This is a genomic window from Rhizobium sp. LEGMi-198b (assembly GCF_054114205.1).
In genome coordinates this window covers 1-55913 of record NZ_JBSYVH010000002.1, presented here as the reverse complement: position 1 = coordinate 55913, position 55913 = coordinate 1, and the positions used below count along the sequence as shown (strand labels likewise).

Sequence of the window (55913 nt, the reverse complement as noted above, 5' to 3'; positions counted from 1 at the left end):
CGAAGAGTACGGCGTGCGGCAAGCCCTTGCATTCAGCAAGATCGATGCGCAGACCCTTGTTCGACGCCATCGCCATTTCGGCCAGTGCCAGCGCAAGGCCGCCCGAGGAAATGTCGTGGCAGGCGGTGACCTGACCATTGCGGATGGCTGAACGGACGAAATCGCCGTTACGGCGCTCGGCAAAGAGGTCGACCTCCGGGGCCGGGCCGTCCGTTGAGCCAAGGATATCGCGCAGATAGACGGAAGAGCCGAGATGGCTGCCGTCGACGCCGAACATGATGATCCGATCGCCTTCCGAGGCCGAGCCGATACGCGCCATCGCCTTCCAGTCCGGCAGAAGCCCGACACCGGCAATCGTCGGCGTCGGCAGAATTGCGACGCCGTTGGTCTCGTTGTAAAGCGAGACATTGCCCGAGACGATCGGGAAGTCGAGTGCGCGGCAGGCTTCGCCGATGCCTTTGATGGCGCCGACGAACTGGCCCATGATCTCGGGCTTTTCCGGATTGCCGAAATTCAGGTTATCTGTCGCGGCCAGCGGCTCGGCGCCCGTTGCGGTGATGTTGCGCCAGCATTCGGCGACGGCCTGCTTGCCGCCTTCGAACGGGTCGGCTTCGACATAGCGCGGAGTGACATCCGAGGAGAAGGCGAGCGCCTTGGTGGGATGGCCTTCGACGCGGACGACACCGGCGTCACCGCCCGGAATCTGCAGGGAATTGCCCTGGATCAGCGTGTCGTATTGTTCGTACACCCAGCGGCGGCTGGATTGGTTGGCGGAGCCGACGAGCGTCAAAAGCGCCTGACCATAATCCTCTGGGGCAGCGACGAGATTGGCGGGCAGATCGGCGCGCTTGTCGGACTCACGCCACGGCCGGTCATATTCCGGCGCCTGGTCACCGAGATCCTTGATCGGCAGGTTGGCGACTTCCTGACCCTGGTGGATGATACGGAAACGCAGGTCGTCCGTGGTCTTGCCGACGATGGCGAAATCCAGTCCCCATTTGACGAAGATCGCCTTGGCGACGGCTTCCTTTTCCGGCTGCAGTACCATGAGCATGCGCTCCTGGCTTTCCGACAGCATCATCTCATAGGCCGACATCTGCTCTTCGCGCACCGGCACCTTATCGAGATCGAGCTCAATCCCGAGGTCGCCCTTGGCGCCCATTTCGACAGCGGAGCAGGTGAGGCCGGCCGCACCCATGTCCTGGATGGCGATGACAGCGCCGGTCTGCATCAATTCCAGGCAGGCTTCCAGCAGGCACTTTTCGGTAAAGGGGTCGCCGACCTGAACGGTCGGGCGCTTTTCCTCGATCGATTCATCGAATTCGGCCGACGCCATTGTCGCGCCGCCGACGCCGTCGCGGCCCGTCTTGGCACCGAGATAGACGACCGGCAGGCCGACGCCCTTGGCTTCCGACAGGAAGATAGCATTGGACTTGGCGAGACCGGCGGCAAAGGCATTGACCAGGATATTGCCGTTGTAACGCGCGTCGAACTCGACTTCGCCGCCAACGGTCGGTACGCCGAAGGAGTTGCCATAGCCGCCGACACCGGCAACGACGCCGGAAACCAGATGGCGGGTTTTCGGATGATCCGGCTCGCCGAAGCGCAGCGCATTCATGGCAGCGATCGGGCGCGCGCCCATGGTGAAGACGTCGCGCAGGATGCCGCCGACGCCAGTCGCCGCACCCTGGTAAGGTTCGATATAAGACGGGTGGTTATGGCTTTCCATCTTGAAGACGACGCAATCGCCGTCATCGATATCGACCACGCCAGCATTTTCGCCCGGGCCCTGGATGACGCGCGGCCCCTTGGTCGGCAAGGTGCGAAGCCATTTCTTCGAAGATTTGTACGAGCAGTGCTCGTTCCACATCGCCGAGAAAATGCCGAGTTCGGTAAAGGTGGGCTCGCGGCCGATCAGATCCAGAATGCGCTGATATTCGTCCGGCTTCAGGCCGTGGGCGGCAATAAGTTCCGGGGTGATCTGGATCGAATTCGAAAGGGTCATGGGCGCTCGATGGTCCTTGCCTGTAAAGGGTTTGAAGGCCGGTCAGGGGATCGAGGTCTCTTTAGCGCATGTGAACCCGTCGTGCGACAGGAAAATGCCCGCCATTCACAATGGGTGAAGAGCGGGCATCGCTATTTTCAATTGCTGCCTGGCGATCAGAACTTGTAGCCGACCAGCAGCCCGGCGCGCGTCATGCCGGCATTCGGTCCATCGCAGAGATTGGCATGCGAGGAATGCGCTACTTGCGCCATCAGGCTCCAATGACTGTCGAAATTATAGCCGACCCCGGCATATTCGTGGAAAAGCAGGCGACAGCCGAGCATTGGGCCATCTTTGGTCCAATCGTCGAGATTCCCGGTATGGACGGTGCCGCCGAAACCGGCTTCGGTGAAGATGCCATTGCTGTGAGTGAGCGTCCAGGACAGGCCGGTAAAGACCTGCGTCGCCGCTGTGTCCGTGGTGCCGATCGAGGTGCCCAAATGGATGCGGGGGCGTAAAAGCTGATCTTTCCAATTGTCCGTCGGATTATAGCCGAAGGGATTGAACAGTACTTCGACTTCCGGAAAGACGCCGGCCTCATGGTCATGGCCAGTCTGGATGGAGCCGCTGGCGCCGAAGCGAAGTTCATCGAATATTTTGATCTCCGGGGCTGCTTTTGTGTCCGCAATGTCGGCGGCGGCAGCGGATTCAGCGATGATAACCGAACCAGTCATTACCAAAGCGGCGATCGCACTCGTCCAAAACCGGCCACCAGAAATAGCGTCAAAAGCCATGCACCCAACCCCCAGATGGCAAGCGATTCGCAGTCGTTAACCAAGTGGTAGCATCCTTAAGGTCGAGGTAAAGTAGGGGTAATTACATGACAGTGCATTTGGCAAAAACTGAAGCGAAAGTGCAACAGTGTCGTCATAAATGGCCGTCAGCCTCATATGTGGCTGTCGTAACCTGCCGATCCGTTTTCCAGAAGGTGACGTAACGTCATGAAGCCGCTTGCGACGTCGTCACGCCGCTGCGGTGAAGAAAAAGCGACGCGAACGCGGTGATAGGCCCTGTCCGTGCGGGCGGCCTTGAACTCGTCCTCGTCATCGACAAGAACGCCCTCGGCGAGGGCGGCATTCTTGAATGTACCCGAAAGCCAGGGTTCCGGCAGTTTCAGCCACAGGAACGGCACGTGCGGATGCGAGGTGAATTCGAAGCCAGATAGGGCTTCCCGCGCCAATTGCTCACGGATGCGGATTTCCTCCACGGCCCGTCGGCGCAGCGCCAGCGCATGGCCGCCAAGCACCAGCCGGGCACAGGTTTCCGCCAGGATGAAGGGCAAGCCGCCGGTCGTCATCTTGTGAGTGACCTTGATGCGTTGGGCGAAATGCTGCGGGCAGGCGACCCAGCCGCCGCGCACGCCCGCGGTCACCGATTTCGACAGGCCGCTGACGAGGAAGGTGCGCTCGGGCGCAATAGCTGCCATCAGCGGATTCTGATCTTCGGTCATCCCCCCATAGAGATCGTCTTCGATCAGCCAGACGCTATGCCGGCGCGCTATGGCGGCGATTGCCCGGCGACGCGCCTCCGGCATGGTCACCAGCGTCGGATTGTGCGCCGTCGTCATCAAGAAGGCGAGACGCGGATGCTGCTGCTGGCAGAGCCGTTCGAAATCGTCGGGGATAATGCCATGCTCATCGGAGTCCACCAGTATGGAGCGGCGGCCGAGAAGACGGGTGGCGCGGCTGACCTGCGTATAGGTCAGGTTCTCGAAGACGATCTTGTCGCCCGGTGAGGTGACGGCGGAGATGACGGCGATAGCGGCGGCGTGAGCGCCGAGGGTGGGCACGATCGTTTCGATCGCCGGCTGCCAGCCGTTGCGGGCAAGCCAGACCTGGCCGGCGCGAAACCAGTTGGCCGGGAAGTTTCGTGAATAGGAGGATATCTCCGCCCGATGCTCACGGCTGATATCGGCAAAGAGCTGGCCGATGATCTCGCCCTGGCCGATGTCGGGTGCTGCCGTCGTGTCGAAGCGGATCTTGTCGCCGGGGACCTCGAGACCGCGGGTGCCGGCAAGCGCCTGCGTTATCGGGTCCACGGGTTCGATCTGCTTGCCGTTGGCACGCTCGAGCACATAGGTGCCGCGCCCGACCTCACCGGCCACGAGGCCGCGCTCATGCACCAGCGCATAGGCACGACTGACTGTGCCGATCGTCACGCCGATATCGTAGGCGAGATTGCGTTGCGGCGGCAGCTTCGTGCCCGGCGGCAGCACGCCATGCGTAATCGCGTTCTCGATGCTGTCGGCAACGCGAATGTAAACGGGGCCGGTTCCGCTGGATATATCAGGCAGCCAATTTGTCATAATGACAATTTCTTAGATTGCTTCACGGATGGAGTCAATATTATGAGTCAATTCGTGTCGTTTGGCTCGATACATTCCGATTGTCACGATCAAGCGAGCAAGAAATGGATACAATAGATACAATTCACTTCAGCAAGAGTCCCCTAGCTGACGAAAGGTCGCCGAGCATCTCCGCGCGAGTATCGCGCTTGGCGCATCGTCTTGTCGACGCTTTTGCGGTTTGGCTGCAGAAGCGGGAAAGCCGCTGGACTTTGCGGTATCTGACGGATGATGAGCTGCGCGACATCGGCCTGACCCGTGGGGAGGCGATGGAAGAGGTGAGCAAATCGTTTTTCTGGGACTGAACAGGCGGTGACAGGCTGTTGCGACGAGATCTAGCGGAGCAATGGTTAGGCGCTTTTCAACACGGAAAGCACGAGGTCCGCACGCTTCTCGACACACGTCTTTGGTAGGATGTGAACTTGGTAACCGAGCGAAGGATAGACTGCGCTCAGCCTGTCGTATTCCGCGATGGCTGCGGCAAGATCATGCCTTCGCTCGCGGTCGGCGACATATATTTCCGGCCATGGCGGCGTCAGGAATACATTTCTATTGTAGCGATGTGACTGCTTCAGTGCGGCCAAAGTAGCCTCGCCGGTCAGATGCTGGAGAGCGGCTGCGGCATCGATCAAGCCTCTGTCGAAAAATACCAGGCCGGGAGCTGCGGCGGCCGCGGAACGATCGGCGATCGACATCTCCATAGCCCGGCGGGCAAATGCGGGCGCATCCACCCAAGGCAAAGCCGAACCGCCACGATCCAGCTCTTCGATGACGATACGACGTCCCGGCTCCTCCACGACCTGATGGCCACGTCGCCTAAGCTCTTCAAGCAGCGTCGACTTGCCACCGCCCGAACACCCGGAAATGACCACAAATCGATCCAAGACGGGGATCCCCGAAATTGCAGACTGGCAGCGTTATCCGACAGTACCAGTTCGGAGACCGCTGCCTCAGCAGCCCTTCGTGCCCGCGGCCCAGCGGTTGACATCCCCGGTGATGCGGCCGCCGGAGGCGCCTGACATCATCGGGCCGAAGGCCTGCAACTGCGCCGGATTGCCTTCCGCCTGAACGACGAGAGACGGCCGGCCGGTCGGGTGCTTCTTGTCAACCACGAGAATGCGCGGGCGGCCGGTGTAGGAATTGAGTTCGGGAGCGAGCTGGTAGCCAGCAAAGGCCGGATCGGCCGATTTGAACCAGCAGGCATTGGCATTGAGCATGACGCGCTCCATCGTCGACAGAGCGCTATGCTGCTCAGTGGTGACAGTCGGAGCGCGCGTCGTGCAGGACGTGAAGAGCAGGCCAAGTGCTGCGAGAGTGGCGGCAGAATACAATCCGGTAACGAGGCGAGGGCGCATCAATCTCTCTTCCAATAAATCGGTTGGGCAGCTCTTAGCCGATGATGATGTGAATCGGAACCTTTCCGACGTTCTGTTCGAGGCAAAACGCCGGCTGGTTTGGCAATCCTAATGTTGGTGCGGACGCATCGCCTCAGGCGGCGATCACGTCGAGGGCGGAGGCGAAGAGACCGCGACCGTCGGCGCCGCCGTGGGCCGCTTCGATCAGGTTCTCCGGATGCGGCATCATGCCAAGCACGTTGCCCTTGCTGTTGATAACACCGGCGATATCGTTGATGGAGCCGTTTGGATTGGTGCCTTCAGCATAGCGGAACACCACCTGACCATTGCCTTCGATCGCCGCCAGCGTTTCCGCGTCGGCAAAATAATTGCCGTCATGGTGGGCGACCGGGCAGCGGATCACCTGACCTTTGGCGTAGGCGCGGCTGAAATCCGTTTCGGCATTGGCGACCTCGAGCTTGATCTCGCGGCAGACGAATTTCAGCGAGGCATTGCGCATCAGCGCGCCGGGCAACATGCCGGCTTCCAGCAGGATCTGGAAGCCATTGCAGACGCCGAGAACCTTGACGCCCTTGTCGGCCTTTTCCTTGATCGCCTGCATGACCGGCATGCGGGCTGCGATCGCGCCGCAGCGCAGATAATCGCCATAGGAAAAGCCACCGGGAATAACGATCAGATCGACATCCGGGATCTCGGTTTCCGTCTGCCAGACCGTGATAGGCGCATTGCCGGAAATCTTGGTCAGCGCCGCGATCATGTCACGGTCGCGATTGAGGCCGGGAAGTTGAACGACTGCTGATTTCATGATTCTGCTCCCGACATAAGCGAAAGATACTGGCTAGGAATGGGATCGAAGAGCCATACTTCATTGTCTTTGACAAAGGAAGAATGGCTCTTGGAAAACGGCAATCAGTCGATCGAAATGCTGAAATTCTCGATCACCGTGTTGGCGAGGAGTTTTTCGCACATGGTTTTCAGCTCGGCTTCGGCTTTGGCCTTGTCGGAGCCATCAAGCTCCAGATCGAAAACCTTGCCCTGGCGGACCTGATGGACGCCGTCGAAGCCGAGTGCGCCGAGCGCGCCCTCGATTGCCTTGCCCTGCGGATCGAGAACGCCGTTTTTCAGCGTGACGGTTACACGAGCCTTGATCACGATTGTCCTTCCTGCGCTTACTTGACGAGAACCGGGCCCGTGCCGCGCACGGGTTCGTTTTCATTGATGATGCCGAGCCGGCGGGCGACTTCGGAATAGGCTTCCAACAGACCGCCCATGTCGCGGCGGAAGCGGTCCTTATCCATCTTCTCGTGGGTTTCGATATCCCAGAGACGGCAGCTATCCGGCGAAATTTCATCCGCGAGGATGATCCGCATCATGTCGCCTTCGAACAGGCGACCGCATTCGATCTTGAAATCGACGAGCTGGATGCCGACGCCAAGGAAGAGGCCGGTCATGAAGTCATTGACGCGGATGGCGAGCGCCATGATGTCATCAAGCTCAGCCGGATTGGCCCAGCCGAACGCCGTGATGTGCTCTTCGGAGACCATAGGATCTTCGAGCGCGTCGGACTTGTAGTAGAATTCGATGATCGAGCGCGGCAGCACGACGCCTTCTTCGATACCGAGGCGTTTGGCGAGCGAGCCGGCGGCGACGTTGCGCACGACGATCTCGAGCGGAATCATCTCCACTTCCTTGATCAACTGCTCGCGCATGTTGAGACGGCGGATAAAGTGCGTGGGAATGCCGATCTTATTCAGGTGGCTGAAAATATATTCGCAAATACGATTGTTCAGAACGCCCTTGCCATCGATAACTTCGTGTTTCTTTTTGTTGAAGGCGGTGGCGTCATCCTTGAAAAACTGGATCAGCGTGCCCGGCTCAGGCCCTTCGTAAAGGATCTTGGCCTTGCCTTCGTAAATACGGCGGCGACGGTTCATCGGTATTGTTCTCTGTCGTTAGCGCTTTGAGATAGCGCAAGTGGATCGATCTGTGGGCGTCCCCATAACGGATAAGAAGCGAATTCACAATCCGCCAGCGCCTCCTTCCTCGGAATTCCGGCTTTGGTTCTATACCAATGCGAGAATCGCGATCCTGTCCTTTCATGTTCTACAGGCTTTTATTTGACGATGGAATGAAAGCCGCCCTTTACTTCACAGGCTAGTGAGCCAGTTTGCGCCATTCTATCACGGCTCGGCCGCAATCACGGCTTGAGGTTGCCGAGAAACTTGGCAAAGACCATCGTGCCTTCAGGCCAGGGACCATGGCCGGAATCGGCGTTGATATGGCCGGCCTCGCCGGCGTCGATCAATAGTGATCCCCAGCTCCCCGCCATTTCGTCGGCATGCTCGTAGCTGCCGAAGGGATCGTTGCGGCTGGCGATGGTGATCGACGGAAAAGGCAGGGGATCGCGCGGATAAGGCCCGAACGTCATCAGATGCTTCGGCCGGATCTTCGGATTGGCGACGTCGGGCGGCGCGACGAAGAAGGCGCCGGCCACCTTGTTGCGGAAATGCGGGATCGCGTGGATCACCGAGGGCACGCCAAGCGAATGCGCCACCAGCACCACGGGCCGGGTCGAGGCGTTCACTTCTTCGGCGATGCGGGCAACCCAATCCTCGCGCACGGGCTTCGACCATTCGGCCTGCTCCACCCGCCGCGCCGTAGAGAGCTTTTGCTCCCAGCGCGTCTGCCAGTGGTCCGGGCCGGAATTCGTATATCCGGGGATGATGAGAATATCTGCGTCGGAGGCTTTCATGATGGCGCCGATGTGGAAAAGGAAGGCCGAGGTGTCAAGGGAAAAGGCGACAATTACGGCAAAATTTGCTAGGATCCCGCCTGCCGGTAGCGAATGATGATGTCGGCGCCTCTTATTGCCCGACATTTTCGTGCCGCCAGCTAAACGCATTTTGGCTGATGAGGAGGAGGAATACTATGACGGCATTTCATGTCATGGCTGGCGCAAATCACACCTTTACGCGTCCGGCCATCCGCAAGATCGGCATTGCCGATCTCATCGACGCCCTGAAACTGGGGCTGGACGACTTCAGCGAAAAACCATCCCACTACGTATTCCTGTGTCTCATGTATCCGATCGCGGGCATAGCACTAGCGATCTGGAGTTCCGGTGCGAATCTACTGCCATTGCTGTTTCCGCTGATGTCCGGCTTCGCGCTGCTCGGACCACTGGCAGCGATCGGGCTCTATGAGATCAGCCGGCGGCGGGAGCAAGGGCTGGACACGTCCTGGCGGCATGCTTTTGACGTCCGATTCTCTCCGGCGTTGCCCTCCATCATTGTGGTCGGCCTTATGCTGTTTGGCTTATTCATCGTCTGGCTTGTCGTGGCGCAGACCATCTATACCGCCTATTTCGGCGATAGCGTCCCGGCAACTCTGTCATCCTTCATCTCGAACGTGCTGACGACGCCGCAGGGCATGAGCATGATGTTCTGGGGCAACCTCACCGGCTTCGTCTTTGCGCTCGTCGTACTGGCAACCACCGTCGTTACCTTCCCGCTGCTGCTCGACCGAGATGTCGGTGCCGTGGCTGCGATCGACGCAAGCATTCGCGCGACACTCATCAATCCGGTGCCGGTGGCAATCTGGGGATTGATCGTGGCGGGGCTTCTTGTTGTCGGTACGATCCCGATCTTTGCGGGGCTTGCAGTGGTCATGCCCATTCTCGGACATGCCACCTGGCATCTCTATCGCAAACTCGTGGCACCGGCCGCATTGAGCTGAATTCAGCCGTGTCATGGTTCCCGTCGCATCGAATGGAACCGGTCGTGACATTGCAACGTTGATCCGCATCAACTCGCCCACCTCTTCCGAATCCTAGCTCATTCGGGAGAGGCGTTGCGAACTAGGCTCAAATCTTTGCATGTCCGTTCCGGACATGCGGCCCTCGGCGGAAGATGTGGATCATATGGCAAGGCTCAGGCATATTTTCTCCCGTTTTGCCACCATCGTTTCGGAATGGGCTGGAAAACCGGTCGTCTTCATACTGGCTCTGCTGTCAGTGATTGTCTGGGGCATCACCGGACCGGTCTTCGATTTCTCCGAAAACTGGCAACTGGTCATCAACACCAGCACGACCATCATCACCTTTCTGATGGTCTTCCTCTTGCAGAACGCCCAGACGCGCGACACGCGCGCCATTCAAGCCAAGCTCAACGAACTTATCCTGACCAGCGCCGCCGAAAACCGTTTCATCGGCATAGAGAACCTTGACGAAGAAGATTTGAAACATCTCGATCGCCTAGTGGCGAAGGCAGCCAAGCGCGATGGAGACAGGCCTAGCGGCAGCGGAGAAGGGGACGAGACTGCTGGGAAGCCTCCCATAAAACAGAAAGGGCGGCGCATTGTCGGCGCCGCCTCGTCAAATCTCGACCAATAGATTGATCAGCCAAATACACGCTTGAAAATCGTGTCGACATGCTTGGTGTGATAGCCCAAGTCAAACTTTTCGCGGATATCTTCCTCCGACAGAGCGGCGCGGACTTCCTGGTCGGCAAGCAATTCTTCAAGGAAGTCCTTGCCCTGTTCCCAAACCTTCATGGCGTTGCGCTGGACGAGGCGATAGGAATCTTCGCGGGAAACGCCTGCTTGGGTCAGTGCCAGCAACACGCGCTGCGAATGAACAAGTCCGCGGAACTTATTCATATTCTTCATCATATTGTCCGGATAGACCAAAAGCTTGTCGATGACGCTGGTCAGTCGCGACAACGCAAAATCGAGCGTCACCGTCGCGTCCGGGCCGATCATGCGCTCGACGGAAGAGTGGGAAATATCGCGCTCATGCCAGAGCGCCACATTCTCCATCGCCGGCATGGCATAGGAGCGGACCATGCGGGCAAGGCCGGTCAGGTTTTCCGTCAGTACCGGGTTACGCTTGTGCGGCATGGCCGACGAGCCCTTTTGGCCGGGGGAGAAATATTCCTCGGCCTCCAGCACTTCGGTACGCTGCAGATGACGGATTTCGGTGGCGAGACGTTCGATCGAGGAGGCGACGACGCCGAGCGTGGCGAAGAACATGGCGTGACGGTCGCGCGGGATAACCTGCGTGGAGACCGGCTCTGGCTTCAGGCCGAGAGCGGCGGCGACGTGTTCCTCGACGCGCGGGTCGATATTGGCGAAGGTGCCGACGGCGCCGGAGATCGCACAGGTGGCAACTTCCTCACGAGCCGCGATCAGGCGCTGCTTGCAGCGCTCGAATTCGGCATAGGCCAGCGCCAGCTTGACGCCGAAGGTGGTCGGTTCGGCATGGATGCCATGCGAGCGGCCGATAGTGACGGTATCCTTGTGCTCGAAGGCGCGGCGCTTCAGGGCTTCCAGCAGCTTGTCGATATCGGCCAGCAGAAGGTCGCTGGCGCGAACGAGCTGGATATTGAAGCAGGTGTCGAGCACGTCGGAGGAGGTCATGCCCTGATGCACGAAGCGGGCATCGGGACCGACGATTTCGGCAAGATGGGTGAGGAAGGCGATGACGTCGTGCTTGGTGACGGCTTCGATCTCGTCGATGCGGGCAACGTCGAAAGTCGCCTTGCCGCCTTTTTCCCAGATGGTTTCGGCCGCCGATTTCGGAATGACACCGAGCGCGGCCAGCGCGTCGCAAGCATGGGCTTCGATCTCGAACCAGATGCGGAATTTGGTTTCGGGCGACCAGATGGCGACCATTTCCGGTCGAGAGTAGCGCGGGATCATGGGCTCAAGCTTTCTTAGGTAAGGGGAAACAAATCCTCGGCGCCCCCATAACAAAGACGGGAGGCAATCTCAACATTTCTTGGCTTATTCTTTCCTTCAACTCAACGCATATGTCTGGCGAGATAAAGGCTCGCCATCACCAGGAAGATGAAGCCGAACGGCAGGAACAGGCCAAGGCCGAGGATGGCGAACTGATAGAGGGCGCTGGCGCTGGTGAAGGCAAATTGAAATGCCCAGACGAGCGTGCCGAAAGGCGCATGCCATCGGGCATAAAACCAGCGATAATCCAGTGCGAAAAGAAAGGCGGTCATGGCGACGGTGCCCAGCGACAGCGCCAGAAAGAAAGCGGCAAAACGCGTTTCAAGCGGCCGGCGATGCGCGAGCAGCCGCGCCAGCGGCAGCGTGAACGGCCAGGCAAGCGCACCGCCGAAGAAATAGACTGCCATCAGCGCGGGCAAATGGCTCGTCAGAAGACCGTTGCGCAGGTAGAGCACCGATAGCGCCGAACTCGCCATCGCTACGCCCCAGCAGGGCGCCCCGAACAGGAGCTGTTGATAGGACGGAAAGGCGGCCCTCAGCCGCCCGGTGGTCGCGACAGCGCTGGCCGGATTAATTTGATCCAACGCGGCCTCGTTCTGCCGCAGAGCGCAGGTCGGAAACCGTCTGCCGATAGGCCTCGACGGATTTACCCTTGAAGATCGCCGAGCCGGCTACAAGGACATTGGCGCCGGCGGCGGTGACGATCGGAGCCGTGTCAACGGTGACACCACCGTCGACCTCGAGTTCGATCGGACGGTCCCCGATCAGCAACCGGGCATTCCGGATCTTGTTCGCCATGGCGGGAATGAACTTTTGGCCGCCGAAACCGGGATTAACCGACATAATCAGGATCAGGTCGATATCATCCAGCACGTTTTCCAGAACGGACAGGGGCGTTGCCGGATTGAGGGTGACGCCGACTTTCTTGCCGAGATGACGGATGGTCTGCAGCGAGCGATGCAGATGCGCGCCGGCTTCGGCGTGAACCGTAATGCGGTCGCAGCCGGCCTTGGCGAAGGCTTCGAGATAAGGATCGGCGGGCGAGATCATCAGATGGCAGTCGAAGGTGGCGTTGGTATAGGAACGCAGCGACTTGATGACATCGGGGCCGAACGAGATATTCGGCACGAAATGTCCATCCATGACGTCGAGATGGATCCAGTCCGCCCCGGCTTCGGTTACATCTTTGACTTCCTGTCCGAGCTTGGCGAAATCGGCCGCGAGGATGGAGGGCGCAATGCGGATCGGCAAGGTCATGAGATGGCTGAACTCCGTCTGATTTTATCGCGCTTGGCTTATCACCGGTTCGGCAGGCAAACAACCTAATCCGCCAGCCTTGCACGGACCATATCAGTTCGACGGCGGTGTCGGTGGCACAAAGGCGTTGCCGCGCCATTCCAACAGCCGGTAGGGATTTTCCATCAATTCGTGGTTCTGACCGAAGGTGATTTGGCCGATCGGCGTCTGAAAGGCCGTGCCGATCAGCTTGTCGGCAATCGATTTGTTTTCCGCTTTGGCACTTTCCGCGGCCTGGTTGGCAATCAGCACGGCGGCCGCCGCCGGCAGAATATAACCATCCGGTTCGATACCCTTGGCACGCATCGCCTGCGCGGTCGTTTGGGCAACGGGCAGGCTGGCGTAATCGGGGAGGGCGATGGCCTCCACGCCGTCTGCCAGAGGCACCGGCTGGTTGGCGGCGCGCATTGCATCACCACCCATCAACGTCAACGGGATATTCTCGCTGTGAGCATCGCGGGCAATGACCGCCCCATCGCTGCGGTCGCCGCCGACGAAGACACGGGTGGCGCCGGCCTTCTTCAGCCGGCGGACAAGGGCGATCTGCTGTTCCTGGCCGGGGCGATAGGTGTCGGTGAAGACCGGCTTCAGGCCCTTCTCTTCAAGCGCATTGCGCACCGCTTCCACCAGTTCACGGCCGTGGATCGTGCCGTCTTCGATAAGCGCCATCGGCTCGGCTACCCAGCTCTTCAGGATGGTGTCGACCGCCATGGCAGCTTCGGTGCTGTCGACTGGAGCGAGACGGAAAAACGGCCAGCCGTTCTTGAACGCATCCTCCATCACGATATGGGAACGCACGGAAACGGTGATGACGGGGATACCGGCCTCCTTCAGCCGCGGCAGTGCCCCTTCCAGCGTCTCGCTGCAGAGAAAGCCGATCGCGACTTGCGCCTTGGCCGTGATCAACGACTCGGCCACTGCCCTGCCGCCATCCTCCGTGCAGGGCTCGTCGACGACGGTGGCCGAATCCTGTAGCGCCTGCACCTCAAAATTGGCGCCCGTGGTGATCTGGGCGCCGAGGGGTGCAAAGTTTCCGTTCTGCGGCGCGACGATGCCGATATTGACGCCGGCGGCATAGCTGCTGCCCGCTGCCAGAAGCAGCGCAATCAGGAGCGGGGTGCGAGGCAGAGCGTTCATCGACATGGTATCCCAGACAATTCTCCTGCCCTTTTATCCGCCTGAAGGTCGTCGTCAAAGAAAAAGCAGCGAAATCTCTCTGATTTCAATAATCCTATTGTAGAAAAGCTAACGTGTGCCCGCCATATTGAATGAAAACGAGAAATGACGAAAACGAGGGAAGCAATCGTGCTAGACAAGCAGCGTATGGATCCGGCTGACTATCGCGACGCCATGAGCCGTTATGCGGGGCATGTGCAGCTAGTGACCACCGCACTTGGCAATGAACGGCGCGGGGTAACGATCACGGCTGCCTGCTCGGTCTCGGACAATCCCGCCACAATCCTGATCTGCCTTAACAACAACAATGCGAAGAACGAAATCTTCTTCAAAAGCGGCATCTTTGCCCTGAACGCTCTCGGCGCCCATCATCAGGCGCTCGCCGATGCCTTCTCCGGCAAGACGAATTTGACCAATGAAGAGCGTTTCGCAACGGGCAAGTTCGATACGCTCGTGACCGGTGCGCCGGTTCTTACCGACGCGCTGGCAGCCTTCGATTGCCGCGTCACCGAAATCAAACGGGCTTCGACGCATAACATCATCTTCGGCGAAGTGGTGGCGGTGCATTTCGATGAAACAAAGCCGGCGCTGCTCTATATGAACAGGGACTATCACACGTTATAACCTCCCTAGCGCATAATCGCTTGGATCGAGAGACTATGCCTGATCATCATCATCACGCACCTTCGCTGCCGAGTTCGATCGACGAAACGATCGATATGCTCGGTACTCACGACTATCTCGCGGGGCGTGCGCTCGGCACGGTGCTGTTTCTGGCGCTTAAAATGAAACGGCCGCTCTTTCTCGAGGGCGAGGCCGGCGTCGGCAAGACCGAGATCGCCAAAGTGCTGTCGAAGGCGCTCGATCGGCCGCTGATCCGCCTGCAATGTTATGAAGGGCTCGACGTTTCCTCCGCCGTCTATGAGTGGAACTATCCGGCGCAGATGCTGGAAATCCGCCTTGCGGAAGCGTCGGGTCTTACCGATCGCGACCGTATCGAGGCCGATATCTTTTCCGAGCGTTATCTCATTCGGCGGCCCGTGCTGCAGGCGCTATCGGGCACGGGAGGGCGTGCGCCGGTATTCCTGATCGATGAACTGGACCGCACCGATGAGGCGTTCGAAGCTTTTCTGCTCGAAGTGCTTTCCGATTTCCAGGTGACCGTCCCCGAGCTCGGCACCATTCGCGCCGCCGAACCGCCCATCGTCATCATCACCACCAACCGCACCCGGGAGGTGCATGATGCTCTGAAGCGGCGCTGCCTCTATCATTGGGTCGATTACCCGGAAGCGGCGCAGGAGCTTGACATCATCCGCCGCAAGGTGCCGGGCTGCAATGAGGCGCTGTCGCGCCAGATCGTCGCCTATGTGCAGAAGCTGCGCACGCTCGACCTCTTCAAGAATCCTGGCGTCGCCGAAACCATCGACTGGGCGACGGCGCTGACCGAGCTCGACCGGCTGGCGCTCGATCCCGAAACGATTTCCGATACGCTCGGCACCCTTCTGAAATACCAGGACGATATTGCCCGCATCCAGGGCGGCGAAGGCAACCGGGTGCTGGACGAGGTCAAATCCGAACTGCTGGCAACGGGATGAGACGATGGAACCGGCAATGCGAGATGGCGCCATCGTCCCGTCGTCACCGCCCGGTGACGGACGTCTTGCCGACAATATCGTCTTCTTCGCTCGCGCCTTACGCAAGGCTGGCCTGAAGATTGGGCCAGCGGCCATCGCCGATGCCATCGAAGCGGTGGAGACGATCGGCATCGGTTCGCGCGAAGAGTTTCACGCGGCATTGTCTTCCATCTTCGTCAAACGGCATGAGGATCTTGCGGTTTTCGACGAAGCATTCCGGCTGTTCTGGCGTTCGCGCGATCTCGTGCAGAAGATGATCGCGATGATGTCGCCGGTCGCGCCCGATAATCGTGAGAAGGAAAAGCCGAAACCGGGCGAAACCCGTGTGAGCGACGCTTTGCTTGGCGACCGCGACGACCGCCGGCCACAGCGCGAGGCGCCGGATATCGAGATCGATGCCCGCTTCACGACATCGGGCAACGAGCTCCTGCGCCGTATGGATTTCGCCCAGATGTCGGTTGCGGAAATTGCCGCCGCGAGGAAAGAGCTGGCGAGGCTGGAATTGCCGCTCGACAGCGTCCGCACCCGCCGCTTCGTGCCGTCTCATGTGTCCGCCAAGGTCGATCCACGGGCGACGATGCGGGTGGCGCTTCGCACCGGAGGCACGCTGATCTTACCGCGTTACCGCAAGGCCAAGGAGATGCAGCCGCCCTTGGTGGTGCTTGCCGATATTTCCGGCTCGATGAGCCAGTATACTCGGATCTTCCTGCATTTCCTGCATGTGCTGACCGAGAAGCGCAGGCGCGTGCATACGTTCCTGTTCGGCACGCGGCTGACCAATGTTAGCAGGCAGATGCGCCACAAGGACCCGGACGAGGCGCTCGACGAATGCGCCGCCGCCGTCCGCGACTGGTCGGGCGGCACGCGTATCGGCGAGACCCTGAAGGAGTTCAATCGGCTCTGGGCACGGCGGGTGCTGGGGCAGGGCGCGATCGTGCTGCTCATCACCGATGGACTGGAGCGGGAGGGCGTGGAGCTTCTGCAAAGCGAAATGGACAGGCTGCACCGCTCTTGCAGGCGGCTGATCTGGCTCAATCCGCTCTTGCGCTTCGAAGGCTTCGAACCCCGCGCCCGTGGCGTTCGCGCCATGCTGCCGCATGTTGACGAATTCCGTCCGGTTCACAATCTATTATCTCTAGCCGATCTCGTATCAGCCCTGAGCGCCGGTCGTGCCAGCGCCTATGATCCACGCCGTTTTCTCGCCAAGCTGTGAGGCACCCATGACGCATACACCCGAAAGCCTGGATCCGCTTTTTGTCGCGGAGGAATGGGCCGCCGCCGGCCGCAGCGTGGCATTGGCGACCGTCGTTGATACCTGGGGTTCCGCACCGCGCCCGACCGGCAGCCATCTCGTCATCGACGACGAGGGCAATTTTCACGGCTCGGTCTCCGGCGGTTGCGTGGAAGGCGCCGTAATCACCGAGGCACTGGATGTGATCGATAGCGGCAAGGCTCGCATGCTGGAATTCGGCGTCGCGGATGAGACCGCCTGGCGCGTCGGCCTGTCCTGCGGCGGCCGCATTCGCGTCTATGTCGAGAGGCTTGGCTGATGGACCGTCAGATACTGGCGAAACTGAATGCTCTGCGGCGCGCGCGGCAAGCGGCTGTCCTTGTCACCGATCTCTCCGGTGGACCTGATCGGCTGATTGTCGAGGGCGAAGCTTTCGACGGCCCGTTTGCCGACTCGGTGGCTTCCGCCTTCCGCTCGGGAAAATCCTCGGCAGTGGATATCGCAGGGGAAAGCCTCTTCCTCAACGTACATTTGCCGCCCCCGCAAATCGTTGTCATCGGCGCCGTGCATATCAGCCAGGTTTTGGCTGGTATGGCCGAGCTGGCCGGCTTTGACATCCGCATCATTGATCCGCGCACCGCTTTTGCGACACCGGAGCGATTCGATGGCGTCGATCTCGTTGCCGACTGGCCGGTGGATGTTTTGAAGGAGCGCCCGCTAGACGCCTATACGGCGTTGGTCGCTGTCACCCACGATCCTAAGATCGATGATTTCCCGATCGCCGAGGCGCTGAAAGCAGGCTGTTTTTATGTTGGCGCGCTCGGCAGTCGCAAGACGCATGCGAGCCGCGTGGAACGATTGAAGCATGAGGGGCTGACGGACGCCGATCTTGCCCGAATTCATGCCCCAATCGGCCTTCCCATCGGCGCATCGAGCCCGGCGGAAATCGCCGTTGCCATCTTGGCCGAGATCATCGCCGCGCTGCGCGGCCGTGACGTCTCATCACCGAAGGGTGACAGGCGATGATATTCGGTGATTTTGCGACAGCGGAAGCCGAAGGCGCCGTGCTTGCGCATTCCATCCGATTGCCAGACGGCAGTCTCGCCAAGGGCCATGTCCTTGACCGCGCCGATCTCGACCGTCTCATCGCTGCCAATATCTCCCATGTCACCGCCGCCAGAATCGCGCCTGACGATCTCATGGAGGATGAGGCCGCGGCGCAATTGGCGCGGGCGATTGCCCCGGATCATCTGACGTTTTCCGAAGCGGCTACGGGGCGCGTCAATGTCCACAGCGCGGTCGATGGCCTGTTCGTCGCAAACCGCGCCGCCGTAGACCGGCTGAATCGCGTCGATCCGGCCATCACGCTTGCCTGTCTTGCCGATCATGTGCCGGTGCGTCGCGGCGATATGGTAGCGACCTTCAAGATCATTCCGCTGGCAGTTTCAGGTGAGAAGGTTGCTGCGGGCATCGACATCCTGCGGCAGACGACGGTCTTCGAGGTCAAGCCATTCCAGCCGCATGCGGTGTCGCTGATCGCGACCGAATTGCCGTCGCTGAAGACCTCCGTGATGGACAAGACGGCGCGCATCCTTGCGCAGCGGCTTCAGCTTGCCGGCAGCACTTTGGAGCGGGAAGAGCGCGTGGCGCATCGTGCGCCTGCGGTCGCGGAAGCGATCGGCAAGGCACTGCGGGCGGAGGATCAATCGCCAAAACTCGTCATCGTCTTTGGTGCGTCTGCTGTCATCGATGCCGGCGACGTCATTCCCGAGGCAATCCGGCTTGCGAGAGGCCAGGTGATCCAGGTCGGCATGCCAGTCGATCCCGGCAATCTGCTGGTGCTCGGCCGGATCGGCGATGTCTATATCGTGGGCGCGCCCGGCTGCGCTCGCAGCCCGAAAGAGAATGGTTTCGACTGGGTGCTGGATCGTATCCTTGCCGGCGAAAAGCCGACGCCGCATGAGATCAGCGGCATGGGCGTCGGGGGGCTTCTCATGGAAATCCAATCGCGGCCAAGACCACGCGATATCGCCGTCAAGCCGGAGGCTCAGATCTCCGTTGCTGTTGTGCTTCTTGCCGCCGGCAAAGCACGCCGCATGGGCGAGGATGGGCCGCACAAGCTGTTGGCGGAGTTCGATGGCATCCCCCTGGTGCGCCGCTCGGCCGCGACGGCTGTGGCAAGCGGAGCTGCCGCTGTCATCGCCGTTACCGGCCATCGCCGCGAGGAAATCGAGCAGGCGCTCGCCGGTCTGGCGATCGAGCGCGTGCACAATCCAGACTATGCGTCCGGCATGGCAAGCTCGCTGGTCGCCGGCATCAGCGCGCCGTTCGCGCAACGCGCGGACGGCGCATTGGTCATGCTGGCCGACATGCCCGGTGTCACCAGCGACGACCTGAAGACGCTGATTGCGGCCTTCCGGAAGGCGAACGGTCAGGCGATCGTCCGTGCGGTGTCGCGCGGCAAACGTGGCAATCCCGTCATCCTGCCGCGCGCTGTATTCGACGCTGTGATGCGGCTCGAAGGTGATGTCGGCGCACGGCACATCATCGAAACTGCGGGGCTTGCCGTCATCGATGTCGACATTGGCGATGCCGCCCATCTCGATGTAGATACGCCCGAAGCCGTATTGGCCGCCGGTGGCATTTTGAAGGGGTAGGGAATGGATAATATCGAGATCGAGGAGATGTTCCAGGCGCTTGGGCCGGTGACGATCAAGCGCATGTTCGGCGGCAAGGGCGTCTACCACATGGGCCGCATCGTTGCGGTTGAAGTAAGCGACGAGATGCTGCTGAAAGCCGACGAAATCAGCGCTCCGGAATTCGAGGCAGCCGGCGCCCGGCGCTGGGCCTATGAAGGCAAGAAAGGCAAACCCGTCAACATGCCCTATTGGTCGATCCCGGACGATGCGTTCGACGATCCGGACGTCATGGCGCGCTGGGTGAGACTGGCTTACGAGGCGGCGGTGCGGGCGGAGAAATAGATTTCAGCGAAAATCGTCTTCGCTCAAATGAGCAATGGTTGCCTTGGCGAAATCGGAAAGTTGAGCCGGCAACTCGTTGCGGCCGAACCAGCCGAAATCGGAGAGCTTGTCGGGCTCCATCAAGCGAGGCTCGCCGGAAAAGTCCCTGCAGATATAGATCAGCGAGATCCAGTGCTGGCGATCGGCCTCGATGATGACTTCTGTCGCGCAGAGATAGTCGATCTTGCCGATGGAGAGGCCGCTTTCCTCTTCCGCTTCGCGGACGGCCGCCTTGGCGGCAGGCTCCATATGATCAACCTTGCCGCCGACGATGCTCCACAAGCCGGCTTCGGGCGCCTTCAGGCGCTTATAGAGCAATAGCTTTCCGTCTCGCAAAATTGCGAGACCGGTTCCTAGTCCTGGGAAGTCGATGCCGGGTTTTCCCACGCGCTGCGGGCCTATCAGCCCTTAGCGTTGGCAACAATCAGCATGAAGGCGGGGATATCGTCGCCGAAGCCGACCGGGGTCGGGCCGTCGTCCTGATCGCGATAGCGATTGCGGCGCTCGCGGTTGTCGTCGTTGGCAGCAGGGAAGGGCCGGTGATTGTTACGAGAACCGTTATGGGACTTGTTGTTGTTCTCAGACTTGCGCTCGTTTCTCACGCTTTCGGCCTTTGCTGGTGCTGCTTCTTCGATCACTTCGACGCCATTATCCTCGACGTCGATATCAGATTTATGACTCGAGGCGCTCCGGCCTCCGCGACCACGATCGCGGTCGCGGCCTCTGCTTTTAGAGTCACGGCGACGGGAAGAACGATCGTCGTCCCGGCTTTCTTCGACCGGGGGCAACGACGACAGGTCGCCGTTTAGCCATTCGACATCTTCGCCGATCAGCTTTTCGATCGCATCGGCATGCTTAGTATCGCGCTTTGTGACGATGGTGAAGGCGGAACCCGAGCGACCGGCACGGCCGGTGCGGCCGATGCGGTGGACATAATCTTCCGAATGGATCGGAACATCGAAGTTGAAGACGTGGCCGACATCGGGAAGATCGAGGCCGCGCGCCGCAACGTCGGAAGCGACGAGAAGCTGGATATTGCCGTCGCGGAAGTTCTGCAGCATGGTCGTGCGCGAGCGCTGATCCATATCGCCGTGCAGCGCGCCGACCGAGAAGCCATGGCGTTCCAGCGAGCGGAAGAGATCCGCGACATCTTTCTTGCGGTTGCAGAAGATGATGGCGTTCTTCAAATCGGTCTGGGAGCGGATGAGATCGCGCAACGTCGCGCGCTTCTCATAATCCTTGCCGTGGGAAGCGACGAAACGCTGCGTGACGGTCTTTGCCGTCGAAGCAGGCTTGGCGACTTCGACACGTTCCGGATTTTGCAGGAAGCGATCTGCCAGCTTCTGGATTTCGCCCGGCATGGTGGCCGAGAAGAACAGCGTCTGGCGCGTGAAAGGAATGAGCTTGGCGATGCGCTCGATATCGGGAATGAAGCCCATGTCGAGCATACGGTCGGCTTCATCGATGACGAAGATTTCGACGGCGCTCATCAGCAGCTTGCCGCGCTCGAAATGGTCGAGCAGGCGGCCGGGCGTGCAGATCAGCACATCGGCGCCGCGCTCCAGCTTGCGATCCTGGTCTTCGAAAGAAACGCCGCCGATCAGCAGGGCGATGTTCAGGCGATGGTTCTTGCCGTACTTCTCGAAATTCTCCGCGACCTGTGCGGCGAGTTCGCGCGTCGGCTCTAGGATCAGCGTGCGCGGCATGCGCGCGCGGGCACGACCCTTTTCGAGGAGCGTTAGCATCGGCAAAACGAAGGAGGCGGTCTTGCCGGTACCCGTCTGGGCTATCCCGCAGATATCGCGACGCTGCAGCGCAAACGGAATTGCGCCGGCTTGGATCGGAGTCGGTGTGGTGTAGCCCGCGTCAGTTACCGCGGATAGGACTTTTTGGCTCAGGCCAAGGTCAGCAAATGTTGTCAAAGGGAAAACTATTTCCGTTCCGGTTCGGTCGAACACTCGTGAGTCGACATGCCCTAGCATGCCGCAATGCAGCGCGACATAGAACCAAATACCCGCGAAGTCAAGGAAAGCAGGTGGTTCAGAAAGCTTCAGACCAATAGATAACGCAATTTTTAGATTAGCGCCACCTTTGTTGCTCGTTTGTCACAATTCTCGCGGTCAGATTGTCCCTAGTCCATTGATATAACTTGCGAGCTTCGTGCCTGCATTGATGAAATACATTGGGTCGATCGCACGGCCGTTTTCGCGCACTTCATAATGAAGATGCGTGCCGGTCGAACGTCCCGTGCTACCGGCAAGACCGAGGGCGTCGCCGGCCTTGACCGTATCGCCGATCTTGACCAGAATTTCTTCCATATGGCCGTAACGCGTCGAAATGCCGTCTCCGTGGTCGATCTCCACCATGTTGCCATAACCACCTGTCCAGCCGGCGGAGACGACCTTGCCAGGCGCCGTCGCCTTGACCTTTTCCCCAGGGCTGAAGTGGAAATCGGTGCCGGTATGGAGTGCCAGCTTGCCGAAGAAGGGATCCTTGCGATTGCCGAAGGGGCTGGTGATCAGCTTGCCCGGCGCCGGATTGCGAAAGGGCAGGCTTTCGGCTGCGCCGCGTACCGTCTCGAGGCGCGTCAATGCCGTGTCGAGATTGGCCATGGACTGATCGAATTGATCGACATTTTCCGGTGCGACATAAGGACCGCCGACGCCGCCATCATCATTTGCGACGCTCTCATCCTTGCTCGCAGCGCTGGCCATCACGGTCGGAACCTTGACGCCGACATTCTGCATGATCGACTGGATCTCATCGGCGGTCTCCGACGCGCCGGTCGTCAGATGGCGTACGCGGGTCAATTGATCCTGTTCGATATGTTTCAGTGACAATGTCACCTTGGAGAACACCCGGTCGGCACGGTCGGCGACGGTTTCAGGGGCGGGAACATAGGCGAGGGTGGAATTGTCGGGGGTCGCATCGGCGGGCTTGCCGCTCGACAGAAGCCTCTCGATCGACTTAAGCCCTCCCGTCAATTCCGCGTGGTCGCCTTTGGCCGCCGCACTGGCATCTCCAGATGCATTCTTGTTCATCAGGCCGGAACTCTCGGCGCGGTCCAGCAGCGCATCGAGCTTGCCGTGGCGCGATGACAAGGCCTGCTGCTGCTCCATCAGCTTGTCGACCTTCTCCTCGACGACTTGCTGGTCGAGAAGCTGACGGGACGTAACACGGTCGACCTGGGCGCGCAGCGCCGCAATGCGATCCTCATAGTCATATTGCATGCGCGCCTGCCGGGCCATGGTGGCGCCGATCAGGTCGTCGCGCAGGACGAGATAGGAGGTGGCGAGGAGATATCCGATCGAAAAGATGCCGATGAGGCACACGACAAGCGCCGCCATCCACGGGCGCACGGTCATGTGGCGCACCGTATCGCCGCTCGCCACGATAATGGTGTGCTGTCGTTTTTGTTTGCCGAAAACCCGGTTCTGAGGCTTGGCTGTCACCGAGAATCTCCCAATCGATGCACATCGGCATCCATTGGAGACTACACGGAATTATGGTTAACGATTACTTTCCGCTCCACCCCTAGAAAACCAAAAAACTCTTATAGTTTAGTATGTTATGCATTACTTGTAGACGTAAGGGAGCGGTAGAAGGAAGGGGTCAGACCGGCCTCGGCGCGGGCGATGTCATTGAACGGCGCCTTCAGCGAACCGCGGAAATTGGCGCGCACCAAATGCTGGAACGTGCGGGCCGGATCGCGCCTTTCGCGGGCGCAGAGGAAGCGGAACCATTTGGCGCCAACGGCGACATGCCCTTTCTCGTCATTGTAGATGACATCGAGAACGGCAGCGCTCTCCAAGTCGCCCGTTTCGCGCATTTTCGCCTGCAGCGCCGGCGTCACGTCGAGGCCGCGAGCTTCGAGAATGAGCGGAACGACGGCAAGACGTGCAGTGAGGTCGTTGCGGGTTGCGTGCGCGGCCTGCCACAGGCCGTCATGGGCGGGCAGATCGCCATAGTCGGCGCCAAGATCGCGCAGACGCGCCCGCACCATGCGGAAATGCTTGGCTTCTTCGAAAGCAACCTGCATCCAGCCGTCGAAAAAGGAATTGGGCACTGGTTCGGTGGCGAAGCGCGCAACGATGTCGAGCGCCAAATCGACGGCGTTGAGCTCGATATGGGCGATGGCATGCAGCAGCGCGATGCGGCCTTTGATCGTGTGCAGCGAGCGCTTCTTCATATGCTTTGGCGGCACCAGCTCCGGCTTTTCCGGCCGGCCGGGACGATCGGCAAGAGCCGGATCGAGCGGCGAGCGCAGCGACAGCGTGCGCGCAAACCAGCGGGTCGCCGATTCCTGGGCAAGCGCCGTCTTGCGATCGAGATCGGCAGAGCAGATAGCGGCTATCGCGCCGCCGCGCAGCGAAGTGATGGTCTCGATTTCCACCGGCATCAGAGTTCCTGGACAGCAGCCAAGACCTCTTCGGCATGGCCGGCCACTTTGACCTTGCTCCAAATCTTGACGATCCTGCCGTCCGCCCCAATCAGGAAAGTCGAACGCACGACGCCCATGTAGGTCCTGCCATACATGCTCTTTTCCCGCCAGACGCCGTAAGCCTCGGCGGCGGTCTTCTCTTCATCGGAAGCGAGGGGGACGGAGAGGGCGTGCTTCTTCACAAATTTGTCATGGCTCCTGACCGAATCCGGCGACATGCCGAGGACGGCCGCGCCCGCCCTTTCGAAGTCGGCGGCAAGCGCTGTGAAGGCGATCGATTCGGTCGTGCAGGCGGTCGTATCGTCCTTGGGATAAAAGAACAGCACCAATGGCTTGCCGGCAAAATCAGCAAGGCTCACACGGCCGCCGCCATCGCGCGGAAGATCGAAATCTGGCGCTCTGTCGCCGATGCCCAATTCAACCAGAGAGATTTCGGTCACGGGAAAACCTTTCTTTTGCCGGGATTTTGGATGACACTAAATACCAGCCATATATACTGCGCCGGTATGCCGTCCACATCGGACGCAGCGTCACCAACAAAATTGCAAAAAAAGAAAGGGACGCACGGGAGTGATCCGAGGCGAAAAGATTATATTCCGCAAGAAGGATCTCGTCTCGCTCGACCACTTGCCTTCCGCTCAGGTCGACGATCCTATGATCGTGCATGTCCCCGAGCGCAAACGGCGCAAGCGCTCGCATGTCTGGCATGTCTGCCGCATCACCCTTGTCTTCATCGCCTTTCTCGCCCTGATCGCCGGCGCCGTCATCGCGACCATCGAGGGCGGCATTTTCGATGAACCCCTGTCGCAGAAGGCACAGCTTGCCCTCGATCGCGCGATCGGGCCTCGCTACAAAGCGGAGGTTGGCTCGACCGTGGTCCGCTTTACGCCCACCCTGCGGCTGGAGCTGGAAGCCCGCAACGTCAATGTGGTCGACCAGGAGAGCGGCAAGCACCTGTCGACCATGTCGGCGGTCAGTATGGTGCTCGATCCCCTGGCGCTCGTGGAAGGCCGTGTCGAAGTGGCCAATGTGGCGGCGGAGGGCATCGCGCTCGACACGTCGCTGCTGCCGCAGGGCGATCCCGTCGACCTGACGATGCTGCGCGTCGATGCGTTGCCGCAAGCGCTGAAGTCAGCCTTCGACAATCTCGATTTCCTCGAGCGTTTCGTCGAACGCGGCGGCACGAACTCGGTGCGCATTTCCGGTTTTGCCGTCAAGCTGGCACGACAGGAGGGCGGCGAGCCGATCTCGCTCGTGGTCGACAGCCTCACCTTCGAGCGCAGCGGACCGACATCGCTGCATCTTTATGGACAGGTTGCGGTCAACGGCTCCGTCGCGACGCTGGATGTCACCGCCGATCAACAGGAGGCTGGGCGCAGTTCTTCCCTGACCGCAAAGGTAACCAATCTCGACCTGAAGCCGTTAACGATGGCCTATGATCAGAACGGCACGCCGCGCCAGGGCATCATGAGTTTCGCCGGATTGACGGTGACCGCCATGCGTGGTGGTGCAGGCATCGTTCCGAAGCTCAGCGCCTCGATCGATGTTCAGCCCGGCACGCTCTACATGGACCGCGACCCGCAAGAGCTGACGCAGGCCAACATCAATCTCGCCTACAACTTCGATCACCACACGCTTGAGGTCGCCCCGTCGAAAGCTCAATTCGTCGGCACTATTGTGCCATTCTCCGGGGCGCTGATCGACCTCGACCATATCGACGCCAACGCCGGCAAGGGCTTCGGCATCGACTTCCTGATTCGTGGCGGCACGGCAGCATCCTCCATTTCGGGCGAACAGCCGGTCAGCTTCGACGGGCAGGCGACGGGGCGTTTCCTGGCGGCGACCAAGGAACTGCAATTCGAAAATCTCGGCATCTCCACGCCGCTGGGCGCGTTGTTTGGCTCCCTGCATCTGAAACTCGGAGACAGCTCGCCGGAGATCAGCTTCGGCGGCCGCGCCGACAAGCTCGATACGACCGCGATCAAGCAGCTCTGGCCGTTCTGGATGGCCTCGAAACCTCGGGTCTGGGTGGAGAAAAACCTCTTCGGCGGCACGGTGACCAATGGGGTCATTTCGGTCTTCATCCCCGCCGGACGACTGGCGGAAGCGGCGAAAACGGGCAAGCTGCAGCTCGGAAAGAACGAATTGCACATCGCCTTCGATATCGATGAGGCGCGCCTCGACGTGCCAGGCGAGATTCCGCCAATCCGGGACACCAAGGCGCATTTCGATCTGACCGGTCCGACGATGAGCGTCGATATTGCGAGCGGCACCTCCTATTTCCCCTCAGGCCGCTCGGTGACGCTGAAAGACAGCAATTTCTCGATCCCGTCGGCCTACGACAAGCCACTGATGGCCACCCTCAAGCTGGAAATATGCGGCACGGGCGATTCCATCGGCGAGTTGTTGACCTATAAGCCGCTGGAAGTGCTGCAGCGAACCGAGTTCAAACCGGAGAACTTCAACGGCAAGATCGTCGCCAACGTCGATGCGACAATCGGCCTGATCAGCGATCAGAAGCCGCCGCCGCCGGTCTGGAAGGCGAACTTGCAGCTCGACGACGTCGATCTGCTGAAGCCGATGAACAACCGCAAGATTTCCAATCTTACGGGCGAGATCGACGCCGATCCCCAATCCGTGCATCTGGATGCCCAGGCGCAGATCGACGGCATTCCAGCGCAAATCGATATGGTCGAACCGACGGACGGCAAATCAACGGCCAAACGCAGTCGCGTGATCACTGCCACGCTCACCGATGCCCAACGTAACAGCGTCATACCGGGTCTCAATGACATTATCGATGGCCCGATCAAGATAGAACTCACGCGCATCGACGACGATCGGCAGGGCGTCAAGATCGACCTCGCCAAGGCGGCATTGACGGTTCCGTGGGTCGGCTGGTCGAAAGGCAGCGGCATTCCAGCCACCGCCCAATTCGAGGCTTCCGGGCCGGACAGCCAGACGGTGCTCAAAAATTTCATCCTCAAGGGCGATGGCTTCGGTGTCAGCGGCGATCTCGTCGTCAGCAAGGGTGGCCTGTCTTCAGCAAATTTCGATAGCGTCAAGCTTTCCGCGCTCGATGATTTCGCGCTGTCGATCAAGCACGGCAAAAGCGGCAACTACGACATATCCGTCGCCGGCAATTCTGCCGATCTCCGGCCAGTCCTGGCGCGGCTGAAAACAGCATCCAGCGACAAAAGCGACAACAAGGATGATTCGTCCGGTGCAACGATCCGGGCCAATCTCGACAAGGTCGTCGGCTTCAACGATGAGTCGATCGGAAATCTCAAGGGCGTCTATTCCATTGTCGGCGGCCGCACAATCGCTGCGGATTTCTCCGGCCTCACGCGCAGCGGCGAGGCCGTCGTCAGCCAGGTGAGCAAGGGCGGAGACGGCGGGACCATTCGCATCACCAGTGGCGATGCCGGCGCGGTGGCGCGTTTTGCCGATCTCTACAAGCATCTGCAAGGCGGCCTGCTCAATCTGTCGCTACGCTCCACGGGAACTGATGCCTGGGATGGTTCGCTCGATATCCGTAACTTCGCCATCATCGACGAAAAGAAGCTTTCGACCATCGTTTCCACACCGAGCGGCAAAAATGGGCGAAGCCTGAATTCGGCCGTCAAACAGAATATCGATACGCGATCCCAGAGTTTCGAGCGCGGTTTCGCGCGCCTAGTGCTGCGTAAGGGGACGCTTGCGGTGGAAAATGGCGTTGTCCGCGGCGTACAGGTGGGCGCGACGTTTCAAGGCACGGTGAAGGACGCGAACGGCAACATGGACCTGACGGGCACCTTCATGCCCGCCTATGGCCTCAACCGGCTGTTTGCCGAGGTGCCGATCGTCGGCTTCATCCTTGGCAACGGCAGCGACCGCGGCCTGATCGGCATCACGTTCAGGCTCACCGGAAACTTTGAAAAACCGAACCTGCAGATCAACCCGCTGTCGATCATCGCACCGGGCGTGTTCCGGCAGATCTTCGAGTTCTGAGCTTCACGCCGAGCACGCAGGCCAAACCGATCATCGTTCGTTCGCCAACCGCTCGCGTATGCGTTCAGGTCCGCCGATCATGCGCCGGGCGGAAGGTCGCTCAGGATCGACCACGCGCCAGAACGGGGCAGTGCCGTCTTGACTGATTTGCACCAGATGTCGCTGGACGGTCACGGGGCAGCAGGCATCCGCTCCATATTCCCTGGCGAGCGCCCGTCTTATCTTGGCAATGTCAGATAATTCGCCAGGAGGGGCGGCCCGGAGTGCCCGAGCAACCATGTCCTTGCTGGGAATCAGCATGCTCTGCGTGAGGCTTTTACCTTTACGCCTCGTTTCGATTACCGGCAGTTCGTCCATAACTCGCCTCCAGAGTTGATCTCTACAGAAGACGAACGGAAATGCCATGGTCCGACATGACCGTGCATCAAATTGCTGCGGAGGCGCTGAAAGCGTAAAAAAGCCGGCGGGTTGCGCCGGCTTTCGTGTTTCGGTGTCAGGCAGTCTATTAAGCGGCAGGGCGGATGAGGATGTGCTTCTTCTTGCCGAGCGACAGCTTGATGACGCCATCGGCGGTGACTTCGCCGTTGCCGATCACCTTGCGTTCGTCGCTGATCGCCTGATCATTGATGCGCACGGCGCCGCCCTGGACATGACGGCGGGCTTCGCCGTTCGAACCGGCGAGACCCGCGCGGACGATCAGCGAGAGCAGTCCGATGCCGGCGTCGAGTTCGGACGCGGGAACGTCGACGGACGGCAGGTTCTCGGAAAGCCCGCCTTCCTCGAAGGTTTTGCGCGCGGTTTCGGCGGCAAGTTCGGCGGCTTGGCGGCCATGCAGGATCGCGGTGACTTCGGTGGCGAGGATCTTTTTGACCTCGTTGATCTCCGAGCCGGCGAGGGCGGAAAGGCGGGCGATCTCGTCCATCGGCAGCGTGGTGTAAAGCTTCAGGAAGCGGGAGACGTCCGCATCCTCGGTGTTGCGCCAGTATTGCCAGAAATCATAGGCCGAGAGCAGGTCGGCGTTCAGCCAGATCGCGCCGGAGGCAGACTTGCCCATTTTGGCACCCGAGGAGGTGGTCAACAGCGGCGAGGTCAGAGCAAAAAGCTGCTTGGTCCCCATACGGTGACCGAGGTCGATGCCGTTGACGATATTGCCCCATTGATCCGAACCACCCATTTGCAGACGGCAGTCGTAGCGCTTGGCCAGTTCGACGAAATCGTAGGCCTGCAGGATCATGTAGTTGAATTCGAGGAAGGACAGCGACTGCTCGCGATCCAGGCGCGTCTTCACGCTATCAAAGGAGAGCATGCGGTTGACCGAGAAATGGCGGCCGACGTCGCGCAGAAATTCCAGATAGTTGAGCGAACGCAGCCACTCTGCGTTGTTGATCATCAACGCATCTTTGCGGCCTTCGCCGTATGTCAGGTAGTTGGAGAAGACGCGCTTGATCGAGGCGATGTTGCTTTCAATGGTATCGACCGTCATCAACTGACGCGATTCCTCCTTGAAGGAGGGATCGCCCACCATGCCGGTGCCGCCGCCCATGAGCGAGACGGCGCGGTGGCCGGTCGCCTGCAGCCAATGCAACATCATGATCTGGATCAGCGAGCCCGCATGCAGGCTCGGCGCCGTGGGGTCGAAGCCGATATAGGCCGTCACGGTTTCCTTGGCGAAGAGGTCGTCGAGGCCGGCTTCATCGGAAATCTGGTGGATGAAGCCGCGCTCTTGCAAGGTGCGCAGGAAATCGGATTTGAACTCAGCCATGATCTTGGTCTCTCGGGGCGCCGCAGGTGTGCCATGCGGCGAAATCGCTATTGTTGAACCGTCGCGGCGCGTTTAGCACTGATTTATCGGCTCGTCACCATTTTGGTTGACTGCCGCGTGGGAAGTTTGAGCAGGATTGGGAAGCGACGCGACCAATGAGCGACACCATTATATTGGAGACCCCGCGTCTCATTCTGGCGATGTGGGACAAGGGCGACGCCGAGCTCATCAGACAATTGCATTCGACGATCGAGACGACCCGCTATCTCTCGGGCGCTGCGCCATGGACCCTCGAAAAAGCCGAGGAGCGTCTTAAAAGCTGGTTTGATGAACAGGCTCGCGATGGCGTGACCAAATACAAGATGCTCAGACGCGACGACGGCCGTTTCATCGGTCGCGCGGGCTTTTCCCGGTTTGCGCAGGAGCGTGACCGCGGCGAATTCGAGCTAGGTTATTCCATCCGTCGGGAAGCCTGGGGAAATGGTTATGCCACCGAAATTGCAGGGGCGCTTGCGGACTGGTTTTTCCAACGCGGTTTCGCTCGCCAGTTCATCGCCTTCACCCATCCGGAAAACGCCGCGTCGCAGCGGGTTCTCCGTAAAATCGGCATGCAATATCGTGCGCCGATTGTGATCGACGGCGTTTCAGGTCTCAGTTTTCAGATGTCGCGGTAACGGAAAGCCTTCTCCCCGAAGGGAGAAGGGGATAAATCACCTGATCCGCTTGGCTGCCGGTTCCGGTACCAATTCGCCATTCAGACGACGATCGAGATAGTCTTCGCATTCGCCGAGCAGCGTATCGACCTGACCATTGAAGAAGTGGTTGGCGCCGGGGACGATCCTGTGGGTGATGAGGATGCCCTTCTGCGTCTTCAGCTTTTCGACGAGGCCGTTGACGTCCTTTTCCGGAGCGACCTTGTCGGAATCACCGTTGATGATCAGGCCCGAGGACGGGCAGGGCGCCAGGAACGAGAAATCATAGATGTTCGGCTGTGGTGCGATCGACATGAAGCCTTCGATTTCCGGTCGGCGCATCAGAAGCTGCATGCCGATCCAGGCGCCGAAGGAATAGCCGGCGACCCAGCAGCTCTTCGAATCCGGGTGCAGGCTCTGCACCCAGTCGAGCGCCGAAGCGGCGTCAGACAATTCGCCGGCGCCATGGTCGAATTCGCCCTGGCTGCGGCCGATACCGCGGAAATTGAAGCGAAGCGTCGTGAAGCCGCGCTTCTGGAACATATAGAAGAGCTGGTAGACGACCTGATTGTTCATCGTGCCGCCGAATTGCGGATGAGGGTGCAGGATAATAGCGATCGGGGCGCTCTTTTCCTTGGATGGCTGATAGCGGCCTTCAAGGCGGCCTGCGGGGCCGTTGAAAATAACTTCGGGCATCGATACTCCGGCTCTTCTTTTTCTGCGTTCAAACTAGGCGGGACGCAGCAAGTTGACTTGACTAATGCGCTCATCTTTTCTAGAACGCAGTTTAGAACAATTCGAAACTTGGCACGATCTTCCATGCGTTGTTTGTGCAACGGTTTGTGGAACGTGTCATAAGGCATGCCCGGCTGAAATTTCAAGGAAAATGAGCCGGGCACAACAAGGCTTCGTCAGGCAGGAAGAAGATTATGGCGGCAACGCGCCTTTATCTCGACTGGAATGCCACCGCACCGCTTCATCCGGCGGCGCGCGACGCTATGTTGCACGCCTTGGACCTCTATGGAAACCCCAATTCTGTTCATGGCGAAGGCCGTGCGACGCGGGCGGCGATCGAAGCTGCGCGCCGGCAGGTCGCAAGTCTGACGGGGGCCGAACCGGCTCATGTCGTCTTTACCAGCGGCGCGACCGAAGCCGCCAACATGGTGCTGACGCCGGAATTCCGCATGGGCCGTACGCCCCTTGCGATCGGCCATCTCTATATATCGGCAATCGAACATCCAGCCCTCAGGGAGGGTGGCCGATTCCCGAAGGAAAAGATCAGCGAAATACCGGTGACATCGGATGGCGTTGTCGATCTTGCTGCGCTGGAAGCGATGCTTTCGGCCCATGACAAGGCAAGTGGGCTGCCGATGGTGGCGATCATGCTTGCTAACAACGAAACCGGCGTTCTCCAGCCCGTGCGCGAAGCGGCTAAGATTGTGCAGGCATTCGGCGGCCTCTTCGTCGTCGACGCCGTGCAGGCGGCAGGCCGGGTTCCGATCGATATCAACGAGATCGGCGCCGATTTCCTCGTCATCTCATCGCATAAGATCGGCGGACCGAAAGGGGCCGGCGCGCTCGTCTCTCGCGGCGAAGTGCTGATGCCGAAGCCGCTGATCCATGGCGGTGGACAAGAAAAAGGGCATCGTTCCGGCACTGAGAACGCATTGGCCGTCGTCGGCTTCGGCGCGGCCGCTGCCGCCGCCGTCGCAGAATTCGAAAGCCGCAATGCGACCGCTGCGAAACTCCGTGACCGACTGGAGGAGGGTATGCGGCTTGCAGCGCCCGATGTCATCATTCACGGCGAAGGCGGCCCGCGCGTGCCGAATACCAGTTTCTTCACCCTGCCGGGACTGAAGTCCGAAACCGGACAGATCGCTTTCGATCTCGAAGGAGTGGCGATTTCGGCAGGTTCCGCCTGCTCTTCCGGCAAGGTGGGTGAAAGCCATGTGCTGATGGCGATGGGCTGCGATCCCAAGCTCGGGGCGCTGCGCATTTCACTTGGATTTACGACGACCGAAGAGGATGTCGAACGCGCGATTGCTGCGTTCGCCAGAATTGCGGGACGGCGTAAACTTGCCGGAGCTGCGGCCTAACGGCCACAATTTTGCGGAAACAGAAATTTCCGCTTGCCAAGCGGGCTGAAAAGTCCCTTTTGGCCGACTACATAGAGGGTAGACATTTCAGTCTGCCGCAACGTTGACAAGCTGCCGGACCTTGGATCCGGCGAGATTGGAGAACGACATGCCTGCAGTCCAGGAAACAGTCGATCAGGTTCGCTTGATCGATGTGGACCAGTATAAGTACGGTTTTGAGACCACCATCGAGGTGGAAAAGGCTCCGAAGGGTCTTTCCGAAGACATTATCCGCTTCATCTCTGCCAAGAAGCAGGAACCGGAATGGATGCTGGAATGGCGCCTCGAGGCTTATCGCCGCTGGCTGACGCTTGAAGAGCCCACATGGGCGCGCGTCGACTATCCGAAGATCGACTTCAACGACATTCACTATTACGCAGCGCCGAAGAAGTTTGCCGGTCCGAAATCGCTCGACGAAGTCGACCCGGAGCTGCTGAAGACCTATGAGAAGCTTGGCATCCCCCTGCGTGAGCAGGAGATCCTTGCTGGCGTCGAGAAGCCGAAGATCGCCGTCGATGCGGTGTTCGATTCGGTCTCGGTGGTCACCACCTTCAAGGAAGAGCTGAAGAAGGCCGGCGTGATCTTCATGTCGATCTCGGAGGCGATCCGCGAGCATCCTGATCTCGTGCGCAAATATCTCGGCTCCGTCGTGCCGACGACCGACAATTTCTATGCGACGTTGAATTCGGCCGTGTTCACCGATGGCTCCTTCGTCTTCGTGCCGAAGGGCGTGCGGTGCCCAATGGAGCTTTCCACCTATTTCCGCATCAACGAGAAGAACACCGGCCAGTTCGAGCGCACGCTGATCATCGCCGAAGAGGGAGCCTATGTCTCCTATCTCGAAGGCTGCACCGCGCCGCAGCGCGACGAAAATCAGTTGCATGCGGCTGTCGTCGAACTGATTGCCCTGGACGACGCAGAGATCAAGTATTCGACCGTTCAGAACTGGTATCCGGGCGACAAGCACGGCAAGGGCGGCATCTACAACTTCGTCACCAAGCGTGGCGATTGCCGCGGCGATCGCTCGAAGATCTCCTGGACCCAGGTCGAGACCGGTTCGGCGATCACCTGGAAATACCCGTCCTGCATCCTGCGCGGCGACGACAGCCGTGGCGAGTTCTACTCGATCGCGGTTTCAAACGGCCACCAGCAGGTCGACAGCGGCACCAAGATGATCCACCTCGGCAAGAACACGTCGAGCCGCATCATTTCGAAGGGCATCGCCGCCGGCGTATCGCAGAACACCTATCGCGGCCAGGTCTCGGCGCATCGCCGCGCGACCAACGCCCGCAACTTCACGCAATGCGACTCGCTGCTGATCGGCGACAAGTGCGGTGCGCATACGGTGCCTTATATCGAGGCGAAGAACTCGTCGGCGCATTTCGAGCACGAGGCCACCACGTCGAAGATCTCCGAGGACCAGTTGTTCTATTGCCTGCAGCGCGGCATCCCGGAAGAAGCGGCGATTGCGTTGATCGTCAACGGCTTCGTCAAGGAAGTCCTGCAGGAGTTGCCGATGGAGTTCGCCGTTGAAGCGCAGAAGCTGATCGGCATCTCGCTGGAAGGCAGCGTAGGGTAAAGCCCTCGACAAGAGACATGTTTTTGGCGCGCAAGCGGCGCGCCGCACCTTCATTCCTTCGATAGGATTCTACTATGCTTGAAATCAAGAACCTGCACGCCCGCATCGCCGAAGACGGCACCGAGATCATCCGCGGCCTGGACCTGACGGTGAAGGCTGGCGAAGTGGCTGCCATCATGGGTCCGAACGGCTCCGGCAAGTCGACGCTCTCCTACATTCTTTCCGGCCGCGACGATTACGAAGTCACGGAAGGCGATATCCTCTATAATGGCGAAAGCATTCTGGAACTCGACGCCGCCGAACGCGCCGCCAAGGGCATCTTCCTGGCTTTCCAATATCCGGTCGAAATTCCCGGCGTTGCCACGATGCAGTTCCTGAAGGTGGCGATGAACGAGCAGCGCAAGGCGCGCGGCGAAGCCGAACTGACGACGCCTGACTTCATGCGCCGCGTCAAGGACGCTGCGGGCAAGCTACAGATCAACACCGAGATGCTGAAGCGCCCGCTGAACGTCGGTTTCTCCGGCGGCGAGAAGAAGCGCGCCGAAATCCTGCAGATGGCACTCCTCGAGCCGCAGCTTTGCGTGCTGGACGAAACCGATTCCGGTCTCGATATCGATGCGCTGAAGATCGTCGCCGACGGCGTCAATGCGCTGCGTTCTCCCGATCGCGCCGTGATCGTCATCACCCACTATCAACGCCTGCTGGACTATATCATCCCGGACACCGTGCACGTGCTCTACAAGGGCCAGGTGATCAAGTCCGGCGACAAGACGCTGGCGCATGAGCTCGAAGCCAACGGCTATGCCGACATCATCGGGGCTGCGGCCTGATCGGGGCGGAAAGGATACGTCGATGAACATTCAGACGACGAGCCGTCTGACCGCCGCTGAGACGGCGCTGATCGAGGCTTATAACAACCAGTTGGGCGACTTGCCGGGTGATGGCGACGTGCTCGCCGTCCGCGACCGTTTGCTGGACGATCTCAAGACCGCCGGCCTGCCGACACGGCGTTTCGAAGCCTGGCATTATACCGATTTCAAGACCCTGCTGCGTTCCGTCCCGACAGATATCGGCGCCGGCAGCGTCGAGCCCCTGTCGCCGACCGTTCCCGGTTCGGCCGTGCTATCGGTTCTGCAGGGTAGCACGAGCGGCAAGACCTCGGTCGATGGCCTAGTTGTCCGCCGCTATACCGATAGTCTGGCCGACGGTTCCGCCGCCGCCAGACTGACTGCGCTCGGTAGGGATGACGCCATCGGCCGCATCAATGGCAGCTTCGTGCGCGACGGCTATGTCATCGAATTTCCGGATGGGACTGAGCTTGATGCGCCGCTCGAAATCCAGTTCATCCATGCCGGTGGCCAGATCCACAGCCGTCTGCCGGTCTCGTTTGGCGCCGATGTCAAGGCGACCGTGATCGAGCGCCACCAGGCCGTGCCCGGTGCTGCGGCAATGGTCTCCTCGGTCAGCGATATCAAGATCGGCAAGGGTGCCGAAGTGACCTGGATCATCCTGCAGGAGCAGGGAACCGAGGATACGCATCTCGGCCAGATTCGCGTCGACCTCGGCGCGCAGGCGAAGCTGAAGCTGTTCGTCATCAATGCCGGGGGCAAGCTGGTGCGCCAGGAGCTGCATGTGAAAGTCACAGGCGAGGGCTCCGACCTTGTTCTGCGCGGCGTCAATTTGCTCGGTGGTGATACGCATACCGATGTGACGCTGGTGCTCGGCCACGACGTACCGCATACGGGCTCGACGGAAATCATGCGCAACGTCGTGTTCGACCGCGCTCGCGGTGTCTTCCAAGGCATGATCCGGGTCGCTCCGGATGCGCAGAAGACCGATGCCCGCATGGCCTGCAACACGCTGCTGATGTCCGACGATGCCGAGTTCTCGGTCAAGCCGGAGCTGGAAATCTTCGCCGACGATGTGCAGTGCGGCCATGGCGCCACGGTTGCCGATATCGACGAGAACCATCTCTACTACATGATGGCGCGCGGTATCCCCAGGAACAAGGCCCGCGCCATGCTGGTCAATGCCTTCGTGGCCGAGATTATCGAAGAGCTGGAAGACGAAGCCCTGGTCGAGGCGCTGGAAGGCGTTATCTCGGACTGGCTCGAAAATCACGCCTGATTGGAGCAATGCTCGTGGACAAGATCGTACCAGCCACCGCCTATGACGTCGAAGCAATCCGCCGGGATTTTCCGATCCTGTCGACGACCGTCCATGGCAAACCGCTGGTCTATCTTGACAACGGTGCATCAGCACAGAAGCCGCAGGTCGTGATCGACGCGATCTCGCATGCCTATTCTCGCGAATATGCGAACGTGCATCGCGGGCTGCATTTCCTGTCCAATGCGGCCACCGAGGCCTATGAGGCTGCGCGCGAAAAAGTGCGCCGCTTCCTGAATGCGCCGTCGGTGGATGATATTATCTTCACCAAGAATTCGACCGAAGCGATCAATACCGTCGCCTATGGCTGGGGCATGCCCAAGCTCGGCGAAGGCGACGAGATCGTCGTCTCCATTATGGAGCATCACTCCAACATAGTGCCCTGGCATTTCATCCGCGAGCGGCAGGGCGCCAAGTTGGTCTGGGTGCCGGTGGATGACGATGGGGCCTTCCATATCGAGGATTTCGGAAAGAGCCTGACGGAACGTACCAAGCTCGTTGCGATCACCCACATGTCGAATGCGCTTGGCACCATCGTTCCGGTCAAAGAAGTCTGCCGCATCGCGCATGAGCGCGGCATTCCGGTGCTGATCGATGGCTCGCAAGGCGCCGTGCACCTGCCCGTCGACGTGCAGGACATTGATTGCGACTGGTATGTCATGACCGGCCACAAGCTCTACGGCCCTTCGGGGATCGGCGTGCTCTATGGCAAGAAGGACAGGTTGCGCGAGATGCGGCCCTTCCAGGGCGGCGGCGAGATGATTTTCGACGTCACCGAGGATAACGTCACTTACAATGATCCGCCGCATCGTTTCGAAGCCGGCACTCCGCCCATCGTTCAGGCGATCGGACTTGGCGCCGCGCTCGACTATATGGAAAGCGTCGGCCGCGAGGCGATCGCCCGGCACGAGGCCGATCTCGCGGCATATGCGGCGGAGCGGCTGCGGGAGATCAATTCGCTGCGCGTTTTCGGCACGGCACCCGGCAAAGGTGGTATTTTCTCCTTCGAGCTCGCGGGTATCCATTCCCACGATGTTTCGATGGTGATCGACCGACAGGGCGTTGCCGTGCGCGCGGGCACACATTGCGCCCAGCCGCTCTTGAAACGCTTCGGCGTGACCTCCACATGCCGTGCATCGTTCGGCATGTACAATACCCGTGCCGAGGTGGATGCCCTGGCCGATGCGCTGGAATATGCGCGAAAATTCTTTGCCTAAGGAGGCAAGCGATGTCACTCGATGAAAGCGAACAGAAGATCGACGTGCGCGAGGGCATCGTGCATTCCAGCATTCCCGAGGCCGAACTGGCGCGCCTCAGCGAGGATGTCATCAGCGCGCTGAAGACGGTCTATGACCCTGAAATTCCTGCCGACATCTTCGAACTCGGTCTCGTCTACAAGATCGACATCGAGGACGATCGCATGGTGAAGATCGTCATGACGCTGACCGCGCCGGGTTGCCCCGTCGCCGGCGAGATGCCGGGCTGGGTCGAAAATGCGGTCGGTGCTGTCGAAGGGGTTTCCGGCGTCGAAGTCAGCATGACCTTCGATCCGCCGTGGACGCCGGATCGCATGTCCGAAGAGGCGCAGGTGGCCGTCGGCTGGTATTGAAGCTTTAAGCCGCCCGCTTTACATTATGACTCGAAGCACCGGATCTTGACCCCGGTTGCATTTAAGTGGGCATCGGCTGGTCCGAAAACCGGATCCACTTTTCGGGCCGATGCCAGAGGAGAATAAGCCCATGGGCTTTGCAGTAATGAGCATGACGGATGACGCGGCAGCGCGCGTCAAGGCGATCGTCGAGAATTCAGGCCCCGAGGCCAAGGGCGTGCGCGTCGGTATCAAGAAGGGCGGCTGCGCCGGGATGGAATATACCATCGACCTGGTGACCGAACCGAATGCCAAGGACGACCTGATCGAGCGCAACGGCGCCAAGGTCTGGGTCGAGCCGTCGGCCGTGCTTTATCTCCTTGGCACCGAGATGGGTTTCGAAACCACCACCCTGCGTTCCGGCTTCACCTTCACCAATCCCAACCAGACGTCGGCCTGCGGCTGCGGCGAATCCGTCGAGTTGAAGCCCGCCGATCTCGCGGCCCTGGCTGCGCAGCGTCAGGCCGCTCCGGCTGTCTGAACAAACCTTTCGCCGCCTTGGTATCAGGCGGCGTCCGATTTGCGGTCGGCCACCGGCACCGGCGTCAGTTTCAAGCCAAGTGCTTTCACGACCTTTAGAATCGTCGCAAATTCCGGATTTCCATCGCCACTGAGCGCCCGATAGAGCGCTGAGCGGTTCATGCCGACATCCTTGGCAAGCTTGCTCATGTTGCGCGTTCGCGCCACGGCGCCGAGGGCCCTGGCGATGTGAGAGGGATCGTCGGTTTCGAAAGCGGCTGCAATATAGCCATCCATGGCGTCCATGCTGATGAGCTTTTCCTCATCCATCCCATATGCCTTTCCGTATAAGCCAGTCGCGGATGAGCGCAGCTTCGCTCTCATGCAAGCCATGTCCGCAGGCACACATGGGCAGTGACATCCGCGTGGCAGTTCTCAAATTGATTTTTTACGAGCACGGTGTCACCGGCTTCCCGGCACTGATCGTGTTCGCCTGCAATGATTCCCGTCCGACAATGTAATCCTGGCAGTTCTGGCATAATATCTGACTTCCAGCGCCGTCTTACGCCGCGCTATCAAAAACGCCGCGCGTCCGATCGGACACGCGGCGCTGTCATAGAGATTTTTCGCGATAGATTTATGTCGGACAGGAGTGAAGCGGCTGAACCGCTTCACTTTTTCGGAAAAGCGCTTACTCGGCAGCTTCGGCGTAGGCCTCGACCGGCGGGCAGGTGCAGATGAGATTCCGATCGCCGAAGACATTGTCCACACGGTTGACGGGCGACCAGTATTTGTCGACCCGGAAGGCACCCGGCGGGAAGCAGGCCTGTTCGCGGGAATAGGGCCGGTTCCAATCGCCGACGAGGTCTTCGACCGTGTGAGGCGCGTTTTTCAGCGGGTTGTCGGTCTTGTCCATCCGGCCTTCTTCGATGGCGCGGGCCTCCTCGCGGATCGCAAGCATCGCCTCGCAGAACCGGTCGAGTTCGGCCTTGGTCTCCGATTCGGTCGGTTCGATCATCAGCGTGCCGGCAACCGGCCAGCTCATGGTGGGCGCGTGGAAGCCGCAATCGATCAGGCGCTTGGCAACATCGTCGACGGTGACGCCGGCGCTGTCGACCAGCGGGCGTGTGTCGATGATGCATTCATGCGCCACGCGGCCAGTCTTCGACTTGTAGAGCACGTCGTAAGCGCCATTCAGCCGCGCTGCGATATAGTTGGCGTTGAGGATTGCGACCTTCGTCGCCTGCGTCAGCCCTTCGCCGCCCATCATCAGGCAGTAGCTCCAGGAGATCGGCAGGATCGAAGCAGAGCCGAAGGCTGCTGCGGAGACCGCACCGCTGCGGCCGTCCGTCTCCGGATGGCCGGGCAGGTGCGCCGCCAGATGCGCCTTGACGCCGATCGGCCCCATGCCGGGGCCGCCGCCGCCATGCGGAATGCAGAAGGTCTTGTGCAGGTTCAGGTGGCTGACGTCGGAGCCGATGTCGCCGGGACGAGAGAGGCCGACCATGGCGTTCATATTGGCGCCATCGAGATAGACTTGGCCGCCGTGCATATGCACGACATCACAAATCTCTTTCACCGTTTCTTCGAAGACGCCGTGCGTCGACGGATAGGTGATCATGCAGCAGGAGAGATTGGCCGCATATTGCTCCGCCTTGGCGCGGAAGTCCGCCATGTCGATATCGCCATCATCGCTGACCTTGACGACGACCACCTTCATGCCGGCCATCTGTGCGGAGGCCGGATTGGTGCCGTGCGCCGAGGTCGGGATCAGGCAGATGTCGCGATGACCCTGGCCATTGGCGATGTGATAGTTGCGGATGGTGAGCAGGCCGGCATATTCGCCCTGCGCGCCGGAATTCGGCTGCATGGAGAAGGCGTCATAGCCCGTCACAGCGCAAAGTTTTTCCGTCAGGTCATCGATCATTTCACGATAACCGAGCGCCTGATCGGCCGGGACGAAAGGATGAATATCCGAGAATTCAGGCCAGCTTATCGGCAACATCTCAGCCGTTGCATTAAGCTTCATCGTGCAGGAGCCGAGCGGGATCATCGAGCGATCGAGCGCCAGATCACGATCGGAGAGCCGGCGGATATAGCGGGTCATCTCGCTTTCGGCACGGTTCATGTGGAAGATCGGGTGCGTCAGATATTCGCTGGTGCGCAGCAGGTTCTTCGGCAATCGATAGCCGGATTCGAAGTCGGCGAGACGGAAATTGCCGCCGAAGGCACGCCAGACGGCTTCCAGCGTTGCCGGACGGCTTCGCTCGTCAAGGCTCATGCCGATCTTCGTTTCGCCCACCTTGCGCAGATTGACGCCTTCGGCGACAGCCGCGCGCAGGATCAGGCCCTGCATATGGCCGACCTCCACGGTGATCGTATCGAAGAAAGTCTCCGGTTCGATCTTGTAGCCGAGCCTTTCAAGGCCCTTTGCCATCAACACGGCCTTCTGATGCACCTGCTGGGCGATGGCCTTGATGCCCTGGGGGCCGTGGAAGACGGCATACATGGAAGCCATGACGGCGAGCAGCACCTGCGCGGTGCAGATGTTCGACGTCGCCTTTTCGCGGCGAATGTGCTGCTCACGAGTCTGGAGGGACAGGCGATAGGCCCGATTGCCGCGAGCGTCGACGGAAACGCCAACCAAGCGGCCGGGCATCGAACGCTTATAGGCATCCTTGACCGCCATGTAAGCCGCATGCGGACCACCATAGCCGACCGGCACGCCAAAGCGCTGCGATGAGCCGACGGCAATGTCCGCCCCCATTTCGCCGGGCGACTTCAGCAGCGTCAGCGCTAGCGGATCGGCGGCGACCACGGCAATGGCGCCGGTCTGATGCAGCCTTGCAATCAAGCCGGTGAAGTCGTTGATGTGACCATGCGTACCCGGATATTGGAAGATGGCGCCGAAGACATCGACCGGATCGAGATCGGTGAAGGGATTGCCGACGATGACTGTCCAGCCAAGCGGTTCGGCACGGGTCTTGATCAGCGCGATCGTCTGCGGATGGCAATTGGCGTCGACGAAGAAGGCCTTGGCTTTGGATTTCGCCACACGCTCAGCCATCGCCATGCCTTCGGCGGCAGCGGTTGCTTCATCGAGCAGCGAGGCGTTGGCAACATCGAGGCCCGTCAGATCGCAGATCATCGTCTGGTAGTTCAGCAGCGCCTCGAGGCGGCCCTGGCTGATTTCCGGCTGATAGGGCGTATAGGCCGTGTACCAGGCGGGATTTTCCAGGATATTGCGCTGGATGACCGGAGGCGTGATCGTGCCGTAATAGCCCTGGCCAATCAGCGAGACGAGAACCTTGTTCTTGTTAGCGGTTTCACGCAGTTTGTCGAGCGCCTCGCGTTCCGTCATCGGCGCAGCCCAGGTGAGCGGCGCCTTCTGGCGGATGGAGGGCGGCAGCGTCGCATCAATCAGCCCGTCGAGGCTGTCATAGCCGATCACCTTCAGCATATCAGCCATTTCAGACGGAGACGGACCGATATGGCGGCGATTGGCGAAATCGTAGGGCTGGTAGTCGGTGAATGTGAATTCCGTAGGCGTATTCATTACGCGATGAACTCCTTATATCCGGATTCATCAAGCAAACCATCGGCATCAGCAATATTCTTCAGCTTCAGCTTGAAGAACCAGCCAGCGCCCATCGGATCAGAATTGACGAGCGCCGGATCGGCGGTGATGGCTTCGTTGATCTCGGTGATTTCGCCGTCTAGCGGACAATAGACTTCGGACGCCGCCTTGACGGATTCGACCGTCGCCGCATCGTCTCCCTTGGAGAAGCTGGCGCCGACCTCGGGCAATTCCACGAAAACCAGATCGCCGAGCTGTTCGGCGGCATGCGCCGTGATCCCAACGGTCGCGACATCGCCTTCGATGTTGAGCCACTCATGTTCTTCGGTGAATTTCAGCATGGAAGATCCTCTCTGGAATATGACGTTTTCAGCGTTTGTAGGTGGGAGTGATGAAGGGCAGGGAAGAGACAGCGACGGGCAGGTACTTGCCACGAACCTCGGCAAAGACCTGTGTTCCCGGTGCGGCGAAACCAACTGGCACATAGCCCATGGCAACGGGGCCTTCGACGCTCGGCCCGAAGCCGCCGGAAGTGACTTCACCGATCTCGGTCTTACCCTCGGCGTCGGCATAAAGCCTGGCGTGGCCACGCACCGGCGCCTTGCCTTCCGGCTTCAGACCGACACGGCGGCGCGAGGCACCATTGTCGAATTCGGCAAGGATGCGGCCGGCACCGGGAAAGCCGCCGGCGCGGGCACCGCCGGTCTTGCGGGCTTTCTGGACGGCCCATTCGAGCGCGGCTTCCACCGGCGTCGTCGTCTGATCGATATCGTTGCCATAGAGGCAGAGCCCGGCTTCGAGACGCAGGGAATCGCGGGCGCCGAGGCCGATCGGCTGGACATCGGGATGTTCGAGTAGCCGCTGGGCAATATCCTCAGCCTTGTCGGCCGGTACGGAAATCTCAAAGCCGTCTTCGCCGCTGTAACCGGAGCGGGAGACGAGACAGGAAACGTCATGCAGGCGGCAATGGCGGACATCCATGAATTTCATATGGGCGAGATCCGCCCAGAGTTCGGCAAGCACTGAAACGGCACGCGGCCCCTGCAGCGCGATCAAGGCGCGATCAAGTAAAGTGACTTCGCAGCTATCGCCGATATGATCTTGAAGATGCTTTAGATCTGCATCCTTACAGGCGGCGTTGACGACAACGAAGAGGTAGTCGTCCATGTGGGTGATCATCAGATCGTCAAGGATGCCACCGTTGTCATCGGTGAAGAAACCGTAGCGTTGACGGCCTTCGGCGAGCCCGAGAATATCGACCGGCACTAGGCTTTCCAATGCAAGCGCCGCATCCTCATATCTTCCGGAACGGGCTCGGATCGTGACCTGACCCATGTGGGAGACGTCGAACACGCCGGCCGATGCGCGGGTCCAGAGATGTTCCTTGAGCACGCCCGCGGGATATTGCACGGGCATGTCATAGCCGGCGAAGGGAACCATACGGGCACCGAGCGACAGATGCAGGGCATGAAGGGGTGTCTTCTTGAGGGCAGCGGTCTCGTCCAAATGACGCCTCCGGGTTTTGCGCTTGGCTAAAAGCGCAGAGCTCAAAATTCAGGCGCGGCTGCGCCTTCGATGAGCCCCCTCTGTCTGTGTGCCTGAGATTGTTATCCCTTCGGCGAGCGCTTGCGCGCTACTCTCCAGAGTTCCGTCTGCCCCATGTTGGTCCTTTGGCCTGAGAGTTTCCGGGGCGGTTGCTCCTTCGGCACCGGCTTGCGCCGGATTCTCCCAACAGGGTTGGGTGCCATTATCTGGTAGTCGCCATAGATGGCAAGGGGCAAATGTCGCTCTGAAACAAATTTTTGTCGTGGCGACTTGATGAGCGGAGGCCGGTACGCGCGACCGATGGATGCAGGGGACTTTGCAATCGCGCTTCGAGAAGCTATCCCATGGTGCCAATATAGGAGCCGGGCAGGAGAGAATGATGAACCGCAAATTCGCCGCCGCATTGCTGATTTCGGCGACCACACTTTCATTCTCGGCTGTCGCCGTCATAGCGCAGCAGAGCGACGACATGAGCAAAATGCCCGGGATGCATATGGATGCCGGCAAAGCGCCGGCGGGTTCGGCTGCAACCAAGCTCGGCGATCTCGACATCAGCGGCGGCTATGTTCGCGCCATGCTGCCAGGGCAGCCGGTCGGCGGCGGCTATCTCACGATCCACAATGGCGGCAGCAGCGACGACAAGCTGACGTCCGTGACCTCATCGGCCGCCGGCAAGGTGGAGCTGCACGAGATGAAGATGCAGGGCGAGGTCATGCAGATGCGGGAGCTCAAAGAGGGCGTCGCCATCCCCGCTGGCGCGACCGTAACGCTTTCGCCCAACAGCCTGCACATGATGTTCAAGCAGGTGAAGACGCCGTTCAAGCAGGGCGGCACGGTGCCGGTGATGCTGATGTTCGATAAGGCGGGAATGGTCGATATCAACCTTCCTGTCGTGGCGCCGAACGCAAAATGAGGTTTACCGGGCACCATTGTCACAAAATTCCCGTCGGGCAGACAATTCAGGTTTCCACTTTTCGTCGAAATGCTCTAAAGCCACCTCAAAAGGCCGGATGACCCGGCCCTGGGGCAAGGCCGCCCCAGTCCTTTGATTTGGCATGATCTTGTCCGAAACCATTTCGCGCTTTTCGGGGTCATGTCGCGGTTCTTGAAAGAAGACGAATGGCCGGGATTGAGCATATAAAGGTCGAGCCCGACGAGGCCGGCATGCGCCTCGACCGCTGGTTCAAGGTGCATTTTCCAGGGCTGGGCTTTGGGCAATTACAGAAGCTGATGCGCTCCGGCCAGGTCCGTGTCGACGGCGGGCGCGTGAAGACAGATGCGCGTGTGCAGCCGGGACAGATGGTGCGCGTGCCGCCGCTGGATGTCGACGCCAAGGGGCCGAAAAGCGGACCGATCGCAGGCAAGGAGCTGAAGCATTCCGGCGACGCCGAGCTGCTGGCGCGCATGCTGCTGCATGAGGACGACAAGGTCTACGTGCTGAACAAGCCGGCCGGCCTCGCCGTGCAGGGCGGCTCCGGCGTCAGCCGCCATATCGACAAGATGCTGGAGGCATGGACCAGCCAGAAGGGTGAAAAGCCGCGCCTAGTGCATCGCCTCGACCGCGATACCTCCGGCGTTCTCGTCGTCGCCCGCACCCGCGGTGCCGCACAGAAGCTGACGGCCGCCTTCCGCGAGCGCGACACCAAGAAGACGTATTGGTCGCTGGTGAAGGGCGTGCCCCGCAAGCACGAGGACAAGATCTCGACCTGGCTGGTGAAGGAAGCCACCGCCGATGGCGACCGGATGCGCATCGCCAAACACGGCGAGGAGGGTGCCGATCACGCTGTCTCCTATTACCGTGTTGTCGAAACCGCCGCCCAGCGTCTCGCCTGGCTGGAAATGGAGCCTTATACCGGCCGCACGCACCAGCTCCGCGTCCATGCGCTGCATATCGGCCATCCGATCATCGGCGATCCCAAATATTTCGAGGACGACCCGAATTGGGACTTTCCCGGCGGCGTTCAGAAGCGGCTGCACCTGCATGCCCGCCATATCGATATCCCGCATCCGAGCGGCGGGCGCCTGCGCATCACCGCGCCGCTGCCGCCGCATATGGTGCAAACCTGGAACCTCCTCGGCTTTGACGAGGCATCGGCCGGGGAGCCGGACGACGAATGAAGCTGGTGCTTTTCGATTGCGACGGGACGCTGGTCGACAGCGCCCGGCTGATCCACGAGGTCATGGCGCGCACCTTCGTCGATTTCGGCTACAAGCGTCCCGATGTCGCCTCCACCAAGTCGATCATCGGTCTGACATTGGATATCGCTATTACGCGCATGCAGGGCAAACCGCATGTCGATGACGAGGCGATCGCGATGACGGCGCACTACAAATCGATCTTCCCCGACGTGCGCGACGAGGGCGATATGCAGACGCCGCTTTTCGACGGGATCAAACCGTTGATTGAGACGCTCGCCGCCCGCGATGAATTGCTGATCGGCGCGGTGACCGGCAAGTCCCGCCGCGGCTTGGAGCATATTCTTGAAGCGAACGGCTTTACGCCCTATTTCGCCGTTTCGCGCACCGCTGATGATTGCCCTTCCAAGCCGCATCCCGCGATGGTGACAGAATGCTGCGGCGAGACCGGCATGGATCCGCATGATACAATCGTTATCGGCGATGCCGTCTACGACATGCAGATGGCGAAAGCGGCCGGTGCGACCGCGATCGGTGTTGCCTGGGGCTATGCTTCGGTGGAAGAACTGCTGGCGGCAGGTGCCGACACGATTGCCCATCACCCGAACGACTTGTTGAGCCATATTCTCTGAGGTGACGCCATGCGCGACCTGTTGAACGATCTTTCCGAAGACCTGAGCCATCCCGATCCCATTCGCCGGGCTCAGATTCAGATGAAGAAGCCGCTGCCGAAGCGCTTCTATAAGGATGTAAGCGTCCGCGCGAGCGAAGGCGGCCACGTGATCGAGCTCGACGGCAAGGTGGTGAAGACGCCTGCGCGCCAATCGCTCGCCGTCCCGACCGAGGCGCTCGCAAAGCTGGTTGCTGCCGAATGGACGCGGCAGGTCGAGGTCATCGATCCTGCGACCATGCCGGTGACACGGCTGGTCAACACGGCGCTCGACGGTGTGGCGATCGATAGCCAGGCGGTATTCGAGGACATCCTGCGCTTTTCCTCCACCGATATGCTTTGCTATCGCGCCGATGGACCGGAGCGCCTGGTGGAGCGGCAATCGGAGCAGTGGAACCCGCTGATCGACTGGGCCGCAAACGAACTCGGTGCTCGTTTCATCCTGGCCGAAGGCGTCATGCATCAGGAGCAGCCGCGCGAGGCGATCGCCGCCTTTGCCGTGACGTTGCGCAAATACGACACGCCGCTGGAACTCGCCAGCCTACATACGATCACGACGCTGACGGGTTCGACGATCTTGGCGCTTGCTTTCGCCGAAGGCCGACTGCCGCTCGATGAAGTCTGGGCGCTCGCCCATCTCGATGAGGATTGGACGATCGAACATTGGGGCCGTGACGAAGAGGCCGAGCAGCGCCGCGCTCAGCGCTTCGAAGAGTTTCAGGCAGCCACGGATGTTTTTTCCGCGCTTCGCAGTTGAATATTGTTGATTTGCAGTCCGTTATATCGAAATCTGCATCTCAAGGGTTGGGAATTCGGGACGCGAATCATGTTGTTGTGGAGGTCGGGTGCGGTATCGGCACTCGTGGGATGTTTGGCGCTGGCTGCTTGCACGAGCTGGCCGGGCACGGCGCCGCCTGCACCTCCAGCCTATGACGTGCGCAGCGCCACCGTCGTTGCCGATCAAGCCGTGCCGCCTGTCTCGCCTGTACTGCTTTCGGCGATCAACGAACGCGTTAATGCCGCCATCGCCGTGACCACCCGCGATACAGTGCTGCCGAAGGTGGCACTCACCATCCGCCTGACGGATGTTCGCAAGGCCGGAAGCTTCAACCACGATCGCAATACTGCAAAGATCAATATCGACGTCGATTCGGTCGATACCGGTGCGGTGCTTGCCATCGCCTCGTTCGATACGGCGAATTTCACACCGGACCCGAACGCGGCCGACAATCTGATGGCTGAAGATATCGCCGCCCGCATCCGTTCCATCTTCGTGCTGAAGGCGCCGCCGCTGGTGAACTGAGCCTTCGGCTTCAAACTGCTGCTGCGCCATGCTAAGCCGGGTAAGCGGAAAAGAGGGCCATCATGAAAGAGATCCTGCAGGAACTGGAACGTCGCCGGGAGATCGCGAGGCTCGGAGGCGGGCAGGCGCGTATTGATGCGCAGCATGGGCGCGGCAAGCTAACCGCGCGCGAGCGCATCGAAATCTTCCTCGATGAAGGCTCCTTCGAGGAATTCGACATGTTCGTCGAACACCGCTCGATCGATTTCGGCATGGACAAGACCAAGATCGCCGGCGACGGCGTGGTCACTGGCTGGGGCACGGTCAACGGCCGCACGGTCTTTCTTTTTGCCAAGGATTTCACGGTCTTCGGCGGCTCGCTTTCAGACGCGCATGCAGAGAAGATCATGAAGGTTCAGGATATGGCGCTGAAAAACCGCGCCCCCATCATCGGCATCTATGATGCCGGCGGGGCGCGCATCCAGGAAGGCGTGGCGGCGCTTGGCGGCTATGCCGAGGTATTCCAGCGCAACGTGCTCTCGGTGCGACCGCGATCGGTGTTGCCTGGGGCTATGCTTCGGTGGAAGAACTGCTGGCGGCAGGTGCCGACACGATTGCCCATCACCCGAACGACTTGTTGAGCCATATTCTCTGAGGTGACGCCATGCGCGACCTGTTGAACGATCTTTCCGAAGACCTGAGCCATCCCGATCCCATTCGCCGGGCTCAGATTCAGATGAAGAAGCCGCTGCCGAAGCGCTTCTATAAGGATGTAAGCGTCCGCGCGAGCGAAGGCGGCCACGTGATCGAGCTCGACGGCAAGGTGGTGAAGACGCCTGCGCGCCAATCGCTCGCCGTCCCGACCGAGGCGCTCGCAAAGCTGGTTGCTGCCGAATGGACGCGGCAGGTCGAGGTCATCGATCCTGCGACCATGCCGGTGACACGGCTGGTCAACACGGCGCTCGACGGTGTGGCGATCGATAGCCAGGCGGTATTCGAGGACATCCTGCGCTTTTCCTCCACCGATATGCTTTGCTATCGCGCCGATGGACCGGAGCGCCTGGTGGAGCGGCAATCGGAGCAGTGGAACCCGCTGATCGACTGGGCCGCAAACGAACTCGGTGCTCGTTTCATCCTGGCCGAAGGCGTCATGCATCAGGAGCAGCCGCGCGAGGCGATCGCCGCCTTTGCCGTGACGTTGCGCAAATACGACACGCCGCTGGAACTCGCCAGCCTACATACGATCACGACGCTGACGGGTTCGACGATCTTGGCGCTTGCTTTCGCCGAAGGCCGACTGCCGCTCGATGAAGTCTGGGCGCTCGCCCATCTCGATGAGGATTGGACGATCGAACATTGGGGCCGTGACGAAGAGGCCGAGCAGCGCCGCGCTCAGCGCTTCGAAGAGTTTCAGGCAGCCACGGATGTTTTTTCCGCGCTTCGCAGTTGAATATTGTTGATTTGCAGTCCGTTATATCGAAATCTGCATCTCAAGGGTTGGGAATTCGGGACGCGAATCATGTTGTTGTGGAGGTCGGGTGCGGTATCGGCACTCGTGGGATGTTTGGCGCTGGCTGCTTGCACGAGCTGGCCGGGCACGGCGCCGCCTGCACCTCCAGCCTATGACGTGCGCAGCGCCACCGTCGTTGCCGATCAAGCCGTGCCGCCTGTCTCGCCTGTACTGCTTTCGGCGATCAACGAACGCGTTAATGCCGCCATCGCCGTGACCACCCGCGATACAGTGCTGCCGAAGGTGGCACTCACCATCCGCCTGACGGATGTTCGCAAGGCCGGAAGCTTCAACCACGATCGCAATACTGCAAAGATCAATATCGACGTCGATTCGGTCGATACCGGTGCGGTGCTTGCCATCGCCTCGTTCGATACGGCGAATTTCACACCGGACCCGAACGCGGCCGACAATCTGATGGCTGAAGATATCGCCGCCCGCATCCGTTCCATCTTCGTGCTGAAGGCGCCGCCGCTGGTGAACTGAGCCTTCGGCTTCAAACTGCTGCTGCGCCATGCTAAGCCGGGTAAGCGGAAAAGAGGGCCATCATGAAAGAGATCCTGCAGGAACTGGAACGTCGCCGGGAGATCGCGAGGCTCGGAGGCGGGCAGGCGCGTATTGATGCGCAGCATGGGCGCGGCAAGCTAACCGCGCGCGAGCGCATCGAAATCTTCCTCGATGAAGGCTCCTTCGAGGAATTCGACATGTTCGTCGAACACCGCTCGATCGATTTCGGCATGGACAAGACCAAGATCGCCGGCGACGGCGTGGTCACTGGCTGGGGCACGGTCAACGGCCGCACGGTCTTTCTTTTTGCCAAGGATTTCACGGTCTTCGGCGGCTCGCTTTCAGACGCGCATGCAGAGAAGATCATGAAGGTTCAGGATATGGCGCTGAAAAACCGCGCCCCCATCATCGGCATCTATGATGCCGGCGGGGCGCGCATCCAGGAAGGCGTGGCGGCGCTTGGCGGCTATGCCGAGGTATTCCAGCGCAACGTGCTCTCTTCCGGCGTCATTCCGCAGATCTCGATCATCATGGGCCCCTGTGCAGGCGGTGACGTTTATTCGCCGGCTATGACCGATTTCATCTTCATGGTGCGCGACACGTCCTACATGTTCGTCACCGGCCCGGACGTGGTGAAGACTGTCACCAACGAAACGGTGACGGCGGAGCAGCTTGGCGGTGCCTCGGTGCATACGACGAAATCCTCGATCGCCGATGCCGCCTACGACAACGACATCGATACGCTGCTGCAGGTGCGCCGGCTCATCGATTTCCTGCCTCAGTCGAATACCGCTGATCTCCCGGAGATCGAGTGTTATCAATCGGTCACCGATCCCGATGCTTCGCTCGACACGCTGATCCCGGCCAATGCCAACAAGCCCTACGACATCAAGGAACTGATCCTGAAGGTGGCGGACGAGGGCGATTTCTTTGAGATCCAGGCAAGCTTTGCCAAGAACATCGTCTGCGGCTTCGGCCGCATCGAAGGCGCGACAGTCGGATTCGTCGCCAATCAGCCGATGGTGCTGGCGGGCGTGCTCGACAGCGACGCCTCGCGCAAGGCGGCACGTTTCGTGCGCTTCTGCGATTGCTTCAACATCCCGATCGTCACCTTTGTCGACGTACCGGGCTTTCTGCCGGGAACCGCGCAGGAATATGGCGGGTTGATCAAGCATGGCGCCAAGCTGCTCTTTGCCTATGCGGAAGCGACCGTGCCGAAACTCACTGTCATCACTCGCAAGGCCTTCGGCGGCGCCTACGACGTCATGGCGTCGAAACATCTGCGCGGTGACCTGAACTATGCCTGGCCGACCGCGCAGATCGCCGTTATGGGTGCCAAGGGCGCGGTCGAGATCATTTTCCGCAAGGACATCGCCCATCCTGAGAAGATTGCGGCGCATACGAAGATGTATGAGGATCGCTTCCTGTCTCCTTTCGTCGCGGCCGAGCGCGGTTATATTGACGAAGTGATCATGCCGCACTCTACCCGGCGGCGGCTGGCACAGGGGCTCAGGATGCTGCGCAATAAGGATCTGACCAATCCCTGGAAAAAGCACGACAATATTCCGCTTTGAGCATGTGACAACAAGTCACGGATTCTACACGGAAAATTGATTGGGTGTCAGAAGCCGTGTCTTCACCTTCGCGTGCACACAAACTAATGGTGGCTTCAGAAACCAAAACTGGAGTACAAAATGGCACTTTCCGATCGACTGAATCAATATCAGCCTTACGCCCTGGCGGCGCTGCGCATCATGACCGGTCTACTGTTTATGGAGCACGGCACGCAGAAGCTTTTGGCTTTTCCGGCCGGCGGTCATTTCGATGGTCCGCTGCCGACCCTGATCTTGATCCAGGGCATTCTGGAAGCTGTCGGCGGCCTGGCGATTGTTCTCGGCCTGTTTACGCGGATTGTTGCTTTCATCCTTAGCGGCAACATGGCGGTCGCCTATTTCATGGCGCACATGCCGAGGAATTTTTTCCCGGTCAACAATGAAGGCGATGCGGCCATCCTGTACTGCTTTGTCTTCCTGCTGTTGGTTTTCGCAGGCCCAGGCCTCCTGGCCATCGACGGTCGCAGGAAATAATATGCAATCGCCGGGCTTGGATCGATATCCGAGCCCGGCGAATAATTTCGCCGTTCGCGTGTTGACTCCGATATCAGCGGAAAGCGACCATATCCCCTAGAGATACTGGCCGCCTTCTCAGTTAAAACGGAGATTTTCATGCCGGCTTTCGAGCGCCTGTCGCAGTATCAGCCCGCCGCCCTCGCGGTTCTCAGAATTGTGACCGCGCTGTTGTTCCTAGAGCATGGCACGCAAAAGCTCTTCAATTTTCCCGCCGCGCCCTTTGAAATCTCGACACTGTTTTTCGTCGCCGGGGTGATTGAGCTTGTCGGCAGCATTCTGATCCTGCTCGGGCTCTTCACCCGGCCTGTTGCCTTCATCCTCAGCGGTGAAATGGCCTTCGCCTATTTCCTAGTGCATGCGCAGATGGGCTTCTTTCCAGCCAACAACGAGGGCGACGGCCCGATCTTGTTCTGCTTCATCTTCCTGTTCCTGGTGTTTGCAGGCCCCGGCCTCTGGGCACTGGACAATCGCCAGCGTTAGAGCGGTTCAGCGTTTCACGGAATCGCTTTCCCGCTCTATCTCTTGGTTTTTACGCATTCCGGGCGGAAAACCGCCTCGCACTTTTCCTGGGGTGCTCTAGTGACGCAAATGAGGTTCAGGCGACGAGCTTGAGCCCGGCAATGCCCGCGACGATCAGGCCGATGCAGAACAGGCGAACGACGGTCGCGGGATCACCCAGCAGCCAGATGCCAAGCAGGACGGTACCGACCGTGCCGATGCCGGTCCAGACCGCGTAGGCCGTGCCCATCGGCAAGGTCTTCACCGCAAGGCCGAGCAAGACGACGCTGACCACCATCGAAATGACGGTGAGACCGGTCGGGATCGGCCGTGTGAAGCCTTCGGTATATTTCAGGCCAACGGCCCAACCGATTTCGAACAAGCCTGCGAGGAAAAGCAGGAACCAAGCCATGTTACGCTCCTTTTTAAGAGCGAGGCCGTCCCCGCGGTGCTTGCGGTCGGCAATCTATGCCAGCCGCCGCAGTCGTCTGCGCGGGGAAATATATGCCTCAGCTAAATTGGCTTTTCAAGCTGGGGACTGCATGGCTGCTATGCCACCCGTTTCATGCCAGCCGCTCGGCATGCCACTTCAGGTGATCGTCCATGAAGGTCGAGATGAAATAGTAGGAGTGATCGTAGCGCTCGTGCATGCGCAGCGTCAGGCCGATATCGGTGCCCTTGATCGCCTCTTCGAACAACCAGGGCCGCAGGCCGGTTTCGAGGAAACCATCGGCTTTGCCCTGGTCGATCAGAAACTCCGGGAAGCGGGCGCCATCCTCGATGAGTGCGCAGGCGTCGTATTGCCGCCAGGCCGCCTTGTCGGCGCCAAGATATTTCTCGAAAGCCGGCGCTGACCAATCGGCCGTCGAGGGCTGCACGATCGGCGCAAAGGCAGAGCAGCTCTTGAAGCGGTCCGGATTCTTCAGCGCAATCGTCATTGCGCCATGGCCGCCCATGGAATGGCCGAAAATGCCTTGCCGGCTCATATCCACGCGGAACTGCCGGCTGACGAGGGCGGGCAATTCCTCCGTGACGTAGGTGTACATCCGATAGTTCTCGGCCCAGGGCTCTTCGGTGGCGTCGAGATAGAAGCCGGCGCCTTTGCCCATCTGCCAGTTGGTCAATTCATCGGGGACGTCATTGCCGCGCGGGCTGGTGTCCGGGCAGACCACGATCAGGCCGAGTTCGGCTGCCATGCGACGATATTCGCCTTTTTCCATCACATTGGCATGGGTGCAGGTCAGGCCGGAGAGATACCAGAGGACCGGGCAGGGCTCCTTGATCGCCTGCGGCGGCACGAAGACCGCGAAGGTCATCTCGCATTGGCAGGCCTCGGACTCATGTGAAAAAACACCCTGCATGCCGCCGAAAGCGGTGTTCTGGGAAATGATGTTCAAGGCTGACCTCCAGACGAATTGTGAGCTTTGGCACGCCGGCAAAGGCGATCGAAGGTTTCAAGAAAGGCGGAGCGGTCGCGTGGCGAAAAAGCGGCGTTGTAGCCTTTGCTCTCGCCGGTCTCACGCAGGTGCGCGCCGAGATCGCGCATCGCGGTGACCATGCCGATATTGGTGTTGTCGAAAACACGGCCGGTCGGTCCGGTCACCAGCGCGCCGGAGACGACGCAGCGCCCGGCCAGGGGCACATCGGCCGTCACGACGATGTCGCCAGGCCCCGCATGTTCGGCGATCCAGTTGTCGGCGGCGTCGAAAGCATTGGAGACGATGACGTTCTTCACCATCGGATCGCGCGAGGGGCGGAGGCCGGAATTGGCGACCAGTGTCACCTCGATGCCGTGGCGCTCGGCCACTTTCAAAATTTCCGGCTTGACCGGACAGGCATCGGCATCGACATAGATCATAGGAACAGAACGTGCTTCATTGGAGAGCGCTGCGCGTCCGGCCGAACGCGCAGTCGCGGTTTAGCGAAGTCCGCCGTCATGGGCCAGACCTATTCCCTCAATGTGCCTGCCTTTTTCGCGACCCAGGTGGCGAGAACATCCATCAGCGTCGGGTTCAGGCAATCGTAGGGCTCAAGGCGCAGCTCCTTCAGCCGGCTGCGAACGGATGCCATGGCAGATGGCGGCGTTCCCGACTCGATGATCGACGACACGAAGGCGGCGAAGGTGGGTTCAGGCCAACCGCTTTCCTGAAACCGCTCCGGATGAATGAAATCCAGGCCCTTGAAGGCATGGTCGCGCTCCACCGGCCCATACATGTGAACGCCGCAAGCCTTGCAGGCGTGCCGCTGGATCAAGGCGTCGGGATCCACGACCGCGAGCTTGTCGCCGTTTTCCAGGACCTTGACATTCTCATGCGCGGTGACGGCTACGATCGAAAAGGCAGCACCATTCGGCTTCCAGCATTTCGTGCAGCCACAGGCGTGGTTATGAGCAATCGCGCCGGTGATGGCGACTTTGACGGGGCGATCGGTGCAGGCGCAGACGAGCGTCCCACCACTGAAATTCGCCTGTCCCGCCTTCACTCCGCCGTCGAGCGCCGGGTGTATCGATACTTGACTTGGCATGTTCAGCTTCCTCCTCCTTGTTTGCCCGCGGCCGCCAAACCAGGATCGGTTTGCGAAAAGGCCGCGTGCCATTCAAAGTCGTGCAGCAATCTCCCGTGCCGTCTCGATTTGCGCTCAGCGGAGTTCTTGGGCAAGTCCGATGAGAATCCCTTCAGGCCCACGGATGTAGCAGAGCCGATACGCGTCTTTATACTGGACGACTTCGCCTACGAGCTGCGCGCCGCGCGTGCGGAGCCTTTCAAGCGTCTCGTCGATGTCGTCCACGGTGAACATGACGCGGAGGTAGCCCAGAGCGTTGACCGGGGCGTTCCGGTGATCTGCGACGACCGGCGGCCTGAGGAAGCGGGAGAGCTCAAGCCGGCTGTGGCCATCCGGCGTGCGCATCATGGCAATCTCGACATGCTGAGCGCCCAGTCCGGTGACACGTCCGGCCCATTCTCCTTCGATCGTGGCCCGCCCTTCGAGTTCGAGGCCGAGTTCGCGAAAGAAATCAATCGCCTCTCCGAAGTCTTCGACGACGATTCCGACATTGTCCATCCGCTTGAGCGCCATGTTCCAATCTCCAGGGTATCGCCTAGTCTAACAACGGACGCTTGATGTGCCTCGGCTGCCATCCGGGGCCAATTTGCTGTCCACATCAGAATCCTGAATCATGGATCGCTGCAAACCGCCCCCGTTTTCAAACGGTCTCTTAATAGACCACGACGCCGCGGATGCTTTCGCCCTTGTGCATCATGTCGAAGCCCTTGTTGATGTCCTCGAGCGGCATGGTGTGGGTGATCATCGGGTCGATCTGGATCTTGCCCTGCATGTACCAGTCGACGATCT

59 protein-coding genes, 3 pseudogenes and 1 riboswitch (1 of these 63 running past the window's edge) are annotated in these 55913 nt (G+C 60.1%); of the genes and pseudogenes, 31 read left to right on the top strand and 31 right to left on the bottom strand.

The window, feature by feature from the left end:
* From purL to ACXHXG_RS06990, 3 genes are all read right to left on the bottom strand, one after another.
* Positions 1 to 2005, bottom strand: partial view of a phosphoribosylformylglycinamidine synthase subunit PurL gene (gene purL / locus ACXHXG_RS07000; RefSeq protein ID WP_457898865.1) — the 5' portion only. 227 nt of this gene lie to the left of the window's left edge; the window shows 2005 of its 2232 coding nt (coding positions 1-2005); it begins with the start codon at positions 2003 to 2005; its stop codon lies off the left edge, out of view.
* 155 nt (positions 2006 to 2160) lie between these two features.
* Positions 2161 to 2718 carry an acyloxyacyl hydrolase gene (locus ACXHXG_RS06995; protein WP_457899492.1) on the bottom strand — a complete coding sequence of 186 codons (558 nt, stop codon included), beginning with the start codon at positions 2716 to 2718 and terminating at the stop codon, positions 2161 to 2163.
* A gap of 212 nt (positions 2719 to 2930) precedes the next feature.
* Entirely contained in the window at positions 2931 to 4349 is a 1419-nt protein-coding gene (locus ACXHXG_RS06990; protein ID WP_283050562.1) for an aminotransferase-like domain-containing protein, read from the bottom strand.
* Positions 4350 to 4537: 188 nt separating this feature from the next.
* Here ACXHXG_RS06990 and ACXHXG_RS06985 point away from each other — a divergent pair, with 188 nt between their 5' ends.
* Positions 4538 to 4693, top strand: a complete 156-nt coding sequence (locus tag ACXHXG_RS06985; RefSeq protein ID WP_457898864.1) for a DUF1127 domain-containing protein — start codon at positions 4538 to 4540, stop codon at positions 4691 to 4693.
* A gap of 45 nt (positions 4694 to 4738) precedes the next feature.
* Here the strand turns inward: ACXHXG_RS06985 and ACXHXG_RS06980 are convergent, their stop codons facing one another.
* The 6 genes from ACXHXG_RS06980 to ACXHXG_RS06955 all read right to left on the bottom strand — a co-directional run bounded on the left by ACXHXG_RS06980 (position 4739) and on the right by ACXHXG_RS06955 (position 8495).
* A complete protein-coding gene (locus ACXHXG_RS06980; protein ID WP_457898863.1) occupies positions 4739 to 5272 on the bottom strand; it encodes an AAA family ATPase in 534 nt (177 codons plus the stop codon).
* Positions 5273 to 5338: 66 nt separating this feature from the next.
* A complete protein-coding gene (locus ACXHXG_RS06975; protein WP_104823223.1) occupies positions 5339 to 5743 on the bottom strand; it encodes a hypothetical protein in 405 nt (134 codons plus the stop codon).
* A 133-nt stretch (positions 5744 to 5876) separates the two neighbouring features.
* Positions 5877 to 6548 (bottom strand): phosphoribosylformylglycinamidine synthase subunit PurQ, encoded by a 672-nt coding sequence (gene purQ, locus ACXHXG_RS06970; protein WP_104823222.1) that lies wholly within the window; start codon positions 6546 to 6548, stop codon positions 5877 to 5879.
* Between the two features lie 104 nt (positions 6549 to 6652).
* On the bottom strand, positions 6653 to 6895 hold the full coding sequence (gene purS, locus ACXHXG_RS06965) for a phosphoribosylformylglycinamidine synthase subunit PurS (protein ID WP_104823221.1): 243 nt from the start codon (positions 6893 to 6895) through the stop codon (positions 6653 to 6655).
* Between the two features lie 17 nt (positions 6896 to 6912).
* On the bottom strand, positions 6913 to 7677 hold the full coding sequence (purC, locus tag ACXHXG_RS06960; RefSeq protein WP_015340039.1) for a phosphoribosylaminoimidazolesuccinocarboxamide synthase: 765 nt from the start codon (positions 7675 to 7677) through the stop codon (positions 6913 to 6915).
* A gap of 263 nt (positions 7678 to 7940) precedes the next feature.
* Complete coding sequence (locus tag ACXHXG_RS06955) at positions 7941 to 8495, bottom strand: RBBP9/YdeN family alpha/beta hydrolase (protein WP_457898862.1); 555 nt, start codon at positions 8493 to 8495, stop codon at positions 7941 to 7943.
* 176 nt (positions 8496 to 8671) lie between these two features.
* On the opposite strand from ACXHXG_RS06955, the gene ACXHXG_RS06950 reads away from it, so the two are divergent.
* Both ACXHXG_RS06950 and ACXHXG_RS06945 read left to right on the top strand, forming a co-directional pair.
* The gene (locus ACXHXG_RS06950; RefSeq protein WP_104823220.1) at positions 8672 to 9478 is read left to right on the top strand and encodes a DUF2189 domain-containing protein; all 807 of its coding nucleotides are present in this window, start codon (positions 8672 to 8674) and stop codon (positions 9476 to 9478) included.
* A 184-nt stretch (positions 9479 to 9662) separates the two neighbouring features.
* Positions 9663 to 10133, top strand: coding sequence for a low affinity iron permease family protein (locus ACXHXG_RS06945; protein ID WP_104825106.1), 471 nt, complete (start codon positions 9663 to 9665; stop codon positions 10131 to 10133).
* A 5-nt stretch (positions 10134 to 10138) separates the two neighbouring features.
* Here the strand turns inward: ACXHXG_RS06945 and purB are convergent, their stop codons facing one another.
* The 4 genes from purB to ACXHXG_RS06925 form a co-directional block, all read right to left on the bottom strand.
* Positions 10139 to 11440 carry an adenylosuccinate lyase gene (gene purB / locus ACXHXG_RS06940; RefSeq protein ID WP_457898861.1) on the bottom strand — a complete coding sequence of 434 codons (1302 nt, stop codon included), beginning with the start codon at positions 11438 to 11440 and terminating at the stop codon, positions 10139 to 10141.
* A 101-nt stretch (positions 11441 to 11541) separates the two neighbouring features.
* Positions 11542 to 12063, bottom strand: a complete 522-nt coding sequence (locus ACXHXG_RS06935) for a hypothetical protein (protein WP_283050549.1) — start codon at positions 12061 to 12063, stop codon at positions 11542 to 11544.
* Positions 12050 to 12736 carry a ribulose-phosphate 3-epimerase gene (rpe, locus tag ACXHXG_RS06930; protein WP_457898860.1) on the bottom strand — a complete coding sequence of 229 codons (687 nt, stop codon included), beginning with the start codon at positions 12734 to 12736 and terminating at the stop codon, positions 12050 to 12052. The genes ACXHXG_RS06935 and rpe overlap by 14 nt, the downstream gene beginning before the upstream one ends.
* A gap of 93 nt (positions 12737 to 12829) precedes the next feature.
* Positions 12830 to 13912, bottom strand: coding sequence for a branched-chain amino acid ABC transporter substrate-binding protein (locus ACXHXG_RS06925; protein ID WP_457898859.1), 1083 nt, complete (start codon positions 13910 to 13912; stop codon positions 12830 to 12832).
* A 144-nt stretch (positions 13913 to 14056) separates the two neighbouring features.
* On the opposite strand from ACXHXG_RS06925, the gene ACXHXG_RS06920 reads away from it, so the two are divergent.
* From ACXHXG_RS06920 to ACXHXG_RS06890, 7 genes are read left to right on the top strand one after another with little or no spacing between them, the layout of a single operon-like run.
* On the top strand, positions 14057 to 14575 hold the full coding sequence (locus tag ACXHXG_RS06920; RefSeq protein ID WP_199773472.1) for a flavin reductase: 519 nt from the start codon (positions 14057 to 14059) through the stop codon (positions 14573 to 14575).
* Positions 14576 to 14610: 35 nt separating this feature from the next.
* Positions 14611 to 15546, top strand: coding sequence for an AAA family ATPase (locus ACXHXG_RS06915; protein ID WP_283050544.1), 936 nt, complete (start codon positions 14611 to 14613; stop codon positions 15544 to 15546).
* Between the two features lie 4 nt (positions 15547 to 15550).
* The gene (locus ACXHXG_RS06910) at positions 15551 to 16798 is read left to right on the top strand and encodes a vWA domain-containing protein (protein WP_457898858.1); all 1248 of its coding nucleotides are present in this window, start codon (positions 15551 to 15553) and stop codon (positions 16796 to 16798) included.
* Positions 16799 to 16805: 7 nt separating this feature from the next.
* Positions 16806 to 17135 (top strand): XdhC family protein, encoded by a 330-nt coding sequence (locus tag ACXHXG_RS06905; protein ID WP_104823214.1) that lies wholly within the window; start codon positions 16806 to 16808, stop codon positions 17133 to 17135.
* Entirely contained in the window at positions 17135 to 17842 is a 708-nt protein-coding gene (locus ACXHXG_RS06900) for an XdhC family protein (RefSeq protein WP_457898857.1), read from the top strand. Before ACXHXG_RS06905 ends, ACXHXG_RS06900 begins: the two co-directional genes overlap by 1 nt.
* A complete protein-coding gene (locus ACXHXG_RS06895) occupies positions 17839 to 19473 on the top strand; it encodes an NTP transferase domain-containing protein (RefSeq protein WP_457898856.1) in 1635 nt (544 codons plus the stop codon). The genes ACXHXG_RS06900 and ACXHXG_RS06895 overlap by 4 nt, the downstream gene beginning before the upstream one ends.
* A gap of 3 nt (positions 19474 to 19476) precedes the next feature.
* Positions 19477 to 19797, top strand: coding sequence for a TfoX/Sxy family protein (locus ACXHXG_RS06890; protein ID WP_457898855.1), 321 nt, complete (start codon positions 19477 to 19479; stop codon positions 19795 to 19797).
* A gap of 3 nt (positions 19798 to 19800) precedes the next feature.
* Here the strand turns inward: ACXHXG_RS06890 and ACXHXG_RS06885 are convergent, their stop codons facing one another.
* The 5 genes from ACXHXG_RS06885 to ACXHXG_RS06865 all read right to left on the bottom strand — a co-directional run bounded on the left by ACXHXG_RS06885 (position 19801) and on the right by ACXHXG_RS06865 (position 24717).
* Positions 19801 to 20223 (bottom strand): NUDIX domain-containing protein, encoded by a 423-nt coding sequence (locus ACXHXG_RS06885; RefSeq protein ID WP_457898854.1) that lies wholly within the window; start codon positions 20221 to 20223, stop codon positions 19801 to 19803.
* 14 nt (positions 20224 to 20237) lie between these two features.
* Complete coding sequence (locus ACXHXG_RS06880; RefSeq protein ID WP_457898853.1) at positions 20238 to 21758, bottom strand: DEAD/DEAH box helicase; 1521 nt, start codon at positions 21756 to 21758, stop codon at positions 20238 to 20240.
* Positions 21759 to 21956: 198 nt separating this feature from the next.
* Positions 21957 to 23288 (bottom strand): peptidoglycan DD-metalloendopeptidase family protein, encoded by a 1332-nt coding sequence (locus tag ACXHXG_RS06875; RefSeq protein ID WP_457898852.1) that lies wholly within the window; start codon positions 23286 to 23288, stop codon positions 21957 to 21959.
* A gap of 116 nt (positions 23289 to 23404) precedes the next feature.
* The gene (locus tag ACXHXG_RS06870) at positions 23405 to 24235 is read right to left on the bottom strand and encodes a ferritin-like domain-containing protein (RefSeq protein WP_457898851.1); all 831 of its coding nucleotides are present in this window, start codon (positions 24233 to 24235) and stop codon (positions 23405 to 23407) included.
* Positions 24235 to 24717 (bottom strand): peroxiredoxin, encoded by a 483-nt coding sequence (locus tag ACXHXG_RS06865; protein ID WP_104823206.1) that lies wholly within the window; start codon positions 24715 to 24717, stop codon positions 24235 to 24237. Before ACXHXG_RS06865 ends, ACXHXG_RS06870 begins: the two co-directional genes overlap by 1 nt.
* 130 nt (positions 24718 to 24847) lie before the next feature.
* On the opposite strand from ACXHXG_RS06865, the gene ACXHXG_RS06860 reads away from it, so the two are divergent.
* Positions 24848 to 28267, top strand: coding sequence for a YhdP family protein (locus tag ACXHXG_RS06860; RefSeq protein ID WP_457898850.1), 3420 nt, complete (start codon positions 24848 to 24850; stop codon positions 28265 to 28267).
* Positions 28268 to 28297: 30 nt separating this feature from the next.
* Here the strand turns inward: ACXHXG_RS06860 and ACXHXG_RS06855 are convergent, their stop codons facing one another.
* Both ACXHXG_RS06855 and tyrS read right to left on the bottom strand, forming a co-directional pair.
* Positions 28298 to 28624 (bottom strand): hypothetical protein, encoded by a 327-nt coding sequence (locus tag ACXHXG_RS06855; RefSeq protein WP_104823204.1) that lies wholly within the window; start codon positions 28622 to 28624, stop codon positions 28298 to 28300.
* 148 nt (positions 28625 to 28772) lie between these two features.
* Positions 28773 to 30029 carry a tyrosine--tRNA ligase gene (tyrS, locus tag ACXHXG_RS06850; RefSeq protein WP_457898849.1) on the bottom strand — a complete coding sequence of 419 codons (1257 nt, stop codon included), beginning with the start codon at positions 30027 to 30029 and terminating at the stop codon, positions 28773 to 28775.
* A gap of 155 nt (positions 30030 to 30184) precedes the next feature.
* Between tyrS and ACXHXG_RS06845 the strand changes: the two genes are divergently transcribed.
* Positions 30185 to 30703 (top strand): GNAT family N-acetyltransferase, encoded by a 519-nt coding sequence (locus ACXHXG_RS06845; protein WP_457898848.1) that lies wholly within the window; start codon positions 30185 to 30187, stop codon positions 30701 to 30703.
* A 36-nt stretch (positions 30704 to 30739) separates the two neighbouring features.
* Here ACXHXG_RS06845 and ACXHXG_RS06840 read toward each other — a convergent pair whose 3' ends face one another.
* Positions 30740 to 31417, bottom strand: a complete 678-nt coding sequence (locus tag ACXHXG_RS06840; RefSeq protein WP_104823201.1) for an alpha/beta hydrolase — start codon at positions 31415 to 31417, stop codon at positions 30740 to 30742.
* Between the two features lie 233 nt (positions 31418 to 31650).
* Between ACXHXG_RS06840 and ACXHXG_RS06835 the strand changes: the two genes are divergently transcribed.
* The 7 genes from ACXHXG_RS06835 to sufA all read left to right on the top strand — a co-directional run bounded on the left by ACXHXG_RS06835 (position 31651) and on the right by sufA (position 38730).
* Positions 31651 to 32817, top strand: coding sequence for a cysteine desulfurase family protein (locus ACXHXG_RS06835; protein WP_457898847.1), 1167 nt, complete (start codon positions 31651 to 31653; stop codon positions 32815 to 32817).
* A gap of 148 nt (positions 32818 to 32965) precedes the next feature.
* On the top strand, positions 32966 to 34435 hold the full coding sequence (gene sufB / locus ACXHXG_RS06830; protein WP_104823199.1) for a Fe-S cluster assembly protein SufB: 1470 nt from the start codon (positions 32966 to 32968) through the stop codon (positions 34433 to 34435).
* Positions 34436 to 34509: 74 nt separating this feature from the next.
* Positions 34510 to 35265 (top strand): Fe-S cluster assembly ATPase SufC, encoded by a 756-nt coding sequence (gene sufC / locus ACXHXG_RS06825; RefSeq protein ID WP_104823198.1) that lies wholly within the window; start codon positions 34510 to 34512, stop codon positions 35263 to 35265.
* A gap of 22 nt (positions 35266 to 35287) precedes the next feature.
* Entirely contained in the window at positions 35288 to 36562 is a 1275-nt protein-coding gene (sufD, locus tag ACXHXG_RS06820; RefSeq protein ID WP_457898846.1) for a Fe-S cluster assembly protein SufD, read from the top strand.
* A 14-nt stretch (positions 36563 to 36576) separates the two neighbouring features.
* Positions 36577 to 37818 carry a cysteine desulfurase gene (locus ACXHXG_RS06815; RefSeq protein WP_457898845.1) on the top strand — a complete coding sequence of 414 codons (1242 nt, stop codon included), beginning with the start codon at positions 36577 to 36579 and terminating at the stop codon, positions 37816 to 37818.
* An 11-nt stretch (positions 37819 to 37829) separates the two neighbouring features.
* Complete coding sequence (locus ACXHXG_RS06810; protein WP_104823196.1) at positions 37830 to 38210, top strand: SUF system Fe-S cluster assembly protein; 381 nt, start codon at positions 37830 to 37832, stop codon at positions 38208 to 38210.
* A 130-nt stretch (positions 38211 to 38340) separates the two neighbouring features.
* Complete coding sequence (gene sufA, locus ACXHXG_RS06805; RefSeq protein ID WP_283050519.1) at positions 38341 to 38730, top strand: Fe-S cluster assembly scaffold SufA; 390 nt, start codon at positions 38341 to 38343, stop codon at positions 38728 to 38730.
* 23 nt (positions 38731 to 38753) lie between these two features.
* On the opposite strand, the gene ACXHXG_RS06800 is transcribed toward sufA, so the two are convergent.
* From ACXHXG_RS06800 to gcvT, 4 genes are all read right to left on the bottom strand, one after another.
* Complete coding sequence (locus ACXHXG_RS06800) at positions 38754 to 39038, bottom strand: addiction module antidote protein (protein WP_283050517.1); 285 nt, start codon at positions 39036 to 39038, stop codon at positions 38754 to 38756.
* A 361-nt stretch (positions 39039 to 39399) separates the two neighbouring features.
* On the bottom strand, positions 39400 to 42264 hold the full coding sequence (gene gcvP / locus ACXHXG_RS06795) for an aminomethyl-transferring glycine dehydrogenase (protein WP_457898844.1): 2865 nt from the start codon (positions 42262 to 42264) through the stop codon (positions 39400 to 39402).
* Positions 42264 to 42626: a glycine cleavage system protein GcvH gene (gcvH, locus tag ACXHXG_RS06790; RefSeq protein WP_104823192.1), complete on the bottom strand. Its 363-nt coding sequence runs from the start codon at positions 42624 to 42626 to the stop codon at positions 42264 to 42266. The genes gcvP and gcvH overlap by 1 nt, the downstream gene beginning before the upstream one ends.
* 28 nt (positions 42627 to 42654) lie before the next feature.
* Positions 42655 to 43791 carry a glycine cleavage system aminomethyltransferase GcvT gene (gcvT, locus tag ACXHXG_RS06785; protein WP_457898843.1) on the bottom strand — a complete coding sequence of 379 codons (1137 nt, stop codon included), beginning with the start codon at positions 43789 to 43791 and terminating at the stop codon, positions 42655 to 42657.
* Between the two features lie 147 nt (positions 43792 to 43938).
* Positions 43939 to 44026, bottom strand: a riboswitch (glycine riboswitch).
* 183 nt (positions 44027 to 44209) lie between these two features.
* Here gcvT and ACXHXG_RS06780 point away from each other — a divergent pair.
* From ACXHXG_RS06780 to ACXHXG_RS06725, 12 genes and pseudogenes are all read left to right on the top strand, one after another.
* Positions 44210 to 44743, top strand: a complete 534-nt coding sequence (locus ACXHXG_RS06780) for a copper chaperone PCu(A)C (protein WP_457898842.1) — start codon at positions 44210 to 44212, stop codon at positions 44741 to 44743.
* A gap of 206 nt (positions 44744 to 44949) precedes the next feature.
* Positions 44950 to 45948: an RluA family pseudouridine synthase gene (locus ACXHXG_RS06775; protein WP_104823189.1), complete on the top strand. Its 999-nt coding sequence runs from the start codon at positions 44950 to 44952 to the stop codon at positions 45946 to 45948.
* A complete protein-coding gene (locus ACXHXG_RS06770) occupies positions 45945 to 46598 on the top strand; it encodes an HAD-IA family hydrolase (protein WP_457898841.1) in 654 nt (217 codons plus the stop codon). The genes ACXHXG_RS06775 and ACXHXG_RS06770 overlap by 4 nt, the downstream gene beginning before the upstream one ends.
* Before the next feature lie 9 nt (positions 46599 to 46607).
* Complete coding sequence (locus tag ACXHXG_RS06765) at positions 46608 to 47393, top strand: ATP12 family chaperone protein (protein WP_457898840.1); 786 nt, start codon at positions 46608 to 46610, stop codon at positions 47391 to 47393.
* 69 nt (positions 47394 to 47462) lie between these two features.
* Entirely contained in the window at positions 47463 to 47939 is a 477-nt protein-coding gene (locus tag ACXHXG_RS06760) for a hypothetical protein (protein WP_104823186.1), read from the top strand.
* A 62-nt stretch (positions 47940 to 48001) separates the two neighbouring features.
* Positions 48002 to 48460 (top strand): annotated as a pseudogene (locus ACXHXG_RS06755) (carboxyl transferase domain-containing protein); the annotation flags it as partial.
* Positions 48451 to 48573, top strand: a pseudogene (locus ACXHXG_RS06750) (HAD family hydrolase); the annotation flags it as partial. The pseudogenes ACXHXG_RS06755 and ACXHXG_RS06750, both read left to right, overlap by 10 nt.
* A 9-nt stretch (positions 48574 to 48582) precedes the next feature.
* Positions 48583 to 49368: an ATP12 family chaperone protein gene (locus ACXHXG_RS06745; RefSeq protein WP_457898840.1), complete on the top strand. Its 786-nt coding sequence runs from the start codon at positions 48583 to 48585 to the stop codon at positions 49366 to 49368.
* Positions 49369 to 49437: 69 nt separating this feature from the next.
* Positions 49438 to 49914 (top strand): hypothetical protein, encoded by a 477-nt coding sequence (locus ACXHXG_RS06740; RefSeq protein ID WP_104823186.1) that lies wholly within the window; start codon positions 49438 to 49440, stop codon positions 49912 to 49914.
* Positions 49915 to 49976: 62 nt separating this feature from the next.
* On the top strand, positions 49977 to 51509 hold the full coding sequence (locus ACXHXG_RS06735; RefSeq protein WP_457898839.1) for an acyl-CoA carboxylase subunit beta: 1533 nt from the start codon (positions 49977 to 49979) through the stop codon (positions 51507 to 51509).
* Between the two features lie 120 nt (positions 51510 to 51629).
* Entirely contained in the window at positions 51630 to 52022 is a 393-nt protein-coding gene (locus ACXHXG_RS06730; protein ID WP_104823184.1) for a DoxX family protein, read from the top strand.
* 138 nt (positions 52023 to 52160) lie between these two features.
* Entirely contained in the window at positions 52161 to 52544 is a 384-nt protein-coding gene (locus ACXHXG_RS06725) for a DoxX family protein (RefSeq protein WP_104823183.1), read from the top strand.
* Positions 52545 to 52659: 115 nt separating this feature from the next.
* Here the strand turns inward: ACXHXG_RS06725 and sugE are convergent, their stop codons facing one another.
* The 6 genes and pseudogenes from sugE to ACXHXG_RS06695 form a co-directional block, all read right to left on the bottom strand.
* Entirely contained in the window at positions 52660 to 52974 is a 315-nt protein-coding gene (gene sugE, locus ACXHXG_RS06720; protein WP_457898838.1) for a quaternary ammonium compound efflux SMR transporter SugE, read from the bottom strand.
* A 151-nt stretch (positions 52975 to 53125) separates the two neighbouring features.
* Complete coding sequence (gene fghA, locus ACXHXG_RS06715) at positions 53126 to 53959, bottom strand: S-formylglutathione hydrolase (RefSeq protein WP_457898837.1); 834 nt, start codon at positions 53957 to 53959, stop codon at positions 53126 to 53128.
* On the bottom strand, positions 53956 to 54420 hold the full coding sequence (locus ACXHXG_RS06710; protein ID WP_104823180.1) for a YaiI/YqxD family protein: 465 nt from the start codon (positions 54418 to 54420) through the stop codon (positions 53956 to 53958). The genes fghA and ACXHXG_RS06710 overlap by 4 nt, the downstream gene beginning before the upstream one ends.
* 89 nt (positions 54421 to 54509) lie before the next feature.
* The gene (gfa, locus tag ACXHXG_RS06705) at positions 54510 to 55085 is read right to left on the bottom strand and encodes an S-(hydroxymethyl)glutathione synthase (RefSeq protein ID WP_457898836.1); all 576 of its coding nucleotides are present in this window, start codon (positions 55083 to 55085) and stop codon (positions 54510 to 54512) included.
* Positions 55086 to 55199: 114 nt separating this feature from the next.
* Entirely contained in the window at positions 55200 to 55637 is a 438-nt protein-coding gene (locus tag ACXHXG_RS06700) for a VOC family protein (RefSeq protein ID WP_457898835.1), read from the bottom strand.
* A 139-nt stretch (positions 55638 to 55776) separates the two neighbouring features.
* A pseudogene (locus ACXHXG_RS06695) lies at positions 55777 to 55913 on the bottom strand (S-(hydroxymethyl)glutathione dehydrogenase); the annotation flags it as partial.

Coding starts and splice junctions, on each gene's coding strand:
- ACXHXG_RS06915 (WP_283050544.1), top strand. CDS start 14,611: ATGCCTGATCATCATCATCACGCACCTTCGCTGCCGAGTTCGATCGAC.
- ACXHXG_RS06890 (WP_457898855.1), top strand. CDS start 19,477: ATGGATAATATCGAGATCGAGGAGATGTTCCAGGCGCTTGGGCCGGTG.
- ACXHXG_RS06975 (WP_104823223.1), bottom strand. CDS start 5,743: ATGCGCCCTCGCCTCGTTACCGGATTGTATTCTGCCGCCACTCTCGCA.
- ACXHXG_RS06810 (WP_104823196.1), top strand. CDS start 37,830: ATGTCACTCGATGAAAGCGAACAGAAGATCGACGTGCGCGAGGGCATC.
- rpe (WP_457898860.1), bottom strand. CDS start 12,736: ATGACCTTGCCGATCCGCATTGCGCCCTCCATCCTCGCGGCCGATTTC.
- ACXHXG_RS06765 (WP_457898840.1), top strand. CDS start 46,608: ATGCGCGACCTGTTGAACGATCTTTCCGAAGACCTGAGCCATCCCGAT.
- ACXHXG_RS06800 (WP_283050517.1), bottom strand. CDS start 39,038: ATGGATGAGGAAAAGCTCATCAGCATGGACGCCATGGATGGCTATATT.
- purQ (WP_104823222.1), bottom strand. CDS start 6,548: ATGAAATCAGCAGTCGTTCAACTTCCCGGCCTCAATCGCGACCGTGAC.
- sufB (WP_104823199.1), top strand. CDS start 32,966: ATGCCTGCAGTCCAGGAAACAGTCGATCAGGTTCGCTTGATCGATGTG.
- sugE (WP_457898838.1), bottom strand. CDS start 52,974: ATGGCTTGGTTCCTGCTTTTCCTCGCAGGCTTGTTCGAAATCGGTTGG.
- ACXHXG_RS06710 (WP_104823180.1), bottom strand. CDS start 54,420: ATGATCTATGTCGATGCCGATGCCTGTCCGGTCAAGCCGGAAATTTTG.
- ACXHXG_RS06760 (WP_104823186.1), top strand. CDS start 47,463: ATGTTGTTGTGGAGGTCGGGTGCGGTATCGGCACTCGTGGGATGTTTG.
- ACXHXG_RS06835 (WP_457898847.1), top strand. CDS start 31,651: ATGGCGGCAACGCGCCTTTATCTCGACTGGAATGCCACCGCACCGCTT.
- gcvP (WP_457898844.1), bottom strand. CDS start 42,264: ATGAATACGCCTACGGAATTCACATTCACCGACTACCAGCCCTACGAT.
- ACXHXG_RS06770 (WP_457898841.1), top strand. CDS start 45,945: ATGAAGCTGGTGCTTTTCGATTGCGACGGGACGCTGGTCGACAGCGCC.
- ACXHXG_RS06920 (WP_199773472.1), top strand. CDS start 14,057: ATGACGAAAACGAGGGAAGCAATCGTGCTAGACAAGCAGCGTATGGAT.
- ACXHXG_RS06700 (WP_457898835.1), bottom strand. CDS start 55,637: ATGGCGCTCAAGCGGATGGACAATGTCGGAATCGTCGTCGAAGACTTC.
- ACXHXG_RS06740 (WP_104823186.1), top strand. CDS start 49,438: ATGTTGTTGTGGAGGTCGGGTGCGGTATCGGCACTCGTGGGATGTTTG.
- ACXHXG_RS06870 (WP_457898851.1), bottom strand. CDS start 24,235: ATGCCGGTGGAAATCGAGACCATCACTTCGCTGCGCGGCGGCGCGATA.
- ACXHXG_RS06900 (WP_457898857.1), top strand. CDS start 17,135: ATGGACCGTCAGATACTGGCGAAACTGAATGCTCTGCGGCGCGCGCGG.
- ACXHXG_RS06925 (WP_457898859.1), bottom strand. CDS start 13,912: ATGAACGCTCTGCCTCGCACCCCGCTCCTGATTGCGCTGCTTCTGGCA.
- ACXHXG_RS06735 (WP_457898839.1), top strand. CDS start 49,977: ATGAAAGAGATCCTGCAGGAACTGGAACGTCGCCGGGAGATCGCGAGG.
- ACXHXG_RS06840 (WP_104823201.1), bottom strand. CDS start 31,417: ATGCCCGAAGTTATTTTCAACGGCCCCGCAGGCCGCCTTGAAGGCCGC.
- ACXHXG_RS06745 (WP_457898840.1), top strand. CDS start 48,583: ATGCGCGACCTGTTGAACGATCTTTCCGAAGACCTGAGCCATCCCGAT.
- ACXHXG_RS06730 (WP_104823184.1), top strand. CDS start 51,630: ATGGCACTTTCCGATCGACTGAATCAATATCAGCCTTACGCCCTGGCG.
- ACXHXG_RS06945 (WP_104825106.1), top strand. CDS start 9,663: ATGGCAAGGCTCAGGCATATTTTCTCCCGTTTTGCCACCATCGTTTCG.
- gcvH (WP_104823192.1), bottom strand. CDS start 42,626: ATGCTGAAATTCACCGAAGAACATGAGTGGCTCAACATCGAAGGCGAT.
- sufA (WP_283050519.1), top strand. CDS start 38,341: ATGGGCTTTGCAGTAATGAGCATGACGGATGACGCGGCAGCGCGCGTC.
- purB (WP_457898861.1), bottom strand. CDS start 11,440: ATGATCCCGCGCTACTCTCGACCGGAAATGGTCGCCATCTGGTCGCCC.
- ACXHXG_RS06910 (WP_457898858.1), top strand. CDS start 15,551: ATGGAACCGGCAATGCGAGATGGCGCCATCGTCCCGTCGTCACCGCCC.
- ACXHXG_RS06725 (WP_104823183.1), top strand. CDS start 52,161: ATGCCGGCTTTCGAGCGCCTGTCGCAGTATCAGCCCGCCGCCCTCGCG.
- sufC (WP_104823198.1), top strand. CDS start 34,510: ATGCTTGAAATCAAGAACCTGCACGCCCGCATCGCCGAAGACGGCACC.
- ACXHXG_RS06895 (WP_457898856.1), top strand. CDS start 17,839: ATGATATTCGGTGATTTTGCGACAGCGGAAGCCGAAGGCGCCGTGCTT.
- sufD (WP_457898846.1), top strand. CDS start 35,288: ATGAACATTCAGACGACGAGCCGTCTGACCGCCGCTGAGACGGCGCTG.
- ACXHXG_RS06950 (WP_104823220.1), top strand. CDS start 8,672: ATGACGGCATTTCATGTCATGGCTGGCGCAAATCACACCTTTACGCGT.
- purC (WP_015340039.1), bottom strand. CDS start 7,677: ATGAACCGTCGCCGCCGTATTTACGAAGGCAAGGCCAAGATCCTTTAC.
- ACXHXG_RS06990 (WP_283050562.1), bottom strand. CDS start 4,349: ATGACAAATTGGCTGCCTGATATATCCAGCGGAACCGGCCCCGTTTAC.
- ACXHXG_RS06780 (WP_457898842.1), top strand. CDS start 44,210: ATGAACCGCAAATTCGCCGCCGCATTGCTGATTTCGGCGACCACACTT.
- gfa (WP_457898836.1), bottom strand. CDS start 55,085: ATGCCAAGTCAAGTATCGATACACCCGGCGCTCGACGGCGGAGTGAAG.
- tyrS (WP_457898849.1), bottom strand. CDS start 30,029: ATGGCTGAGTTCAAATCCGATTTCCTGCGCACCTTGCAAGAGCGCGGC.
- ACXHXG_RS06905 (WP_104823214.1), top strand. CDS start 16,806: ATGACGCATACACCCGAAAGCCTGGATCCGCTTTTTGTCGCGGAGGAA.
- ACXHXG_RS06845 (WP_457898848.1), top strand. CDS start 30,185: ATGAGCGACACCATTATATTGGAGACCCCGCGTCTCATTCTGGCGATG.
- ACXHXG_RS06775 (WP_104823189.1), top strand. CDS start 44,950: ATGGCCGGGATTGAGCATATAAAGGTCGAGCCCGACGAGGCCGGCATG.
- ACXHXG_RS06995 (WP_457899492.1), bottom strand. CDS start 2,718: ATGACTGGTTCGGTTATCATCGCTGAATCCGCTGCCGCCGCCGACATT.
- ACXHXG_RS06955 (WP_457898862.1), bottom strand. CDS start 8,495: ATGAAAGCCTCCGACGCAGATATTCTCATCATCCCCGGATATACGAAT.
- ACXHXG_RS06855 (WP_104823204.1), bottom strand. CDS start 28,624: ATGGACGAACTGCCGGTAATCGAAACGAGGCGTAAAGGTAAAAGCCTC.